At 69.8% G+C, this 57,671-nt stretch carries 40 protein-coding genes and 2 pseudogenes (2 of these 42 only partly in view); 19 read left to right on the forward strand and 23 right to left on the reverse strand.

What is annotated here, in order from left to right:
• Positions 1-212 carry the 5' portion of an ArsR/SmtB family transcription factor gene (locus tag ACWD04_RS20280; protein WP_451133756.1) on the reverse strand. 175 nt of this gene lie to the left of the window's left edge, so only the first 212 of its 387 coding nucleotides appear in the window; it begins with the start codon at positions 210-212; its stop codon lies beyond the left edge, outside the window.
• Positions 213-309: 97 nt separating this feature from the next.
• On the opposite strand from ACWD04_RS20280, the gene ACWD04_RS20285 reads away from it, so the two are divergent.
• Positions 310-2,337, forward strand: coding sequence for a heavy metal translocating P-type ATPase (locus tag ACWD04_RS20285; protein WP_451133757.1), 2,028 nt, complete (start codon positions 310-312; stop codon positions 2,335-2,337).
• Positions 2,338-2,603: 266 nt separating this feature from the next.
• Here the strand turns inward: ACWD04_RS20285 and ACWD04_RS20290 are convergent, their stop codons facing one another.
• The 4 genes from ACWD04_RS20290 to ACWD04_RS20305 all read right to left on the reverse strand — a co-directional run bounded on the left by ACWD04_RS20290 (position 2,604) and on the right by ACWD04_RS20305 (position 7,390).
• Positions 2,604-3,494, reverse strand: a complete 891-nt coding sequence (locus ACWD04_RS20290; RefSeq protein ID WP_451133759.1) for an endo alpha-1,4 polygalactosaminidase — start codon at positions 3,492-3,494, stop codon at positions 2,604-2,606.
• 429 nt (positions 3,495-3,923) lie between these two features.
• The gene (locus ACWD04_RS20295; protein ID WP_451133761.1) at positions 3,924-4,859 is read right to left on the reverse strand and encodes an adenosine kinase; all 936 of its coding nucleotides are present in this window, start codon (positions 4,857-4,859) and stop codon (positions 3,924-3,926) included.
• A gap of 702 nt (positions 4,860-5,561) precedes the next feature.
• On the reverse strand, positions 5,562-6,323 hold the full coding sequence (locus tag ACWD04_RS20300) for an IclR family transcriptional regulator (protein WP_451133763.1): 762 nt from the start codon (positions 6,321-6,323) through the stop codon (positions 5,562-5,564).
• A 497-nt stretch (positions 6,324-6,820) separates the two neighbouring features.
• Positions 6,821-7,390, reverse strand: a complete 570-nt coding sequence (locus ACWD04_RS20305; RefSeq protein WP_451133765.1) for a YrhB domain-containing protein — start codon at positions 7,388-7,390, stop codon at positions 6,821-6,823.
• A 380-nt stretch (positions 7,391-7,770) separates the two neighbouring features.
• Here ACWD04_RS20305 and ACWD04_RS20310 point away from each other — a divergent pair, with 380 nt between their 5' ends.
• On the forward strand, positions 7,771-8,889 hold the full coding sequence (locus ACWD04_RS20310; RefSeq protein WP_451133766.1) for an alpha/beta hydrolase-fold protein: 1,119 nt from the start codon (positions 7,771-7,773) through the stop codon (positions 8,887-8,889).
• A 3-nt stretch (positions 8,890-8,892) separates the two neighbouring features.
• Here the strand turns inward: ACWD04_RS20310 and ACWD04_RS20315 are convergent, their stop codons facing one another.
• The 8 genes and pseudogenes from ACWD04_RS20315 to ACWD04_RS20350 all read right to left on the reverse strand — a co-directional run.
• A complete protein-coding gene (locus ACWD04_RS20315; RefSeq protein WP_451133768.1) occupies positions 8,893-10,593 on the reverse strand; it encodes an ABC transporter ATP-binding protein in 1,701 nt (566 codons plus the stop codon).
• Positions 10,580-21,463 (reverse strand): amino acid adenylation domain-containing protein, encoded by a 10,884-nt coding sequence (locus tag ACWD04_RS20320; RefSeq protein WP_451133770.1) that lies wholly within the window; start codon positions 21,461-21,463, stop codon positions 10,580-10,582. The genes ACWD04_RS20315 and ACWD04_RS20320 overlap by 14 nt, the downstream gene beginning before the upstream one ends.
• Before the next feature lie 59 nt (positions 21,464-21,522).
• Complete coding sequence (locus tag ACWD04_RS20325) at positions 21,523-23,310, reverse strand: ABC transporter ATP-binding protein (protein ID WP_451133772.1); 1,788 nt, start codon at positions 23,308-23,310, stop codon at positions 21,523-21,525.
• A gap of 43 nt (positions 23,311-23,353) precedes the next feature.
• Positions 23,354-24,409 carry an iron-siderophore ABC transporter substrate-binding protein gene (locus ACWD04_RS20330; protein ID WP_451133774.1) on the reverse strand — a complete coding sequence of 352 codons (1,056 nt, stop codon included), beginning with the start codon at positions 24,407-24,409 and terminating at the stop codon, positions 23,354-23,356.
• A gap of 115 nt (positions 24,410-24,524) precedes the next feature.
• Entirely contained in the window at positions 24,525-25,364 is an 840-nt protein-coding gene (locus tag ACWD04_RS20335; RefSeq protein ID WP_451133776.1) for an ABC transporter ATP-binding protein, read from the reverse strand.
• Between the two features lie 42 nt (positions 25,365-25,406).
• Positions 25,407-26,471, reverse strand: a complete 1,065-nt coding sequence (locus tag ACWD04_RS20340; RefSeq protein WP_451133778.1) for a FecCD family ABC transporter permease — start codon at positions 26,469-26,471, stop codon at positions 25,407-25,409.
• Positions 26,468-27,526 (reverse strand): FecCD family ABC transporter permease, encoded by a 1,059-nt coding sequence (locus ACWD04_RS20345; RefSeq protein WP_451133780.1) that lies wholly within the window; start codon positions 27,524-27,526, stop codon positions 26,468-26,470. The genes ACWD04_RS20340 and ACWD04_RS20345 overlap by 4 nt, the downstream gene beginning before the upstream one ends.
• A gap of 300 nt (positions 27,527-27,826) precedes the next feature.
• Positions 27,827-28,051, reverse strand: a pseudogene (locus tag ACWD04_RS20350) (SidA/IucD/PvdA family monooxygenase); the annotation flags it as partial.
• 244 nt (positions 28,052-28,295) lie between these two features.
• Here ACWD04_RS20350 and ACWD04_RS20355 point away from each other — a divergent pair.
• The 6 genes from ACWD04_RS20355 to ACWD04_RS20380 all read left to right on the forward strand — a co-directional run bounded on the left by ACWD04_RS20355 (position 28,296) and on the right by ACWD04_RS20380 (position 35,877).
• Positions 28,296-29,243: a methionyl-tRNA formyltransferase gene (locus ACWD04_RS20355; RefSeq protein ID WP_451133782.1), complete on the forward strand. Its 948-nt coding sequence runs from the start codon at positions 28,296-28,298 to the stop codon at positions 29,241-29,243.
• Positions 29,244-29,555: 312 nt separating this feature from the next.
• Positions 29,556-29,684, forward strand: a complete 129-nt coding sequence (locus tag ACWD04_RS20360) for a hypothetical protein (RefSeq protein ID WP_451133784.1) — start codon at positions 29,556-29,558, stop codon at positions 29,682-29,684.
• A gap of 59 nt (positions 29,685-29,743) precedes the next feature.
• A complete protein-coding gene (locus ACWD04_RS20365; protein ID WP_451133786.1) occupies positions 29,744-30,643 on the forward strand; it encodes an ABC transporter ATP-binding protein in 900 nt (299 codons plus the stop codon).
• The gene (locus ACWD04_RS20370) at positions 30,640-31,620 is read left to right on the forward strand and encodes an ABC transporter substrate-binding protein (protein ID WP_451133787.1); all 981 of its coding nucleotides are present in this window, start codon (positions 30,640-30,642) and stop codon (positions 31,618-31,620) included. The genes ACWD04_RS20365 and ACWD04_RS20370 overlap by 4 nt, the downstream gene beginning before the upstream one ends.
• Before the next feature lie 6 nt (positions 31,621-31,626).
• Positions 31,627-33,693 carry an iron ABC transporter permease gene (locus ACWD04_RS20375; RefSeq protein WP_451133789.1) on the forward strand — a complete coding sequence of 689 codons (2,067 nt, stop codon included), beginning with the start codon at positions 31,627-31,629 and terminating at the stop codon, positions 33,691-33,693.
• Positions 33,694-33,999: 306 nt separating this feature from the next.
• Positions 34,000-35,877 (forward strand): CocE/NonD family hydrolase, encoded by a 1,878-nt coding sequence (locus ACWD04_RS20380; RefSeq protein ID WP_451133791.1) that lies wholly within the window; start codon positions 34,000-34,002, stop codon positions 35,875-35,877.
• Between the two features lie 57 nt (positions 35,878-35,934).
• Here ACWD04_RS20380 and ACWD04_RS20385 read toward each other — a convergent pair whose 3' ends face one another.
• Positions 35,935-37,050, reverse strand: a complete 1,116-nt coding sequence (locus ACWD04_RS20385) for an AI-2E family transporter (RefSeq protein ID WP_451133793.1) — start codon at positions 37,048-37,050, stop codon at positions 35,935-35,937.
• Positions 37,051-37,289: 239 nt separating this feature from the next.
• Positions 37,290-38,780, reverse strand: a complete 1,491-nt coding sequence (locus tag ACWD04_RS20390; RefSeq protein ID WP_451133795.1) for a SulP family inorganic anion transporter — start codon at positions 38,778-38,780, stop codon at positions 37,290-37,292.
• A 416-nt stretch (positions 38,781-39,196) separates the two neighbouring features.
• Here ACWD04_RS20390 and ACWD04_RS20395 point away from each other — a divergent pair, with 416 nt between their 5' ends.
• A complete protein-coding gene (locus tag ACWD04_RS20395; RefSeq protein WP_451133797.1) occupies positions 39,197-39,610 on the forward strand; it encodes a MerR family transcriptional regulator in 414 nt (137 codons plus the stop codon).
• Between the two features lie 366 nt (positions 39,611-39,976).
• Here ACWD04_RS20395 and ACWD04_RS20400 read toward each other — a convergent pair whose 3' ends face one another.
• The 3 genes from ACWD04_RS20400 to ACWD04_RS20410 form a co-directional block, all read right to left on the reverse strand.
• On the reverse strand, positions 39,977-41,251 hold the full coding sequence (locus tag ACWD04_RS20400) for an APC family permease (protein ID WP_451133799.1): 1,275 nt from the start codon (positions 41,249-41,251) through the stop codon (positions 39,977-39,979).
• A gap of 324 nt (positions 41,252-41,575) precedes the next feature.
• Complete coding sequence (locus ACWD04_RS20405) at positions 41,576-43,234, reverse strand: CTP synthase (protein WP_451133801.1); 1,659 nt, start codon at positions 43,232-43,234, stop codon at positions 41,576-41,578.
• 54 nt (positions 43,235-43,288) lie between these two features.
• Positions 43,289-44,281 (reverse strand): Lrp/AsnC family transcriptional regulator, encoded by a 993-nt coding sequence (locus ACWD04_RS20410; protein ID WP_451133803.1) that lies wholly within the window; start codon positions 44,279-44,281, stop codon positions 43,289-43,291.
• Between the two features lie 145 nt (positions 44,282-44,426).
• On the opposite strand from ACWD04_RS20410, the gene ACWD04_RS20415 reads away from it, so the two are divergent.
• From ACWD04_RS20415 to ACWD04_RS20435, 5 genes are all read left to right on the forward strand, one after another.
• Positions 44,427-44,942: a flavin reductase family protein gene (locus tag ACWD04_RS20415; protein WP_451133805.1), complete on the forward strand. Its 516-nt coding sequence runs from the start codon at positions 44,427-44,429 to the stop codon at positions 44,940-44,942.
• A gap of 194 nt (positions 44,943-45,136) precedes the next feature.
• On the forward strand, positions 45,137-45,703 hold the full coding sequence (locus ACWD04_RS20420) for a nucleoside 2-deoxyribosyltransferase (RefSeq protein ID WP_451133807.1): 567 nt from the start codon (positions 45,137-45,139) through the stop codon (positions 45,701-45,703).
• 46 nt (positions 45,704-45,749) lie between these two features.
• On the forward strand, positions 45,750-46,646 hold the full coding sequence (locus ACWD04_RS20425; protein WP_451133809.1) for a dihydroorotate dehydrogenase: 897 nt from the start codon (positions 45,750-45,752) through the stop codon (positions 46,644-46,646).
• Positions 46,643-47,494, forward strand: a complete 852-nt coding sequence (locus ACWD04_RS20430) for a creatininase family protein (protein WP_451133810.1) — start codon at positions 46,643-46,645, stop codon at positions 47,492-47,494. The genes ACWD04_RS20425 and ACWD04_RS20430 overlap by 4 nt, the downstream gene beginning before the upstream one ends.
• A complete protein-coding gene (locus ACWD04_RS20435) occupies positions 47,491-48,804 on the forward strand; it encodes an NtaA/DmoA family FMN-dependent monooxygenase (protein WP_451133811.1) in 1,314 nt (437 codons plus the stop codon). The genes ACWD04_RS20430 and ACWD04_RS20435 overlap by 4 nt, the downstream gene beginning before the upstream one ends.
• Before the next feature lie 215 nt (positions 48,805-49,019).
• On the opposite strand, the gene ACWD04_RS20440 is transcribed toward ACWD04_RS20435, so the two are convergent.
• Positions 49,020-49,385 (reverse strand): winged helix-turn-helix transcriptional regulator, encoded by a 366-nt coding sequence (locus ACWD04_RS20440; RefSeq protein WP_451133813.1) that lies wholly within the window; start codon positions 49,383-49,385, stop codon positions 49,020-49,022.
• Positions 49,386-49,501: 116 nt separating this feature from the next.
• Between ACWD04_RS20440 and ACWD04_RS20445 the strand changes: the two genes are divergently transcribed.
• Positions 49,502-51,031 carry an MFS transporter gene (locus tag ACWD04_RS20445; protein WP_451133815.1) on the forward strand — a complete coding sequence of 510 codons (1,530 nt, stop codon included), beginning with the start codon at positions 49,502-49,504 and terminating at the stop codon, positions 51,029-51,031.
• Between the two features lie 135 nt (positions 51,032-51,166).
• On the opposite strand, the gene ACWD04_RS20450 is transcribed toward ACWD04_RS20445, so the two are convergent.
• On the reverse strand, positions 51,167-52,132 hold the full coding sequence (locus tag ACWD04_RS20450; RefSeq protein WP_451133817.1) for a pirin family protein: 966 nt from the start codon (positions 52,130-52,132) through the stop codon (positions 51,167-51,169).
• Positions 52,133-52,252: 120 nt separating this feature from the next.
• On the opposite strand from ACWD04_RS20450, the gene ACWD04_RS20455 reads away from it, so the two are divergent.
• Positions 52,253-52,630: a tetratricopeptide repeat protein gene (locus tag ACWD04_RS20455; RefSeq protein ID WP_451133819.1), complete on the forward strand. Its 378-nt coding sequence runs from the start codon at positions 52,253-52,255 to the stop codon at positions 52,628-52,630.
• Positions 52,631-52,871: 241 nt separating this feature from the next.
• Here ACWD04_RS20455 and ACWD04_RS20460 read toward each other — a convergent pair whose 3' ends face one another.
• Together ACWD04_RS20460 and ACWD04_RS20465 are read right to left on the reverse strand one after the other, a co-directional pair.
• Positions 52,872-53,543: a 4'-phosphopantetheinyl transferase family protein gene (locus ACWD04_RS20460; protein ID WP_451133821.1), complete on the reverse strand. Its 672-nt coding sequence runs from the start codon at positions 53,541-53,543 to the stop codon at positions 52,872-52,874.
• Entirely contained in the window at positions 53,540-54,445 is a 906-nt protein-coding gene (locus tag ACWD04_RS20465) for a metallophosphoesterase family protein (RefSeq protein ID WP_451133823.1), read from the reverse strand. Before ACWD04_RS20465 ends, ACWD04_RS20460 begins: the two co-directional genes overlap by 4 nt.
• 154 nt (positions 54,446-54,599) lie before the next feature.
• Here ACWD04_RS20465 and ACWD04_RS20470 point away from each other — a divergent pair, with 154 nt between their 5' ends.
• From ACWD04_RS20470 to ACWD04_RS20480, 3 genes are all read left to right on the forward strand, one after another.
• A complete protein-coding gene (locus ACWD04_RS20470) occupies positions 54,600-55,487 on the forward strand; it encodes an SDR family oxidoreductase (RefSeq protein WP_451133825.1) in 888 nt (295 codons plus the stop codon).
• Between the two features lie 442 nt (positions 55,488-55,929).
• A complete protein-coding gene (locus tag ACWD04_RS20475) occupies positions 55,930-56,301 on the forward strand; it encodes a VOC family protein (protein WP_451133827.1) in 372 nt (123 codons plus the stop codon).
• A gap of 86 nt (positions 56,302-56,387) precedes the next feature.
• Entirely contained in the window at positions 56,388-56,924 is a 537-nt protein-coding gene (locus ACWD04_RS20480) for an isochorismatase family cysteine hydrolase (RefSeq protein ID WP_451133829.1), read from the forward strand.
• Between the two features lie 341 nt (positions 56,925-57,265).
• Here ACWD04_RS20480 and ACWD04_RS20485 read toward each other — a convergent pair.
• Positions 57,266-57,671: pseudogene (locus ACWD04_RS20485) on the reverse strand (epoxide hydrolase family protein); it runs 771 nt beyond the window's last position.

A 57,671-nucleotide genomic window follows, 5' to 3' on the forward strand; every position in this document is an offset into this window, starting at 1 on the left:
AGACGTAGCTGGTGGGAGCAGGCGGATGGCTCCATCTCCACCGCTTCGGCCAGATCACCGACCGCGCAGGGGCCTTCCTGGAGGCGCGCCAGTATCCGCAGCCGGGAGGGCGTGGCCAGCGCCTGGAGGGTCGAGGCGACACCCGCTGCCCCCACGGCGTCCAGCCGCTCGCGGGTGGTGGCGGTGCTCTGCTCGTCGCGTCCGTGGCCCATGGCGCCCATTCTACCGGTGACACATGAAGACCTGTTCATATATTCCTGTACGGTGAGGGAGTCGTCGTTCCCGCTGCCCGTGAGGGGTCGTTCCGCCATGCCCGCTGATGTGCTCCCGCGCCCCTCGCGCACCGCTGCTGCCGGTGCGGGGGGCATCCCCCGGCGTCGCACGCGCGTCCTCGCGCTGACCGAGGCCCGCTGGGCGGGCGCGGCCCTGGTGCTGTTCCTGCTCGCGCTCCCTCTGGAGCTCAACGGAGCCCCGGGCTGGACATGGGGCCCGCTGTACGCCCTCGTGTACGCCGCCGGAGGCTGGGAGCCGGCGTTGTCGGGACTGCGGGAGCTCCGGGAGAGAGTTCTGGACGTGGACCTGCTGATGATCGTGGCGGCGCTCGGCGCGGCCTCGATCGGGCAGGTGATGGACGGGGCGCTGCTGATCGTCATCTTCGCGACGTCCGGTGCGCTGGAGGCACTGGCCACCGCGCGCACCCAGGACGCGGTCCGCGGACTCCTCGACCTGGCCCCGGCCACCGCCTCCCGCATCACGGCCGGCGGTGGCGAGGAAAGCGTCGCCACCGGGGACCTCGTGGTCGGCGATGTCATTCGGATCCGCCCCGGTGAGCGTGTCGGCGCCGACGGTCTGGTACTCGACGGGGCGAGCGAGGTCGATCAGGCCACCATCACCGGCGAACCGCTGCCCTCGGCGAAGGAGCCCGGGGACGAGGTGTTCGCCGGGACGCTGAACGGCACGGGCACGCTGAAGGTCTCCGTCGAGCGGGACGCCTCCGAATCGGTGATCGCCCGGATCGTGGCGATGACCGAGGAAGCCTCCCGGACCAAGGCCCCCACCCAGCTGTTCATCGAGAAGGTCGAGCAGCGCTACTCGCTCGGAATGGTTGCCGCCACCCTGGCTGTCTTCCTCGTACCACTCGCCTTCGGCGACGACGTGACCGGCAGCCTGCTGCGCGCCATGACGTTCATGATCGTGGCCTCCCCCTGCGCCGTGGTCCTGGCGACCATGCCGCCCCTGCTCTCCGCCATGGCCAACGCGGGACGCCACGGCGTCCTCGTCAAGTCCGCCGTCGTCATGGAGCGCCTCGGCCAGACCGACACGGTGGCGCTGGACAAGACCGGCACCCTCACCGAGGGCACCCCCCGCGTCACCGGCATCCACCCACTGGCCGGAGCGGGGCTGTCCGAGGACACGCTGCTGGCCCTGGCCGCCGCCGCCGAGCACCCCAGCGAGCACCCGCTGGCCCGCGCCGTCGTGAACGCCGCCCAGGAGCGAGGGCTGACACTGTCCCCGGCCTCGGAGTTCACCTCGGCGCCCGGCACCGGCGTCACGGCCACCGTAGGCGGCCACCGGATCTCGGCCGGCTCACCCGCGCGACTGCTTCGCGATACGGCCACACCGGCGGCGGGCCAGGCCGCCGCCGTGGCCGCCGAGCTGGAGGAGACCGGGTGCACCGCGGTGCTCGTCCTGCGCGACGGCCGGCCGGTCGGGGTCCTGGGGATCGCCGACCGCATCCGGCGCGACGCCGCGGCAACCGTCGCCTCCCTGGCCCGCCTGACCGGCGGCTCCCCGATGCTGCTGACCGGCGACAACCCGCGCGCCGCCGCCCGGCTGGCCGCCGAGGCGGGCATCACCGACGTCCGGGCGGGGCTCCTCCCCCAGGACAAGGCAGCCGCAGTTCACGAACAGGAGCGTGCCGGGCGCAAGGTGCTGGTCGTGGGCGACGGCGTGAACGACGCGCCCGCGCTGGCCGCCGCGCACATCGGGATCGCGATGGGACACGCAGGCTCCGACCTCGCGCTCGAGACCGCCGACGCCGTCATCATCCGCGACGAACTGGCCACCGTTCCCACGGTGGTGGCCCTTTCCCGGGCAACCCGTCGACTGGTCGTGCAGAACCTGGTCGTCGCCGGCGTGTTCATCTCCGTCCTGGTCGTCTGGGACCTCGTCGGCCATCTGCCGCTCCCCCTGGGCGTCCTGGGGCATGAAGGCTCCACGGTCATCGTGGGCCTCAACGGCCTCCGGCTACTGCGCGAATCGGCCTGGCACCGCGCGGCCGGCCAGGGCGACGCCGCCTTGCCGACGAATGCCCGGGCGGCCGCCGAGATCGACTGACAGGCCATCACCTACGACGGCACACCTGCTGTGCCGGCTGTACGGAGGGTGATCCTCAATCCCCTGTACCGGCCCGACGGCCACGACGGGACGCTGCTGACAGGGGCGGTCTGCCGCTTCCACCCGGGCTTCTCCGGCGTCCGGGTCCGGTGGGGCGATCCCGAGCGCGGTCCGGATTCCGTCCGGGCCCGTCACGTCAGGATCAGTCATGCCTATGCGTCGGCGAAGGCGCGCAGCAGCATCCCGGACCTCTTTCCTCCGGATGCTCAGCAGGTCCGGAACACGTATCCCTGCTCGCCCTGGGGAAGTACATCGAGGTCTCGCAGGACGAGGGAGATCCGGCCGCCCCATGTCGAGCAGCTCTCGTCGAAGCCCACATCGCCCTCGCCCTCGTACTCGATCGCGAAGACACGGCCGTCGTATGCGTCGGCGTAAGCGTCGCATTCGTCGAACTGGGCGCATTCCTCCGTCACTGCGAAGTCGAAGCCGATCGCGTCGTGCCGGTCGAGGAGGTCGGTGGTGTTCTTCTGCCCGATCGCGAGGCCGTCGCTGTGCGCCCGCACCGCCAGCGCTTCGGCGAAGGCGGCGTTGTGTTCCTTCGTCAGCTTGCCCTTCGAGCGTTCGAAGGAGTCGAGGTTGTCCGGCTCCACCGCCTGGAAGCCGTTCTCCGCGCAGCCGTCGATCCAGTCCCCGACGATGTCCACGAGCTGGGTGCGCCTGGCGTCCGTCGAGGTGTCGAGGAGGACTTCGTCCCAGCCCTCGTCGATGATCAGCTCCCCGTCGCCGTCCTGCAGCAGGAGGCCGGGGTGGGTGTCCTGCCACCACTTCAGTGCGCCGGGCTGTGTCTGGAAGGCATTGACGTAGCAGACGTTGTACAGGCCGGGGGCCGGTTCGTCCTCGCGGTCGCGGGACACCGCCCGCACCCCGTCGGGCGGCGTGTAAGCACCGCCGATCTGATAGTCGAAGCCCATGCCGGCCGCCGGCAGGAGCACGTCGGCGGCCTTCGTCCGCTGCTCGGGCCCGGCATCGGCGGACGTCCCGCTCGCGGCGGTACAGCCCACCAGTACGCCCGCCCCGAGGGCGGCGGCCAGGCCTGTCGCCACTCCGGCCACCGCACTCCTGCGGCGTGAGAACAGGGAAAGGGCGCGGTGGGCCACACGTACTCCAGGTGTCAGGTATCCGGAAGAGGACCCATCCATCCTCCATCAGCGCTCCTGCGGCCGGTCCACCGGGGGCTCCGGACAATTTGGCTGACAAGGCGTCAGGGAGCGGTGGTACGCCCGTCGCCGAGCCGCTGTGCGCGATCGGTCTCGGCCATGTGACCCTCGGCCCACTGCCGGACGGCGGCCGGCGGGGCCTCCAGGGGGACAGTCCGAGTTCGGTGAGGCCGAGTGCACGCGGCGGCACGCTGGACTCCGCACGCCGGCTGACGGGACCGTCACGGCACAAGGCCTGCAGCGTGACCGACCCGCACCTTCTGCGAGACGCCGGTCATGCGCCGCTGCCCGGAAGGAATCGCTGGAAACTCTGCCCTTCGAGGCCCAGGACGCTCCGGCTAGCTTCGCGCGTTTCGCCATTCCTTCGCATCAGATCGTGTCGTGATCGCGGCTTCGCCCCTTCTCCACTTCGGCAACCCGGGCGAGAAGCTCCGCCCGGCCGATGGCGTCGGTGCGCGTCGAAGGCACGGTGCAGGCGTAGGCACCGGCCACCGTTCCGTACAGGGCGCAGCGCCGCGGGTGTTCGCCGTTCAGACGACCGAGGAGGAAACCGGCCGCGAAGGCGTCGCCGGCGCCGTTGGAATCCACCACCGGAGCGGGCGGGGCGACGGCGGGCGTATGCGTCAGCTCGCCGTCGTACAGCAGGTACGCCCCGTCGGCACCCGCGGTCGCGACGACGACCTGGGCCCTTCCTCGTTCGGCGATGTCGCGCATGGTGCGCTCGGGGTCGGTCAGCGCGGTGGTCGACAGGAACACCACATCCGCGTGCAGCGCGAACGCTTCGTGATAGGCGTCGGCGCCGTCCCAGTCGTGCAGATCGGTGGAGACGGTCACACCGGCCTCGCGGAGCAGTGGCAGTGTGAGGGCACACGGATGTGTGATGACGACGTGGGCATGGTGCGCGTCGCCGGCGAGTGCGCGGACCGTCGACTCGTCGAAACGGTCCGCGTCCTGCGAGCGGGTCATGTCGTACAGGGACAGCCGCCGCCCGTCCGGTCCGACGAGGTTGACCGCGCGCTTGGTTCCGCTCGGGGAGGATGCCTCGGTGAGCGGGACGCCGCGCTCACGGTGGAGGGTGCGGACCAGGTCTCCCTCGTGGTCGTCGCCGATCATGTCGAGGTGGTGGGTGCGCAGGCCGAGTGCGTGCAGCCCGAGCGCGACGAAGTCGCCGCTCTGTCCCGCGCGGGTCTCGATGCCCGGCCGGATCATGTAGCTGTCGGTGAAGGGGAGCGGCAGCTCGGGGACATGGACGATGGTGTCCACGCCCGCGCCGCCCAGTACGAGGACGTCGGTCTGCTTGCGCATGTGAGTGGTCGTGCCTCTCGGTTCAGGGGAAGGAAATCCGTGTGTCATGGCTCTCGGCCGGATGGCCCGGTCCGTACACGAGGCGCAGGACGGAGCACGCTCCGTCCTGCGCCTCGTCTGTCTGCGGTGGCACCCCGGCGCGTCAGCCCATCTGGGCTCTCGTGTGCAGCGCCGGCGCTGCGCACGGGCCGCCAACGCTGCCTGGACGGTGCCGTCGCCGCCGACCGTGACGGTGTTGCCGTCGCAGTGGGCCGACGAGGCCGCGGCGACATTGCAGTACGTGCCTTGCCCGGGAGGGAGGTCGTGAAGGTCTCGGTCGGGTCGCCGTGCGCGTTGTTGACCGCGACGAACGCCACGTCCTCGTACGGCCGCTCGAATCATGGTGACCGTAACGGTCTTCTCGTCGGGGGGTGTCGCCAGCGACTGCGAGGGGCGAGCGTGGTGAGGCCGGCGGCGGTCATCACGCCGGCCAGGGTTCCGCCGACCAGGCGGATCGGTGCTGCATGTACGGCTCCTTCGACGACAGGGCGCGGCTGCGCCCTCGAGGACAGCCACGCGCCGGGCTGCCGTGGGGGAACGTCCGGGAGCCTGCCGCCCTTCATGTGTAGCGTCAAGGATTTCCGCAAGGGCTTGCAGACCTTTGCGCAAGCCATTGCATTCGTGCAACTCCTTCCGGCGGCCGAGGAATCGGCCCGGGCGCGGTCAGCAGGACGGCGGTGGCAGAAGCCCCGCGGCCCTCTGCAACGCCACGGCGTGCCGGGCGAGCTCGGGTTCGCTGCCCCGGTCCGCAGGCATGGACGCCATCAGAGCGAGGCGGTCGCGCCAGTTGTGGCCGGCCAGCGGCACGGCGACGGCGTTCATTCCCCGGACCGACTCGCCGCCACTGTCGGCGCGGCCAAGGGTACGAACGCCGGCCAGCTCGGCGAGCAGTGCGGTACGCGAGGTCAGGGTGCGGCTGGTGACGCCGGACAGCCGCTCCTCCGGGTAGAGGGCGCAGACCTGTTCGGTGGTCAGCCGGGCGAGCAGCACCTTGCCTGCCGCGGTGGCGTGCGCGGGGTGGGCGCGGCCGGTCTCCAGGACGGCACGCACGGGGTGCGACGACTCCCGGCCATCCGTGATGATCACCTGGTCGCCGATCAGGGCGGCGGTACTGATCGTCTCTCCGGTGGCGTCGGCCGCCGCGTCCAGCACCACCTGCAGGCGGGCCTTGATCTCGGGGCCGTAGCCTGCCGGGCGTCCCAGCGTGACCAGTTCGGGTCCCGCGGAGTAACCCCGGCCCGAGGTGTCGCGGGTGGCGAAGCCGCGCGACTCGAGGGTGCTGAGCACACGGTGCGCGGTGGAGCGGGCCACTTCCAGTTCCCTGGCGGCGTCGGTGACCGACAGGGTGTCATGGGTGAGGAAGAGACGCATCAGGCGCAGCCCGGTGTCCAATGACTCGATGATGTAGCTCTTGGGGTCGGCCATGAGGTCCTCTCGGTCGTGCCACAGGGGCCATGTTCCTGGTGCGGCGCCCGGCTCCCCCGATGATCCGCACCATGTGTGATCCGTCCGAAGTCGACCCCACCCAGGCATGAAGGGACACCGGCTATTCTGCTCCGTTGCTGCTCGAGGCCGTGAGCACGTGATCCAACTCATTCGGCGTCACAGCGACAAGAGAAACCCCCCTCGGGAGAGACGCACGCATCGGTCTGGACCCACCGTTGATGTGCACCGCCTCGCGCAGCGACGGTGAACGCACTCCGGTCCGCCGCAACCCATCCGCATGTGATACTGCCGCACCGGCCTTGGCCCGGGGCTCCCGCGCCATCCCGGAAGGGCCCGTGAGAAGCCGCCCACGGAGCCACCGCCCTTCGAGCGAGGGATGCCGGAGGAGGCAAGGAACCTCAAGCGGCGCACAACCTGCTTCTCATGCTCGACAAGGCGAGAGCGGAGGCGCACCGGCTCGGGCCGGCGGCCCGCAGTCAGCCGGGGTCGTGAACCTCGCCGGGGCACATGGTCTTCACAGCGAGCACCGGATCGAGGGGCTCTACGAGTTCTTCGGCAGCCACGGCGACGAGGCGCTCCGGGGCATCGCCATCCAGCAACGCGCGCACGTACTCGATGGCCTCCGCAGGCGACAGTGCCGGCAGCCGCCGGCGAAGTGACCGCACAGCGTCCATGCGTCCGCGCGTGGCGGCGACCACGCGTGTCGCATCGTGCAGATCGTCCACTGCGGTGCGCACCGGCAGCCCACGTATCCGGGCTCGGTAGTCGGCCTCCCACTCCCCGGTCACCGCGGAGACGACGCCGATCCGGTGCAGCCCCCCGTCGACGCGGTCGACCAGGTACGGCCCATTGCCGACCAGCATGAACTCCGAGTTCCGGGTGCGTACGAACTCCTCGGACTGCCAGAAGACGATCCATACCAACTCGTGCTCCCGGACATGGACCACGGCCACGCGCATCGCGTCCCCGTCCGCAGCTCGCCGCTTCTGGTGGTCGCGCGCCAGCTGTTCTTCGACAGCCTGAACTGCCGCATCTCGCTCGATCACCCGTGCAGCATCCCGTACGGACCTCGGTCTCGACCAGCGAGTTCTCACGACTGCGCCAGCACCCGCAAGACCCTGGGTTCCTGCCCGGCGGGCCCGTGAGCACCGCCGCCCTGCCTGGAGGTGGCGAACAAGCGTATGAAGAGTGAATACCGGCACCTGTGACCCATATTGTGCTCACGCGCCCAGTGAGGGCGGCCGCTGACAACGGTCATGGGAGGCAAGCAGAGGATCGGTCGGGCCCCTGACGGATCACGGATCACCGGGCTGTGGAGGAGAAGGCCACGGTCCAGTTAGGGTTACCTTATTGACGTGTTCTCATCCTTTCGCCTTCCCTCTCGCAAGGAGACGTTCATGCGCTGCGTGACGGAACAGGTGCACACATGACCGGGCCGACGGACGGCGTCGCAGCGCATGATGTGGAGAACGCCTTCGCGGAGTTCGGGCTGCCCGGCATACCTGGCACCGACACGTTCTGGGCGGCGGCGCGGGCTCCCGCGTCCGTACCCGCCGACAGCGGCGGTTGGACGACCTTGTTCCTGTGGCGGGGCTCGTCGGCGAGCATCGGCTTCGAGAGCTGGTCGAAGCCCGTGCCCCTCCGCCGGTGGGGCACAACCGACTGCTGGTACACCGAGGTGCGCATGCCCCCGCGGCTGCGCGTGACCTATCAGTTCCTCGCGGACGACGGGGCGCACGCCGACCCGTTCAACCCGGTGGGTGCCGGCGGTGACCGGTCCGTCGTCGCGACGCCCGATGCCCCGCACCAGCCGCACTGGCCCGTCGTCGGCGCGGACGACGTCCTGCCCGTGCCCCGCACCCGGATCCGCTGGGCGAGTGAGCGGCTCGGCGGACGGCGCACCGTGCGAGTCCACCCTGTGGGCGGCGGCGGTCCGGTGGTCCTGCTGCTCGACGGGGACGACTGGCTGTACCTTCACCCGGCTATGACCGCGTTCGACGCGGCCGTCGCCGCCGGTGCGATGCCCCCGGTCACACTCGTCTTCCTGCCTGCCAAGGACAGGGAGGCCGAGTTCGGGTGCAGGCCCGAGCTGTGGGAGGCGGTCCGGGACGAACTGCCGCCACTGGTGGCGGAATCCGGCGTGACCGCCGACTGGGACCGGATGGTGGTCGCCGGACAGAGCCTCGGCGGACTGAGCGCGATGTACGCGGCGCTGGAATTCCCGGACCTTGTGTCACGCGTCGCCTGCCAGTCACCGTCGTTCTGGTGGGCACCCGAGACCTTGCACCGGGCTGACCCCTTGGGCGGTCCGGTCGGCGGCGCCGTCGCCGCGCGGCTGCGGGGGCGCCCCGATCTGTCCGGGCTACGGATCGCGTTCGACGTGGGGGAACACGAGACGCGGATGCTCCCCCACTGCGAGCTGGCCGAGACGCTGACCGAGCGGGCCGGTGCGACCGTGCGTGTTTCACGGTCGGCCTCGGGTCATGACCGGGCGGGCTGGCGGCACGCGCTGCTCAGGGATGTCGCCTGGGCCCTGGCCCGGTAGTGGTCACCGGGCCACGGCCCTGCAGTAGTCCTCGTCGAAGGCGAGGAGATGCCGGTGTGTGTCGTCGGCCGTGATGACACCGTCGTCCAGGACGAGGACACGGTCGGCGGCGTCCAGCAGGGCGGGGCTGCTGGTGATCACCACGGTGGTGCGGCCCGCGCGGAGCTTCGCGATGTTACGCGCGATGAGCTGTTCGGTGACCGCGTCGACCGCTGTCGTCGGGTCGTGCAGAACCAGGACGTCGGAGTCGGCGGCGAGAGCACGGGCCAGGGACAGCCGTTGGCGCTGCCCCCCGGAGAGGTTCGCGCCGCGGTCGCGGACGCCGTGGTCGAGTCCCTCGGGGTGGAGTGCGACGACGTCGGTCAGGAGCGAGGCCTCGACGGCCTCGGGAACCATCCGGCTGGTGCCCGACGGATCGATGTTGGTCCGGAGGCTGCCGGCGAAGATCTCCCCGTCGTACGGGTTCACCAGCATGTGCCCGCGGAGGGCCTCGACCGACAGGTCGGTGATCGCGCACCCACTGACCCGCACCACGCCCCCGTACGCCTCGGGTGCCACGTTCACGCCCAGGATCGATGCGAGATCGGCCGCCGCGCGTGGCTGGTAGGGGGCGATCGCCACGAACTCGCCGGCGCGCACCCGGAACGTGAGATCGTGCAGGGGCCCGTACCTGACACCGTCGACCTCGAGGTCCCCGCCTGTGGCCGGGAGTTCCTGGCCCGGGGCCGTCAGCGGTGGCGCGGAGAGGACCAGTGCCATCCGCTCGGCCGAAGCGCGCGCCATCATCACGTACTTCGGCATCTCCGAGAACAGTTTGAGCGGTTCCATGATGAACTGCGCCAGGCCCACGGCCATCACGAGCTCCCCGATGGTGATCCGTCCCCCGTACGCCAGCCAGCCCGCCGTCAGGGTCACCGCGGCGGCGAGGACCGCGTTGAGCGCCAGTGCGGTGCCCGCGTAGACACCATTCACCCTGGCGACGGTGACCGCCTGGTGCTTCGCCTCCGTGCTGACCTTCCGGTAGGACAGAAACGCCGCGTGGTTGCCGCCGAAGCCGTGCAGCGGGCGCAGACCGGTGATCAGGTCGGCGACCTTGGCGCCCGCCCGTGCCACCCGGGCCTGCTGTTCCTGGGTGCTGGAACCGATCCGCCTGGACATCACGCTCAGGATCGAAAGGATCGCCACGGTTCCCACGATCACCAGCAGGCCGAGCCGGACATCGGCCAGGCCCAGCGCCACCGACGCGACCACCACCGCGACCAGCGAGCTGACCAGCAGGGGCACCACCTCGACAATGTCGGCGGTCTGGTCGGCGTCCTCGGTGGCGATGGTCAGCACCTCGCCGGACTTCAGGTCGACGTCCCTGGCCACCGGCTGGAGTCCGCAGGCGGCGACCCGTACCCGCCAACGGTGTGCCTCGGTCGTGTTGGCCTTCTGCAGGATGCGCATCCCGAACCGCCACGACAGCGATACGGTCGTGATGATCGCGGCCAGCGCCGCGATCGACAGGCCGAGCGAGCCGAGGCTGCGGTCCCGCAACGTGTGTTCGACGATCAGGCCGAGGGCTATGGGGAAGGCGGTCTCGCCGGCCTGGTAGAGGCCCATGAGGACGGTGCCCCAGGCCACCGCGCCGGCGTTGCGGCGCAGGGCGGTCCGGAGGATGCCGGCCCCCGGCCGGGGCCGCTTCGTGTCAGGAGTTGTCATCAAGATGGCGGGCAATCGCTTCCGGGGTTCGAAGGGTGAGCAGATCACGGATCGTGATCACAGGACCGTACTCCCGGCGGAGCAGCCCGATCAGCCGCACCGCCAGCATGGAATGCCCGCCGAGAGCGACGAAGTCACTGACCGCGCTCACCTCGTCGTCGTCCAGGTCGAGCGCCTCGGCAAAGAACTCGCAGACCACGATCTCCGTCTCGGTCTCCGGGGCACGCTCGACCCCCGTGGTCAGCACGCCGAGCGGTCTGGCCTCCGGCAGCGCCTTGGTGTCGGCCTTCCCGTTCACGGTCAGCGGGATGCTGTCGACCTGGGCGTAATGCGTCGGGCGCAGGAAGTCCGGCAGCCCGGCCCCCACCTCGGCGGCGACCGCCGCCAGGTCGCTGCCGCTCAGCACGAGGTAAGCGGCCAGCCTGTACGCTCCGTCGACCTGCGGGTCGGGCTGGGCGACCGCGGCGGCGAACCGTACCGCCGGATGCACCGTGAACGCGGCCTCGACCTCGCCCGGTTCGACCCGGTGGCCGCGGATCTTGACCTGCTGGTCGGTGCGGCCGAGGTACATCAGATTCCCGTCCGGCCGGCGGACCACGAGATCTCCGGTGCGGTACATGCGCTCACCGGGTTCACCGAACGGGCATGCGACGAAGCGGTGCGCGGTCTGGGCGGACTGTCCGAGATAGCCGCGCGCGATGCCTATGCCCGCGACGTACAGCTCACCGGGAACGCCGTCCGGGAGGGGCCTCAACCACGGATCGAGCACGTGGACGTCGGTGTTGTCGATCGCCACGCCCACCACCGGGTCCTGGCATTCGAAGGTGCCGACCCCGAGGGTGTTGATGGTGTACTCGGTGGGCCCGTACAGGTTGTAGCCGGCCGTCCCCTCGGTCTCCGCGAGCCGTTTCCACAGTCCCGGGGTGACGGCCTCACCGCCGAGCAGCACCAGGGCGGGGCGGCGTGCGGGGTCGTCGAGCAGACCTTCGGCGACCAGCTGCTGCGCGTAGGTCGGGGTCACGTTGATGACGTCGATGCCGTGCTCCGCGCAGTACTCGACCAGCCGGGGTGCGTCGCGGCGCAGTTCCTCGTCGCAGATGTGCACCTCGTGGCCGTCGGCGAGCCACAGCAACTCCTCCCACGACATGTCGAACGCGAACGACACGGTGTGCGCGATCCGGAAGACCCGGTGCCCGTGTTCCGCCAGCACCGGCTCGAAAATCCGGCGCTGATGGTTGATCAGCATGTTGGTGAGCCCGGCGTACTCGGTCACCACACCCTTCGGCTTCCCGGTGGATCCGGAGGTGTAGATCGTGTACGCGGGGTGCCGCAGGCGGTTCGGGGCGTCCGGTGCGAACGTCACGTAGGGCTCGCTCTCGGGCAGGGGCCGGTCGAGTTCGAGCAGGTCGCCGGTCAGCCGTGGCGCGACCGCACTCACCGTGAGGATCACGTCCGGACGTGCCGCGTCGACGATCGCGGCGATCCGCTCGTCCGGGTGGTCCAGCTCCAGCGGCACATACGCGGCGCCGGTCCGCAGCACGGCGAACAGTGCCACGATCGAGTCGAGGGAGCGCGGGATCGCGAGGCCCACGGTCCTCTCCGGGCCGATGCCACGCCGGGCGAGTACGCCCGCCACCGAGCGGCTGCGGTCCCGGAGTTGGGCGAAGGTCAGCGCGGAGCCATGGGCGACGAGGGCGACCCGCTGCGGGTCGCGGTCCGCCGCCCGGTCGAAGCGGTCCACGACCGTGTCCGTGCCGATGTCCTTGCGCCCGGCGGGCTCGGGGTCCGGCGCGAGGCCGGGCAGTGCGCCGACCGGGCCGGTCCGACGGACCAGGTCGTCCAGCACCCGCAGGTAGTCGTCGACGAGCCGGCGGGCCTTCCCGGGGTCGCCGTCGCGATACTCGAGCTTGACCGTCAGCCGGTCGCCGGGGGTGACGACCCAGGTGAACGGGTAGTGCGTGGAATCGTCGGTCTGCACGGCCGTGATGCCGTGCCTGGCGTTCATCTCGGCGAAGGCGTCCATGTCCAGGAAGTTCTGGAGGACGAACAGGTTGTCGAACAGGCTGTCGTGCCCGCCGGCCCGCTGGATCTCGCCGAGCCCAAGGTGCTCGTGCTCCATCGCCTCGACCCTGGCCGCCTGGACTGCTGCCAGGTACGCCCCGACCGTGTCGTCGGGCCGTGCCCGCGTCCACATGGGCACGGTGTTGAGCAGCACACCGACGATGCCGGACAGTCCCTCCCCCTCCCGGCCGGAGACGGTCACACCGAAGACGGCGTCGCTGCGGCCCGTGTGCGCGCCCAGCAGAAGGCCGAACGCGCCGGTCAGCACCGAGTTCAGCGTGACGCCGTGCGTCCTGGCCGCGTCCCTCAGGAGGTCCGACTGTGCGGCGGACAAGGTGTGTACGAGCGCGCGGGGCAGGTCGTCCGGGAAGGAAGGCCGCGGTCCGGCCAGCAGCGTCGGGCCGGTGAGGCCCGCCAGATGGTGCGCCCAGAAACGCTCCGATGCGGCGGCGTCCTTGGCGTCGAGCGTGCGGGCGTAGTCCTCGAAGCTCGGCGTCGCCGGGGCCGCGTCCAGTTCCTCGCCCGCGAGCACGGCCCGATAGGCCTCGAACAGGTCCCGCAGCAGGATCTCGCGGGACCAGCCGTCCCAGAGCAGGAGGTGGTAGCTCAGCAGCAGGCCGTCGCGTCCGCCGGGCAGCCGTACGACGGTCAGCCGGATCAGCGGCGGCTCGCCCGGGTCGAATCCCGTCTCGCGGTCCGCTGCGCGCAGGGCGTCGACGTCCGCGTCCGTCTTTGACCGGACTGTGCGGACATCGACCCGCCGGCCCGCCTTGAGCACCTGGACGGGGTTTCCGTCGTCGTCGGTGGTGAATCCCGCGCCCACCACGGGGTGCCGCGCGATGACGTACGCCATCGCCTCGGACAGCGCACCGGTGTCCAGGCGGCGGTCGAAGGTGAAGTAGCTCTGTGCGACGTAGTGTCCGGCCGAACCCGTCATCTGGGCCTGGAAGAAGAGGCCGCGCTGGAGCGGGGTGACCGGTGCCGTGCGCTCGGCTGTCGTGGAGGCGTCCGCGAGGCGTTCCAGTGCGCGGTGCCAGTGCTCGGTCAGTTCGTCGGGGATGCCGTCGGCGAGGGTGAAGTGCGCGTGCAGGCTGCCGGTGGTCCCGTCGGTCCAGGCGTTCACCTCGACGGCGTACGGACTGCTCTGGTCGCCGCCGCTGATGTGCGGGGCCTCGGACTCGCTCCCCCGGCCGAGGTAGTTGAACAGTACCTGCGGGCGGGCCTTCAGCAGGGGGGCCGTCTGCGGGTTGAGGTATCTGAGCTGCCCGTAGGCAAGGTGCCCGCGCTCGTCGGGCTGGCGCTCGGCGACCTCACGTGCCGCCGCGACAGGGTCGGTGTGGGCGATGAGGCGCACGGGGGCGATGGAGGTGAACCAGCCGACCGTACGGGTGTAGTCGTGGTGTTCCAGAACCGGCACCCGGCCGTGCCGTTCCAGCTCGATCGCGAGATCGGTGGGCGCGGACTGGACCTGGGTGAGCGCCGCGCGCAGCGCGCCGCACAGGAGCTCGGTCAGCCCGATGCCGAGTGCGGCGGGCGCGGTACGGGTCAGCCGGACGCTCACCTCGGGGGCGAGCACGACCGATGCCCCGCGCAGCCTCCCGGCCTCGGGCAGGAGCGGGGGAGCCTGAAGCGTGGTGATCCAGTGCCCGAGGTCGCCGGTCGCCCGGGCGGACCCGGAGCTCAGCGCCTCGGCGTACGCGGCGTAGGACGTGGTCGGCGCCGGCAGCGTCGCCCCGCGCATCGCCGCGGCCAGATCGTCCAGCAGGATCAGCCAGGAGACCGAGTCGACGGCGAGGTGGTGCACGGCGACCACCAGGGTCCGGCTCGCCTCCAGCCACGAGAAGGCGACGACCTCCCCTGCCTCCGGATCGAGGCGCCCGGCGGTTTCGTTCGCAGCGGTCGTCGCGTCGGTCGTGTCCGTCCGGACGACGGTGACCTCGCGGGCGGGCCCGGTACGCAGTGCCCACACCCCGTGCTCGACGTGCAGCCGCAGCCTCAGCACCGGGTGTGCGGCCACGGTCGCGTTCGCGGCGCGCGCGGCATCGGCGAACCCGGTGCCCTCGGCTGCCACCAGCGTCCTGGCCTGGGCGAACCGGGCGAGAGATCCTCCCAGTTCCCGCTGGCGCAGGATGATCGGCGTGGGCGTCAGCGGCCCGTCCTCACGAGGGGCGGGTTCGGCTGCCGGGGCCTGTGGGGCGCGCGTGCCCAGATGACCGGCGAGTGCGCGCGGCGTCCTGAGGAGGAACACGTCCCGTGGCGCGATCGCGAGTCCGAGTGCTCTGGCCCGGTTGATCACCGTGATGGCGACGATGCTGTCGCCACCGGCCATGAAGAAGTCGGTGTCGCCGTCCACGTCGGCGGAGCCCGGCAGCGCCTCGGCGAAGATGCCGACCAGTGCGTCGAGCGCGGAACCGCTCACGGCGGCGACCTGGGTGTCGTCCTGTGCGGCGCGCTCGGTCAGGGCCTTCCGGTCCAGCTTGCCGTTGACCGTCAGGGGCAGGGCGTCGGCCGGGAGCACCCGGCCGGGGACCATGTGGGCGGGCAGTTTCGCGGACAGGAGGGCTGCCAGGTCGCCGGGCACCCTGCCCACGAGATGGGCGACCAGGTGGTCGCCGTCGGCCGCGACCGTGACCGCCACGTCGGCCACGCCGTCGAGCTCCCGGATCGCGGACTCCACCTCGCCCAGCTCGATACGGAAGCCCTTGAGCTGCACCTGGTCGTCGGCGCGGCCGGTGAACTCCAGCTCGCCGTCGAGAGTGCGTCGGGCGAGGTCGCCCGTGTGGTACATGCGGGTGCCGTCGTCCGCGAACGGGTTCGCCACGAACCGGCCGGCGGTGAGCCCCGGCCTGCCGAGGTAGCCGAGCGACACCTGGTCGCCGGCGACGTAGATAGCGCCCACCCGGCCCGGCGGCACCGGCCGGAGCCGGTCGTCGAGCAGATAGGTGACCAGGCCGGGTATCGGCCCGCCGATGGGGCTGACGTCACCGTCGAAGTCCTCGTCGGTGAGCACCCGGTGGGTGACGTGGACGGTGGTCTCGGTGATGCCGTACATGTTGACCAGCTCCGGCGAACGGGTGCCGTGCCGCTCCGCCCAGCCGCGCAGTCGCGCGGGGACCAGCGCTTCGCCTCCGAAGATGATCCGGCGCAGCGCGGTGGCGGGTTCGCCGGAGCTCCGGTCGGCCTCGATGAACCGGTGGAAGGCCGAGGGGGTCTGGTTGAGGACGGTCACTCCGCGTTCGCGGACCAGCCGGTGGAAGTCCACCGGGGAGCGGGTCAACCCGTAGTCCGGCACGATGAGTTCACCGCCGTGCACCAGCGCGCCCCACAGCTCCCAGACCGCGAAGTCGAAGGAATAGGAGTGGAACTGGACCCACACGTCGTGTGGGCCGAACTCCATGTCGGGCCGCGTGTTCGCGAGCAGGGCCACCACGCTGGAGTGCGGGACGACGGCACCCTTGGGCCTGCCGGTCGAGCCGGACGTGTAGATCACGTAGGCGGGATCGTGCCATCCGGGCTCGGACTCCATCGCCGCCGGGGGGAGTTCGTCCTGCCGCGTGGGCTCCTCCCCCATCACGAGTACGCGGGCCGGTACCTGCGTGAACCGGTCCTGCTGCCCGGGATCAACGAGGACGACCTGGGGAGCGGCGTCGGTGAGGATGTACTCCAGGCGTTCGTCCGGGTAGGCGGGATCCAGCGGTACGTAGGCGCCGCCCGCGCTGACGACGGCCAGCAGGGCGACGACCTGCTCCAGGGAGCGCGGCACGGCGACGGCGACGCGTTCGCCCGGCCCGACACCGGCCGCGCGCAGTGTGGCGGCCAGCTCGTCCTTCGCGTCCGCCAGTTCGCCGTACGTCATGGATGTCGTCGCCCCGTCGAGGGCGCAGTAGGTGACGGCGGTGGCCTCGGGGCGACGGTTCGCGGCGGCGTCGAACAGTCCACCCAAGGTCGTGGGGGCGATCCGCTCGGGAAGCCGGGCGCCGTCGGGCGCCAGTTCGTCGACGCGTGCGTCCGGGTGTCTGAGCAGTCCGCTAAGGGTCCGGGTGAACGAGCGGAGGATCGCCTCGGCGCTCGTCTCCTTGAGCAGCTCGCCGTCGTAGATCAGGTTGAACCGCGGGCGGCCGGCGGAGGTGCGCTCCACGACGAGGGTCAGCGGGTAGTGGGGAGCGCCCTCGTTCACCATGCCGGTGACGACCAGCTCGTCGCCGGGCTGCCGCAGGGCCCCCGGGTCGGTCGCTACGTCGAAGACCACCAGGGTGTCGAACAGAACTCCTCCGCCGGCCTGGCGCCCGATCCTCGCCAGCGAGACGTGCTGGTGGGCCAGTACCGCGCTCTGGTGTTCGAGCACCGAGGCGAGGAGGTCGCGGGCCGTGGTGGCACCGGTCCAACGGGCGCGCAGGGGAATGGTGTTGATGAACAGGCCCACCATGTCCTCGATGCCGGGCACGTCCGCGTCGCGGCCGGACACCGTGCAGCCGAACACCACGTCCCTGCCCCGAAGGATGCCGCCCAAAGTCACCGCCCATGCGCTGTGCACAGCCACGCTCAGTGGTACGCCCGCCGACCGGGCCGCCGCGTCGATGTCTCCCTCCGGCTCCTCGGCCTTGTCGGCGAAGCGGTCGGAGGGGGCGTGCCCGTCGGCGACCAGGGAAGGGCCGGGCAGATCGGCGAGCTGATCGCTCCAGACGCGGTCGCTCTCGTCATCGTCGAGCCCGGCGAGCCGGCGCACGTAGTCGGGGAAGCCGCCGCCGAGGGGATACAGGGCCCCCGGGGCGTGGTATTCGGCGAGCAGGGCGCGGAGCATCGGCGGTACCGACCAGCCGTCGGCGATGATGTGGTGCACGGTCTGTACCAGCACGTTCCTGCCGGAGCCCGCGCGGATGAGCGTGTACCGCATCAGCGGACCCGTGGCCAGGCCGAACCCGGCGCGGCGGTCCCGCTCGGCGTGCTCCCGGATCTCGGCGTCGGTGATGCCGGGCCGGTCCAGCGTGATGAAGGGCGCCTCCACCCCGCTCTCCAGCACGGAGACGACCCGGCCGTCAGCGAGAGCCACGAACCTGGCGGCCAGGTTCGGGTACAGCGTGAGCAGCCGGGTCGCCGCCGCTGCCAGCCGGCCGGCGTCCACCTCGCCCTCCAGCGTGAGCAGTTGCTGCTCGACGTAGCTTCCTGACGACTCGTCGTCGAAGACCGAGTGGAAGTACAGGCCTTCCTGCAACGGGGTCAGGGGCAGGATGTCGCGCAGAGCCGGTCCGTCCAGGGCGTCGACGTCGGCCTGTGTGAGCGGCACCTCCCCGAAGTCGCCGGGAGAGTGGCCGCCCTGGTCGAGCGCGGCCAGCCCGGTCAGGGCTTCCCGCAGGTACTCGCCGATGGTCGCGGTGTCGTCGTCGGTGAAGACGCCGTCGGGCCAGGAAATGGTGGTGACCAGCTCGTACTCGCCGTTCGCCGCGGGTTCGGCGATCGCGTTGAACTCCAGGGCACGTGGCAGGCGCATCCTCGGATCGCGCCTCTCACCCAACTGCCCCGTCGTACCGGCGAACTGCCAGTCCTCGGACGGGTCCGAGTCGAAGCGGCCCAGGTAGTTGAACAGCACCTGCGGGGCGGGCGTGTCGAGCCCGGTGTCGGTGAGGTAGCGCAGCACCCCGTAGGGGAGGCCGTTGCCCGGCACCCGCGCGAGGTCGTCCTTGACCGCCTTGAGCGCGGCGGCCAGGTAGGCGGGGGCTGTGGGTCCGGCCGACGCACCCGGGTCCACAACGACCGGGAACAGGGTGGTGAACCAGCCCACGGTCCGCGAAAGGTCCGGCTCGAAGCCGGCGGACTCCGCCACGTAACGCCCTTCTCGGCCGTGCCCCTCGAGTTCGATGTGCGCGAACGTCTGGTCCTGCCCGAGGTCGCGGCGCCACCGGGCGAGGGCGACGGCGAGCGCGGTCAGCAGCACGTCGTTGACGCCCGCGTGGAACTTCGCGGGTATCTCCCCCAGCAGCGCGGCCGTGGCCCCGGGGCCCACCGAGACCGTCCGGGTCCGTTCCCGGGCGACGGTGTCGGCTTCGGACAGCGCGCGCCTGCCCACCAGTGCGTCCGCTCCCGGCAGGGGGCGCTCGAAGGCCGCACGGTCCGACGCGAACGGGGCACCCTCCAGCATCTGGGTCCAGCGTCGGAACGAGGTGCCTACGGGCGGCAGGCCGACCGGTACGCCGGACGTGAACTGCCGCCATGCGGTGGCCAGATCATCCTTCAGGATCCGCCAGGACACGCCGTCGACGACGACGTGATGGACGACCACGACCAGCTGCCGGGCCTCACGGCGCCAAACGGCGCGCAGCATCACACCGTGTTCAGGGTCGAGCGCGTCGGTGGCAAGTGTGACGCAGTCGGCGAGCGGCAGGTCGCTCGCCTGCCACCTTGCGACGGCCTGGTCCGGGTCCGGGATGTCGAAGCTCCAGCGGTCACCACGCACGAGGCGGGCGCGCAGCATGTCGTGCCGCCCGGCCACGGCGGTGAGGATCACGTCGAGGGCGTCGGCGGTCAGGTCCGCCGGGGTGCGCAGCACGACAGACTGCACGAAACCGTCGATCGCGTCTGTCGTCTCGCCGAGCCACTGCACGATGGGCGATCCGACGACGGAACCGGTCGCCACATCGCTGCGTTCCGCGGTGGAGACTTCCTCCCGGCTCACGACCGCCGCCAGCGCACCCACGACGCTGTGGGTGAAGATCTGCCGTGCCGTGACGTGGAGACCCGCTCCACGCAACGCGCTCAGCAGCGAGATCGCCAGAATGCTGTCCCCGCCGAGCCGGAAGAAGTCCTGGTCGACACCGACCTCGTCCAGTCGCAGGACGGTCGCGACCGCCTCGCACACCGCGCGCTCGTTCTCCGTTCCGGGCGGGACGAGCGTGCCCGTCCCGACACGGGGTTCCGGGAGGGCACCCCGGTCGAGCTTGCCGTTGGCGGTGAGCGGGAACTCCTGCAGCACGACGACGTGGGCGGGCACCATGTACTCGACCATGTGCTCGCAGGCCCACGCCTTGACCTCGTCGCCGTGCAGGTTCTCGCTGCCGGCGGCCGGGACGACATACCCCACGAGGTAGGTGCCGCCCGCCGTGTTCTTCTTCGCGACGACGCAGGTGTGCCGTACGGAGGGGTGTTCCGCGAGGCCCACCTCGACGTCCTCGATCTCCAGCCGCATGCCGCGGATCTTGATCTGGTTGTCGGCCCGGCCGAGGAAGTCCAGCGACCCGTCAGGGGCGAACCGTGCGAGGTCACCGGTCCGGTACAGCCGGGACCCGTCCGCCGCAAAGGGGTTCGCGACGAACCGGGACGCAGTCAGGCCGGGCGCGTTGACGTAACCTCGGCCGAGGAGGAAGCCTCCCACGTACAGCTCGCCGCCGACCCCGAACGGAACCGGGCGCAGCTCGTCGTCGAGCACGTACAGCTGGGTGTTGGGGTTGGCCTTGCCGATGGACGTCGACAGGCGTTCCGCCGCGCCGCGGTAGACGACGTGCGAGACGCCGATCGTCGTCTCGGCCGGGCCGTAGCCGTGGTACATGGGGATGTCGAGCCGGGTGCGGAAACGCTCGTACAGGTCGGGGGTCAGCACCTCGCCGCCGCACCACACGTGCCTGAGGCTGTCCAGCCGCCCGGAGTCACCCGACATCTCCAGCAGCACGTCCAGCATGGACGACACGAGGTACGTGAAGGTGACGCGCTGATCGGACAGCACGCGCAGCAGGTGGTGGGGGTCGCGTTCGCCGCCGGGCCGCAGGACCACCAGCCTGCCGCCGCGCACCAGCGGCAGGAAGATCTCGTTGATGGAGATGTCGAAGGCCAACGGCGCCTTGAACAGTGACACGTCGTCGTGGCCGAAGCCCAGGATCTCCTCGGACTGCCACAGCAGGCGCTCGCTGATCGCTTCGTGCCGGATCATGGCGCCCTTCGGCCGGCCGGTCGAACCCGACGTGAAGATCACGTACGCCAGGGCGGCGCCGGGGACGGCGACGACGGTCCCCTCGATGGGGCAGGAGCCGTACCGCCAGGCGCCGAGGCCGACGGCCACAGCCGGTGGTTCGCCCTCCGGGTGCTCGCCCGAGTCGTTGAGCTGGAGCACGACCCCGGCGTCGTCGATGACGACGGCTCGTCGCTCGGCCGGCCACTGCGGGTCCAGCGGCACGAACGCACACCCGGCCTGCAGTACGCCGAGCAGCCCGATCACCAGGTCGGCTGAGCGGCCCAGCGAGACGCCGACGACCTGTTCGGCGGTGAGCCCGCGTTCGATCAGGTGGTGGGCCAACTGGCTCGCACGCACGGCCGCCTCACGGTACGTCAGCGAACGGTGCTCGTCGACGATCGCGACGGCGTCCGGCCTGATCCGTGCCTGCTCGCGGAACATCTCCACGACCGTCGGCCGGACTCGTCCGGCATCGGTGTCGTTCCACCCGGCCAGGGCCTCGATCCTCGCCGCCGCGCCGACCGGGCCGATGGTGCCTAGGGACCGGTCCGGGAAGTCGGCCAGATCGTCCAGCGCGAGCTGCGCGTCGGCCCGTACGACGCCTTCGGGAGTGCGGATGCTCCGGCCGTCGGCACCCACCTCCCAGTCGGCGGGCGCGGAGCCGCCGTTGTCGACCCACCGAAGGACATCGGCGAACAGGGTGCCGGAGGTGAGGTCGACGCCGTCGGGGCTACGGCCCGTCGCCCAGTAGGACAGTCCGATGGCACACGCCTTGGCGACGGTCCGGTCGGAATAGTCACCGGTTCGCCTGCGCAGACCGTCCAGGCTCGTGGGAGAAAGCAGCACGGAGCGATCAGTCGGATACGCCATCGAAGACTCATCTTCCTTCCACCGTAAAAGAGTTGAATCCACCTCAACTCAGGGAATGTCTAACTGCCCTCGCGCCAGGCCAGCCACAGTCGCGCGTACTGTCCGCCCAGAGCCACCAGCTCCTCGTGGGTCCCCTGCTCCACCACGCGTCCCGCGTCGAGCACGGCGATCCGGTCCGCCGCCATCGCCTGGGTCAGCCGGTGCGCCACGAACAGCGTGGTCCGGCCCGCGCAGGCGGCCCGTACGGACCTCTCCAGCTCGGCGGCGCCTTCACTGCCGGCCTCGGCGGTCGACTCGTCGAGCACCACCACCGGTGCCCTATTCAGCACCAGGCGGGCCAGGGCGATCTGGGCGATCTTCGTGACGTCCAGGCGCTCGCCGCCCTCGCCGACCATGGTGTTCAGCCGGTCGGGGAGTGCGTCGACCCAGTGCTCGGCGCCGACGGTGCGCAGTGCGTCCATCAGCTCGGTATCGGTCGACTGCGGCGCGGCCAGCCGCAGGTCGTCGGCGAGCGTCCCGGAGAACACGTACGTCTCCTGCGTCAGGATGCTCACCAGGGCCCGCGCGCCCGCCTCGTCCAGGACTGCGAGGTCGTTCGGCCCGATGCGTACGCTCCCGGCCTGCGGAGTCCCGATGCCGGCGATCAGCGCCGCCAGGGTCGACTTGCCCGCCCCTGTCGCCCCCACCAGGGCGAGCGAACCACCGGCCGGGATCGTCAGGCTGACCTCCCGCAGGACGGGCTGCCCGGCCCCGGGATAGCTGAAGGTCAGTCCCTCCACCGTCACCGGGTACGGCACGGTGTCCGCCGGGGACACGGTGGGGTCGCCCACCAGCCGGTCCTCCGCGGCCTCCCCCAGCACCCCGACGAGCCGGGTGAGGCTCGCACCCGACTTCTGCGCCTCGTCGAAGGTGAACATGATGGCGCCCAGCGGGGTGAACAGCCGGTGGAACATGAGCGGGGCCGCCGCCACCTCGCCGAGGCTCGCGGCGTCGGCCTCCAGCAGGACGTACCCCACCACGAGGATCAGGACCAGCCCGATGAACTCGGCACGGTTCTCCCTGCCGACGAACCGGCCGAAGATCCGGAAGACGTCGATGCCGAGCTCGCGCACGCGCCATGACCTGACGGTGACCTTCTCGCGAAAGGCGTCCTCGAGCCGGTACGCCCGGACGGTGTCTATCCCGTTCAGGCCACTGATCAGAGCCTGCGCACGGTCGGCCTGGGCCGCCCGCTGCCGCTGGTAGAGCGGTGCGGAGCGGGGCAGATACCAGCGCAGGGCGAGACCGTACGCGGGCAGTGCCCCCGCGCCCGCCAGGCCGAGCCGCCAGTCCAGCCCGAACATGCCGACCGTGGCGATGGCGACGAGAACGCCCGCCGAGAACACCGTGGGGATGGCTGTGCGGATACCCCTGGACAGCACGGCAACGTCGTCGCCGACCCGGGACAGCACGTCGCCCCGGCCGACCTGCTCGATCCGCGAGCTCGGCATACCCAGCACCGCCCGGACCGCGGCTTCCCGCAGCCGCGCGAGGAGATCCGCGCCCAGCCGCCCGATCAGATACGTCGACACCGCGGTGGCCCCCGCGCCGAGCAGCGCGGCGGCTCCCATCAGGACCCCGATCGTGACCAGAACCGAGCGCCCGTCTCCCTCGGCCACACCGTCGACCACCCGGCCGAGCAGGAGCACCGGCAGCACCTGGAGCGCCGCTCCGGCCACCGTGGTGAGCACGGTGGCGGCCGTGAGCCACGGGACCTCGCGGCAGCGCGCTGCCACCCATCGGGTGGACTCGCCTCCGGCCGCCGTGCGCAGGACGGCCGGGGCGACGCGTGTGTCGGTGCTGCTCACTCAGGAACCGCGTCCGGCCGGCGACGGACTCGGTCGGCAGGCCTCACTGGTCGACCGACTTGACGAGCTCGTCGATCGCGTACGGCAGGGAGAGCAGGGTGCCCTGGGACATGGCCGCCCCGACCGCCGGGCCCTCGCTGTCCAGCAGGTAGGAGACCTTCCCCTCCTTGGCCGCGGACAGGTTGGCGAAGAGCTCGAATTTCTTCAGCGCTTCCTGATCCGCCTTGTCGTTGATCACGAAGATGCGGTCGACGTCGACCAGGTCGATGCGCTCGGGGGACAGCTTGGTGTAGAACTTGCCGTCCGCGATCTCGTCGATCTTCGTCGCGCCCTTGAAGCCGATGCCCGTGATCAGCCGTCCGCGTACGTCGGTGGTGGTGAACGGTGCGACCGAGTTCTCGTACCAGGAGAGCGCGACGGCCGTCCGGTCCGCGAACTCCGGGTGCGCCTCAGCGGCCGCGTCGAGCTTGTCCTGTACGCCCTTCACCAGCGCGGCGCCCTCGTCCTCCTTGCCGAGCGCCTTGGCGATGTGGGCCGCGTTGTCCTGCCACGGCGCGCTGAACGGCTCCTTCTCGCCCTTGGTGCGGCCCACCGTGGGGGCGATCTTCGAGAGCTTGTCGTAGGCGGCCTGGTCGATCTCGGAGTAGACCGCGATGATCAGGTCCGGCCGCAGGGAGGCGATCTTCTCGTAGTTGGGGCCCGAGTCGCCGTTGCTCATCACGACCTCGGGGCGGGTGCCGCCCCACTTGTCCTTCACCCAGGGCCACTGGGTGTTGATGTCGGGCGACGTTCCGGCCGGGTTCGGGTACTGGTCGACCATGCCGACCGGCTTGATGCCCAGCGCGAGGATGGCCTGGTCGTCGGTGTAGCCGACGGAGACGACCCGTTCGGGATCCTTGGAGACCTCCGTGGAACCGAACGCGTGCTCCACCGTCACCGGGAACGCGCCGCCGCCGGCGGCGGCCGGGGCCTTGTCGCCCGTGTCGTCCGCCGAGTCGGACCCGCAACCCGCGAGGAGGCCGGCGCCGAGGGCGACGGCGGAGAGAGTCGCCGCCAACCGCCGCCGTGGCTTCAGATACGTCGATCTGTGGAAAAGCATCCGGAATCCCCTGCTTTCGCGCTGTCCGTTGAACCCCGTCGGAGGGCAGCCAGACCCCGTCCGTACGCAGTGAGGTTAGCCTAGCCTAATGTTAGCTATTGCCTTTATCGGCAAATCAGTTACGCCGCACATGAGTACGCCCGACAGGCACGATGAGCGGACGGTCACCCACCGGGTCGTCGATCACCTCGGCCCGCAGCCCGAACGCCTCGTGCAGCAGTTCGGCCGTGATCACGTCGCGTGGATGCCCCTGCGCCAGGATCGACCCCGCGCGCATGACGACGAGGTGGTCGCTGTATCGGGTGGCCAGATTGAGGTCGTGCAGCACCATGACCACGGTGCGGCCCGACTCGTGCAGGTCGTCCACCAGATCGAGCACATCGATCGCGTGGGCGAGGTCCAGATACGTGGTGGGCTCGTCCAGCAGCAGCAGGTCGGTCCCCTGAGCCAGCGTCATCGATATCCAGACACGCTGGCGCTGCCCGCCCGACAGCGAGTCGACCGGACGGCCGGCCAGCTCGGACACCCCGGTCATGGCCAGCGCGCGCTCCACGACGGAGGCGTCGTCCGAGGACCACTGCCGAAGCCAGCTCTGGTGCGGATGGCGCCCTCTGGCCACCAGGTCGGCCACCGTCAGCCCTTCCGGTGCGACCGGGGCCTGCGGCAGAAGACCGAGCTTCTTCGCCACGTCCCTGGTCCTGAGCCCGGCGATGTCCTCACCGTCCAGCACGACCGCCCCCGCGGCCGGCTTCAGTAGCCGCGACAACGTGCGCAACAGGGTCGACTTCCCGCAGCCGTTGGGCCCGATGATCGTGGTGATCAGTCCTGGCGGGACCGCCACGTCGAGATCGTCGATGACGGTCCGGCTGCCGTAACCGACCGTGATACCCCTGGCTGCCAGCCGCGCGACATCCTCGGCCGCTGCATCGGTCCGCCTGATGTGTTGAGCGCCCACAGGTTCCCCCGTTGTCCCGTTCCGTACGGTCTTGTTCGTCATCTATCTGCGGTTCGCCCGCACCAGCAGGTACACGAGGAAGGGGCCGCCGATCGCGGCGGTGACCACGCCTACCGGAAGAGTGATCGGCAGCGCGGAGCGAGCGGTCAGATCCGCGCCGATCAGCAGCAACGCGCCCACGAGGCCGGAGGCCACCAGGGGCGGCGTCGGGCACCTGGCCAAGCGCATCGCGACCTGCGGCGCCACCAGCGCCACGAACGGAACCGGGCCCGCCGCGCTCACCGCCGCGGCAGCCAGGAGTACCGCACACAACAACAGGACAGCACGCACCCTGGAGAAGCGGACGCCGAGCCCCGCGGCGACCTCGTCGCCGAGATGCATGGGCTTGAACTGGAACGCGACACCGGCCACGACCGCCATGAGGACGAGCGTGCACCAGAACACCACGCGTACCTCGTCCCACGACCTGTTGTCCAGGGAGCCGACCAGCCACGCCTGCGACTTGGCCACGTCCCTGATGTCGGCCGTGGTCAGGAGCCAAGTGGTGACGGCCTCCATCACGGCGGTCACCGAGATGCCGATCAAAATGAGCCGGAAGCCGTCGATCCCGCGCCGCCACGCGAGGAAGTACACCAGCAGACCCGTGCCGAGGCCGCCCGCAAGCGCCGCCGCGGAAAGCCCCACGGTGCTGACGACCGCAGCGGCGGTCCCGCCCGACGCCGTCACCAGGAAGACCGCGACGGCACTTGCGCCTCCGGTGATCCCCAGAATGTCCGGGCTGGCCAGCGGATTGCGGGCGATGGACTGCGTGATCGCCCCGGACACCCCCAGAGCGATTCCCACGAGAAGCCCGGCCAGAGCACGCGGCATCCGCAGATCCATGATCACGAACTCGTCGACCTGCTCGCCCCTGCCCACAATCGTGGCGATCACACGGGACAGGCCGATGGGGAAGTCCCCGACCCCGATGGACAGACAGAACACCAGGAAGGTGGCTGCCGCCAGCAGCAGCGTCACGCATATGATCCAGGGCCGCCAGACGAACGACACCTGGCCGAAGCGCACGCCGGGCGCCACCGGCCTCTTCACCCCTGTCGTCCCGTTCATGCGCTCCTGAACTTTCCTCGCCATACAAGAGCCGCGAAGAACGGGGCACCGAGCAGGGCGACGACGACACCCGCGTCCAGCTCGCCCGGCCGCACCACCACACGCCCCACGATGTCGCAGACCAGAAGGACGGCGGCACCGAGGAGACCCGCGTACGGCACGAGCCAGCGGTAATCCGGCCCGGTCAGGTACCGGGCCACGTGGGCCACCATCAGCCCGAGGAACGCGATGGGGCCGCATGCCGCCGTCGCCGCCCCCGCGAGCAGGGTGATGGCGACGATGCCGACGGTCCGGCTCAGCGCGATGTTCACGCCCAGTCCCCGCGCCACGTCGTCCCCCAGATTGAGCAGGTTGAGGGAGGGCAGCGTAGTCAGCGCCAGCACCACCCCGGCCGCGACGAACGCGGTCACCGGCCCGATGACGTCGAAACCGACACCGGCGACCGACCCCGCGTTCCAGAACCGCAGCGCGTTCAGCGACTTCAGGTCCGACAGTGCGACCGCCGTGGTCATCGCCGCGAGGAACACCGTGACTCCCTGGCCGGCCAGTGCGAGGGTCAGCGGGTTACCGGCCCCCCGGCCGATACTCGACAGCCCGAACACGACGACACCCGCGACCGCCGCACCCAGGAAGGCGAACCAGACGTACTGGACCGGGTCGGCGAAGCCGAACAGAGCGATCACGGTCACCACGGCGAACGAGGCGCCGGAGTTCACGCCCAGCAGCCCCGTGTCCGCGATCGGGTTGCGTGTGTACCCCTGGATCAGGGCCCCGCCGATCCCCAGGGCGACGCCCGCGACGATCGCGAGCACCGTCCGGGGCACTCGCACCGTCCGCACGATGAGCCTGATCTCGGTGAGACGCTGATCGCTGTCCGGCGCGGCGAACAGCCCGTGCCACACCTCCGCCGGGCTCAACGCGCGCGCACCGACCGCCAGCGACACGACTGACCCGATCACGAGAACCGCCACCAGCACGCCCAGGCCCAGACCCCGTCTCCGCCGTGCTTCCGTCGTGCCCCTGGGCGCGGGACGCTCCACTGCAGTCGTGCTCATGTCGACGTACGATATCCCCTTGATCTACGGCTGACGCGTGGGTGGTTGGGCTCCTGCGCCTCGGGGGTGGCGTGCCTGCGGTATCACGGGCCGACCGCACCGCCTGTCCTCTCCGGAACCGGCCCGGCCTCGTCCGAGGCGGACTTGACGCCCTGGTCGAGCAGCGAGTCCAGGATCGGCGGGGCTGTACCCCGTCGCGAACACCACGACGTCGGCGTCCAGGACGGTCTCCTCACCGGCGGCGAGCCGGGACACGTCGAGGAAGCGCAGCCGCTCGGTGCCGAGGACCTTCTTCTGGCACATCTGCCGGTACAAGGACACCGGCATGGGCTCGTCGATCAGCATCCCGCGGTGCCAGCCGAAGCACGGCTGTCGTTCGAAGAAGTGAGCCGTGACCGGCTTCTGCGCGCCGGGGCCTTCGGCGTACTCACTGAGCGCTGTCGCCATGGCCACGTTGGACGGTCCGAAGCCGATGCCGATGAGGTCGTGGACCGGTGGCGCGTCGCCAGGCGGAACCTGTGACATGTCACTCCCAATCATGCGGGGATGCCGCCTGAAGGCGCGGGGAGCCAGAACTCGGGCGCGCCGACGGAGTCATTCGTTATGGCTTAGGTGAGCCTAAGCTCATACCCTGCAGCTGTCGATAGGGAACAGCAAGGACGACCGGACATCCAGATGCGGCAACAAGGCCGCCGCTAGGCCCTGTTGCGCAGTAAGGTAAGCCTCGCTTCACTGAGAACAGGTCAGTCCATGCGTCAAGGGGGAACCCATGCGGGTCGTCATGTTCGGGTACCAGACCTGGGGGCACCGCACCCTGCAAGCCCTCCTGGACTCCGAGCACGACGTGGTACTGGTCGTGACGCACCCCAAGAGCGAGCACGCGTACGAGAAGGTCTGGAGCGACTCCGTCGCCGACCTCGCGGAAGCCCGGGGCGTTCCCGTACTGATCCGCAACCGGCCCGACGACGACGAGCTGCTCACCCGCCTCAAGGAGGCGGATCCGGACATCATCGTGGCCAACAACTGGCGCACGTGGATCCCCCCGCACGTCTTCAGCCTCCCCCGCCACGGCACGCTGAACATCCACGACTCACTGCTGCCGAAGTACGCCGGTTTCTCCCCGCTGATCTGGGCCTTGATCAACGGGGAGTCCGAAGTAAGCGTCACCGCGCACATGATGGACGATGAACTCGACGCCGGCGACATCGTCCGGCAGGAGGCCGTCCCGGTCGGCCCTACCGACACCGCCACCGACCTCTTCCACAGGACCGTCGAGCTCATCGGCCCGGTCACCATCGGCGCACTCGGTCTCATCGCGGCGGGGCAGACGGAGTTCACCCGGCAGGACCGCTCCCGGGCGACCTTCTTCCACAAACGGTCCGTCGAGGACATTCGCATGGACTGGACCTGGCCCGCGGAGGACCTCGAACGCCTGGTCCGCGCACAGTCCGAGCCATACCCCAGCGCCTTCACCTACCACCGGGGCAAACGCGTCGAGGTCCTCGCCGCCGTGGTGTCCGAGGGCCGCTACGGCGGAACACCCGGGCGCGTCTTCTACCGTGAGGGCGACGGCGTGGTGATCGTCGCCGGAGCCGATGCCCGCACCGGTCGCAACCCTGGCCTGGCCATCACCCGGGTGCGCACCGAAGACGGCCGGGAATTGCCCGCGACGGAGTACTTCACCGCCATGGGCGGCTATCTGACCAGCCGTCCCTGAGACACCGTCCGCACTCCTCAGGAGGGCTTGAATTCGGCTGCCCGAGGGGGCCACGCTCTCCGCCGGAGCCTTCTGCACCGCCGCCCGGCTCGCGTGCTCGATGTCGAGCGCGCGGCGGAGGTGGGCGGATCATATCGGTCACACCCGGCGAGCGTCCTTGATCCGGGTGTTCCTTCCGCGAGTGCCACAGCTGCCCGCTCCTCCTCGGTGGAGAGAGGGCCTCCCGCCACATGACCACGGCGTGCACGGCCGTCCGCAAGCGCAGCCGCTCGGTGCGGGCGGTGCTCGTCAACGGCCCCCGGGAATCGCGTCGTGGCGCACGGGCGGCCTCCCGCTGTCCCTCATCGCCCGTCCAACCTCGTCGACGGCCGGATCGCCGGCGTCCTGGCCGTGACCGACCCGGCCAGGCTCGCGGGGGCGGCTCTGCCGGATCCGGGGTGAGTCCTCATAGCGGAGGACCCCCGTCCATGCATCCATAAGGGCAGGCTAACCTAATATCCATGAGAGCTGGTGAAAGCACTTCCCCTGCTGTGGATACCCCCGTGGCCACCGCTGTGCCGCGCTCGCGTGGCCACGGGCTGTCCGCCACGGGGGTGACCGTGGCGTACGGCCAGGTCGACGTCGTGCACGACGCGGCCATCAGCCTTCGGCCCGCCGAAGTGACCGCCCTCGTGGGCCCCAACGGCAGCGGCAAGTCGACGCTGTTGCGCACGCTCGCCCGGCTTCAGACCGCGCGCACCGGCTCGCTGACGGTCGACATGGGAACGGACGACGCCACGGACGGCTTCGCGCTCAACGCCCGCGACTTCGCGCGTCGCGTCGCGCTCCTGACACAGTCCCGGTCGACGCCGGGCGGACTCACCGTCCGGGACGTGGTCGACTTCGGCCGCTACCCCTACCGGGGCCGCTGGGGCCGTCCCGACCCTCGCGGTACCGCCGCGGTGGACCGGGCGCTCGGACTCACCGGTGTGGCGGAACTGGCCGGGCGGGGCGTCGAACAACTCTCCGGCGGGCAGCTCCAGCGCGTGTGGCTCGCGAGCTGTCTCGCGCAGGAGACAGGCGTCCTGCTCCTGGACGAGCCCACCACCTATCTCGACCTCCGCTATCAGGTCGAGCTCCTCGACCTGATACGCGACCTCGCCGACGACCACGGCATCGCCGTGGGTGTCGTCCTCCACGATCTCGACCAGGCCGCGGCCGTCGCCGACCGCGTCGCCCTGCTGCACGCGGGGCGCATCGTCGCCGACGGTGCGCCCGAGGCCGTGTTCGCTTCGGAACTTCTGTCGGACGTCTACGGCATTCGTATCGACGTGGACGCCGATCCTTCGACCGGCCGGCTGCGCACCCGCGCGATGGGCCGCCACCACTCCAGATCCGAAAGGATCAGCACCTCCCCATGAGACGCCACTTCCTCGCCTCGGCCACCGTCGCCGTCGCCGCTCTCTCCCTGGCCGCCTGCGGAACCACGGAGCCCTCCTCCGACGATGCCGCGGCCTCGGGCAAGCCCGCCGGAAAGATCACCCTCACCGACGCCAAGGGCACGAAGGTGACCCTCGACGGCCCCGCCACGAAGGTCGTCGCCACCGAGTGGAACGTGGTCGAGGACCTGGTCGCCCTCGGAGTCGCCCCCGTGGGCGTCGCGGACGTGAAGGGTTACGCCGCGTGGAACACCGCGGCTCCGCTCACCGGCGCCCCCAAGGACATCGGCACCCGCGGCGAGCCGAGCATCGACACCGTGGCGGCGCTCGCGCCCGATCTCGTGGTCGCCACCAGCGACCTCTCGCCGGCGGTGGTGAAGCAGCTCCGCAAGGTGGCACCCGTTCTGGAGATCAGTTCCGCCGACGCCGCCGACCAGATCGGCACGATGACGGGAGGCCTCGACCTCATCGCGAAGGCCACCGGCAAGGAGGCCCAGGCGGACACCGTCAAGAAGGAGTTCGAAGCAAGCCTCGCCGAAGGCAAGAAGGCTCTCGCGGACGCCGGTCTCGGCGGCGCCGAGATCGCCTCCGCCGACGGCTACGTCGCATCGAACCAGGTCTCCATCCGCGCCTTCACCGGCGGATCCCTCCTCGGCGCCGTCAACGAGCGGCTGGGTCTGAAGAACGCCTGGACCGTGCAAGGTGACAAGAGCTACGGCCTCGCCACCACCGACGTCGAAGGGCTCACCGGCCTCGGCGACGTCCAGTTCTCGTACGTCGCGAACGACGTCGACGGCGACGCGTTCACCGGCCCCCTCGCGAAGAACGCCGTGTGGAAGTCGTTGCCCTTCGTGAAGGACGGCAACGTGCACCGGCTGCCCGACGGCGTCTGGATGTTCGGCGGCCCCCGCTCGATGGAGGCGTACGCCGACTCCCTCGTCGACGCGCTGACGAAGTAGCACACCGTGGCCGTCATCGAGAAGACCGCGGTCGGCCGTGACCGCACCGCCGCGGCCACGACGGGCGCGGTCGCCGTGCCGGCCGCGCTCGTGCTGCTGGTCACGGCCCTCGCCGCCGTCGACATCACTCAGGGCACCGCCGACGTCGGAGCGTCGGAAGTCTGGAACGCGCTCACCGGGAACGCCGGGGCGGGGGACTCCTCCGTCGTCATCGCGTCCCGGCTGCCGAGAATGGTCGCCGCCGTTCTCGTCGGGCTGGCCCTCGGCATGGCCGGCGCCGCGCTCCAGGCGGTCAGCCGGAACGTGCTCGCCTCACCGGACACCCTCGCCGTCAACGCCGGCTCCTACCTGGCGCTCGGCGTACTCGCCGTCACCGGCACCACCCTCCCGCTCCTCGCCTCGTCCGGCGCGGCCTTCGTCGGCGGCCTCGCCGCCGCGGCGCTCGTGCTCGGGGTGTCCGGGCTCGGCAAGGGCAGTGTCCGACTGGTCCTCGCCGGCAGCGCCCTCATGCTCGGACTCAACGCGGTGACCGGGGCACTGCTTCTGCTGTTCCCCCAACAGACCGAGGGCCTCTACCAGTGGAACCAGGGAAGCGTAGGACAGAACGGATTCGACGGCGTCCGCCAGATGGCCCCGGTCATCGCCGTCGGCCTCGCCGGGCTGCTGCTCGTCGCCCGGCGGGTCGATGCCCTGGCCCTGGGTGACGACGCCGCCCGGGGGCTGGGCGTACCCGTCCGTGGGACCCGTATCACCGCCGTCGTGCTCGCCACCCTGCTCTCAGCGGCGGCCGTCACGGTCGCCGGACCGATCGGTTTCGTCGGCCTCTGTGCGCCCGCGCTCGTCCGGCCTCTGGCCCGTCGGTTCCGGGGGCTCGTCCGCTCGCGGGTGAGCCTGCCCGTGTCAGGACTCGTGGGAGCCGCGCTCGTTCTCGGCTCGGATGTGCTGCTGCGTGCGGTAGTGCCCGCCGACACCGCCGTGGAGGTGCCGACCGGTGTCGTCACGACCGTCGTCGGTGGGGTGTTCCTCGTCGTGATGGCGCTCCGCACCCGTGACACGGCCTCAGCGGACGCGCCGGACCGACTGAGGATTCCTGGACGGACGGCATTCCTCGTCACCGTGGTCACGCTGGCCCTCGTCCTCCTGGGCCTGCTGTGCGCGGCGGTACTCCTCGGCGACGCGAAGCTCCTGCTCGGTGACGTCGTGAACTGGGCGCACGGCAGGGCCGGCCGGGTCGTCACGTTCGTCCTCGACACCCGGGTGCCCCGGGTGTCCGCGGCGCTCCTCGCGGGTGCCGCGCTCGCCCTGTCCGGCACCCTGGTGCAGGCCGTGACCCGCAACCCGCTCGCGGAACCGGGTGTCCTGGGAGTCTCCGGGGGCGCCGGTCTCGGCGCCGTCCTGCTGGTCACCACCGCGCAGTCCGCCGGGTCGTGGGAGGTCGCGGCAGCGGCGTTCGGCGGGGCGGCCGTCACGGCGGCGATCGTCTTCGGGCTGGCCGCCCGGGGCGGTTTCCGGCAGAACCGGCTGGTCCTTCTCGGGATGGGGGTGTCCTCCGCCGCGGCGGCGCTGATCAGCCTGGTCATCGTGCTCAGCGACCCCTTCGACACGACGAAGGCCCTCACCTGGCTGTCCGGGTCGACGTACGGGCGCACCATGCCCGATTCGCTGCCCGTGGCCCTCGCGCTCGCCGTCGGCACCGTGGTGGCGGTGGTCTGCCGACGGGAACTGGACCTCGTCGCACTCGACGAGGACACCCCGAGGCTCCTCGGCCTCGGTCTCCCCCGGGCACGTCTCGGCTTCCTCGTGGTGGCCGTCCTGCTCAGCGCCACCGCCGTGGCTGCCGCGGGCACGATCGGCTTCGTCGGACTGGTCGCCCCTCACGCGGCACGCGCCCTGGTCGGCCGGCGTCATGTGCGGGTGGTCCCGGTCGCCCTCCTGCTCGGGGCCGTCCTGGTCTGCCTCGCGGATCTGGCGGGGCGCACGGTGATCGCCCCGGCCCAGCTCGGCGCCGGTCTGACGACGGCCGTCATCGGTGCGCCGTACTTCGTGTACCTGCTGGTCCGCACGCGGCGCTGACGCACCGGCGGGGCGGGCTCCGGTCGACAGGCCGGGGCCGCCCCGCTCGCCGCCGTCGCAGTAGCACGTGCGGAAGGCCCGGTTCGCCGCGCACATCAGTAACACGTGTGACACACCTGCCTGTTGAAGCCTGCGCGGAGTGATCATAGACTCCTTCGCCGTCGGCTCCAGTTCGCGTCCGCGTCCGCGACTGTGATCCAGCTCCGCGGATGCGCGCGACCACCGTCGCGCCCCTCACGGCGGGCGGGGGCCGCTGCTCGGCCTGCACACTGCGAAACCCCGTATCGACCCAGCCGGGAGAAGCATGTGAGAGCACGTCGCACGGCCAGATGGGCCGTCTCAGCACTCGTCACCACCCTCGCGGCGACCGGTGTCCTGGCCGGCCCCGCTGCCGCCTCCGGGCCCGCTGCGGCGCAGGACCGCCCCGGATCGGTCGCCACCGCGACCACCCCTGTCGCCCACGAGGAGAACGACCGCGTCCCGGAGGGCTCCCTCTGGACGCAGCACTACTTCCCGTCATCGGACCGCTCCGGCACCGAACTGCACGCCGACGTGCTGTTGCCCGAGGGGCTGCCGAAGAAGGCGAAGGTGCCCGTCATCCTGTCGGTCGGCCCGTACTTCGGGCACTCCGGACAGTCGGGCGCAGAGGGCTGGACGCACACCGGCCCCTCCGCCCGCTTTCAGGACTTCATCGAGGGCACCGACCTGTTCGAGCAAGGCTACGCCTTCGTCATGGTGGATCTGCGTGGCTTCGGCGGCTCGACCGGCTGCCTCGACTGGGGCGGCCCCGGCGAGCAGGCGGACGTGAAGGCGGCCATCGACTGGGCCTCGAAACAGCCCTGGTCCACTGGCTCGGTGGGCCTGTACGGCAAGTCCTACGACGCCCTGACGGGCCTCATCGGCAACAACCTCGGCGGGCGCGCGCTCAAGGCCGTCGTCGCCCAGGAGCCCGTCTGGGACATGTACCAGTACATCTACTCGAACGGCGTGCCCCGTCCGAACGTCACCGGCACCGCCAATGCCTACAACTCCATCGCCACGCTGGACCAACTGCCGGACGACGACCCGCGCTACCTGGCCAACTCCCGTTACGAGGAGAGCCACCCGGAGTGCCTGACGCAGAACGCGGCAGGGTACCGGATCACCGACCAGGACGACGGGTTCTGGACCTCCCGCGACCTCGCGAAGGCGGCCAAGGGCACCGACACCCCGCTCTTCGTGACCCAGGGCTTCATCGAGAACAACACCAAGCCCGAGGAGATGCAGGAGTACCTGGACAACCACAGGGGCCCGGAGCGCGGCTGGGTCGGCCAGTGGGAACACGTACGCGGCGGGGACCGCACCAGCGACGGACGCCTGTCGATGGGGCGTGAAGGCTGGTACGACGAAACCCTCTCCTTCTACGACCAGTACCTCAAGGGCGTCAGGCCGGCGGCCCGCTACCCGGCCTACTCCGTCGAGGACTCCACCGGCAAGTGGCGGGCCCAGAAGGCGTGGCCGGTCGTGGACCGTCCCGTCGTTCTCCCTCTCGGCGGCGGGGCATACGTGGACGACGGCGGCCTGTCCACACTCGCCGCCCTGACCACGTCGGGTCTGCCGGTGCTTCGAGAACCCGTGAGGCCCTCCGGTGAATGGGACTTGGAGAACGCCCCCGCGACCGACCTGGCAGCGCCGAAGGGCCTGGCCGAGGGACAAGCCCTCCTCCAGAAGACCGGGGCGGTCACATCGAGCTTCTTCGTGTGGTCCAGAGCGCTCAAGGAGTCCGTGCGGGTAACCGGGACACCGCAGATCTCCCTGACCGCCGAGGGAGAGGGGAACGTCATGCTCAAGCTGTACGACATCGCCCCGGACGGTACCGCCGTCATGTTCGACGAGCAGGTCTCGCTGCTGACCACGGGCAGACTGACCGTCGATCTCAAGGCGACCGACTGGACCCTGGCGGCCGGGCACGTCCTGGCCGTGGAGATCGGGTCCATCCAGACGGGCTCGTGGCGCGACACGCCTTCCGGCGAAACGATCGAGGTCAAAAAGGCTCGGCTCTCACTGGCCCTGGACGACCCGTCCGACGACATCGCCACCGGAGGCGCCCGCTCGCCGTATCTGGACACCTACCTGCGTCAGTACACGGTGGACCTGCCGGCCGGCCCCGCCACGTTCACGGTGCCACCTGGCGGCCGCCTCTGACTCCTGGGCCGGCGGCCGACGCCGGCCCCTTCCACCACCGGAACGAGCAAGGAGGCGTTACGACGCGGGGCCGGCGCCACTCGGCGCGGGGAGGGTTTCCGGCTCCTGCTGCGACTCGCTGAGTTGCTCCCGCAGATAGTTCCAGACCACCGCGATCAGAGCGGCGGCAGGCACGGCGAGGAGGCTGCCCACGATGCCCGCCAGGCTGCCGCCCAACGTCACCGCCAGCAGGATCACCGCGGCATGCAGTCCGAGCCCGCGGCTCTGGATCATGGGCTGGAACACGTTGCCCTCGAGCTGCTGCACCGCGACGATGATCGCCAGGACGATCAGCGCGTCGGTCGGTCCGTTCGACACGAGGGCGATGAGCACCGCCACGAAGCCGGCGAACAGGGCGCCCACGATCGGTACGAACGCGGACACGAAGGTCAGCACCGCCAGAGGGAGCACCAGCGGCACGCCCACGATCCACAGGCCGAGGCCGATGAGGACGGCATCGAGGAAGCCGACATAAGCCTGGGAACGCACGAACCCGCCCAGGGTCTCCCAACCGCGCGAAGCCACAGCCGGAACATCGGTGGCGAACCGTCCGGGCAGCTGACGTGCGAGCCACGGCAGGAACTTGGGGCCGTCCTTGAGCATGAAGAACATCAGGAAGACCGCCAGGACGGCGGTGACCACACCGTTGACCACCGTGCTCACACCGGTGACAACCGTCGTCACCATGCTGCCGATACTGTCCTGGATGCGGGCGGTCGCCGAGTCGAACGCGCTGGTGATCTGGTCGTCACCGATGTTGAGCGGCGGCCCGGAGGCCCACTCACGCACTTGTTGGATGCCTTCGACCACACCGTCGGTCAGCTCTCCGGACTGGGAGGCGACCGGCACCGCGATCAGCGCCACGACTCCTCCTGCGACCAGGAGGAAGAGCACCGTCACCACCGAGGCCGCGAGCGCCGGCGGCAACCCGCGTCGGCGCAGGAAGCGCGTCACCGGCCAGGTCAGAGTGGTGAGCAACAAGCCGACTATGAGCGGCCAGACCACCGGCCACATGCGCCCCAGCACCCACACCGCCACTGCGGTCATGACAAGGACCAGGAGCAATTCGCCCGATACCCGCGCCGAAACGCGAAGGGCGGCGCGGGTTTTGGTGGAACTCAGCGTGACAGACATGGAGTCACCCTATGGGGCACCGGTGCCGGACTCTGCAAGCGGCAGTCATCGGCTGCCGGCCCGAGCAGCGCTGCCGCAGGCCGCCGTGATCGATCGGACGACGCTCAGTTCCTGCGAGGACGCGGACTCCGGTCTGCCGCCGATACCGCGAGGAGGAGGCCTCCCCGATGGCGGACACCCGGCCTGAACGACCAAGGCGCGGCCGCCGTAAGGGGTTTCCAGGGTTTCGCGGATTCGGTTCAGTGGCTGCCTGTGAGTTCGCCGCTGAGCCTCTCGTGGATCTGGGCGCTCCGCTGGTTCAGCCCGATGATCTCCAAGGTCTTGCCGCGCTGGGCGTACTTGGTCTCGATGGCGTCGAGGGCGGCCACGGAGGAAGCGTCCCAGATGTGGGCGCCAGACAGGTCGATGACGACCTTGTCCGGGTCGTCGGCGTAGTTGAACCGGCCGACGAGATCGTTGGAGGAGGCGAAGAACAGTTCGCCGGTCACGGAGTACACGACGCTGGTGCCGTCGGGGTCGACGACGACGGTGACGCGAGCGAGGTGGGCGACACGCTTGGCGAAGATCACCATCGCGGTGACCGAGCCGACGACGACGCCGATGGCGAGGTTGTCGGTGGCGACCACCACGACCACGGTGATGACCATGACTGCGATCTCACCGGCGGGCATCCGCTTGAGGGTCTTCGGCGCGATGGAGTGCCAGTCGAACGTCGCGAACGACACCATCACCATCACGGCCACCAGGGCTGCCATCGGGATGTCGGAGACGACCGGGCCGAAGACGATGCACAGCACCATCAGGAAGACTCCGGCGAGGAAGGTGGACAGCCGGGTACGGGCACCGGAGACCTTCACGTTGATCATCGTCTGGCCGATCATTGCGCAGCCGCCCATCCCGCCGAAGAAGCCGGTGACGATGTTGGCGATGCCCTGGCCGATCGACTCGCGGGTCTTGGAGGAGTGGGTGTCGGTGATGTCGTCGACCAGCTTCGCGGTCATGAGTGACTCCATCAGACCGACCAGCGCCATCGCGAGCGCGTACGGGGCGACGGTGGTCAGCGTGTCCATCGTGAACGGCACATCCGGCAGGCCGGGCCCCGGGAGGGAGGAGGGCAGTTCACCCTTGTCGCCCACGGTCGGCACGGCGATGCCGGCCGCGACCGTGATCACGGTGAGGATGACGATGGAGACCAGCGGGGCCGGGATCACCTTGGTGACCTTCGGGAAGAACACCATCAACGCGAGCCCGCCGATGATGAGCGGGTACACGGCCCAGGGCACGTCGTACATCTCGGGCACCTGGGCCATGAAGACCAGGATCGCCAGCGCGTTGACGAAGCCGACCATCACCGAGCGCGGGACGAACCGCATCAGTTTCGCCACCCCGAGCGCGCCGAGGGCGATCTGCATGATCCCGGCCAGAATGACGGCGGCGATCAGGTACCCCAGGCCGTACTCACGGTTCAGCGGGGCGATGACGAGGGCGACGGCGCCGGTGGCGGCGGAGATCATCGCCCGCCGTCCGCCGACGACCGAGATGACCACGGCCATGGTGAACGAGGCGAACAGACCGACCGCCGGGTCGACCCCGGCGATGATCGAGAACGAGATGGCCTCGGGGATCAGGGCCAGGCCGACGACCAGGCCGGCCAAAATCTCGGTGCGCCAGACCTTCGGGTTGCTCAGCCAGTCCGGGCGCAGTCCGCGCAGCCGCGCAGCGGGAGTCACTACGGAAGAAGACAAGGAAGCTGAAACCTGTCGTACTCGGGCACAGCCCGCCGGCAGACCAGGGCGTGCGGAAGAGCGCACAGGGACCGGGCCGGCACCTGGCGGACGACCCGCGTGGCGGGCCTGAAGTCGAGAGAGAGGACACAAGGGCCTGGCGCGGGCACACCGCCGGGCGGCTCAGGTCCGGGGACGAAGGTTCACGGCGGGCTGGCGGCGGCGATCGGCGTCATGGGCTCGCGCACGCTCGTTCTCCTGCAAGGATCGGATCTTCGCCGGGGGCGCCATCGGCCCCGGAACGGCACCGGCGGGGCAGTCGGGCCGCCCTCACCATCCACATACTCTACCCTAACGTTAGGGTGGAGTTCGGTGGGTCCGGAACGCGGCCCACCGCGACGAGAAGGGCCAGGACCACGGGCGTGGACGACAAGCACATGCAGATCGGCGAAGTCGCCGCGCGGACCGGAGTGTCCCTGCGCACCATCCGCCACTACGAGGAGACAGGCCTGGTCATCCCCTCGGCACGCTCCCAAGGTGGGTTCCGCCTCTACACTGAGACCGACGTCGCCCGGCTCATGGTCATCCGCCGCATGAAGCCTCTCGGCTTCACCCTGGAACAGATGCGCGACCTGTTGGACGCCACCGATCGTCTCGACGCCGGAGACACGGTCGACGCCGGCGAGCGAGAGGCCCTGGTGGCACGCGTACGCGTCTACGAGCAGGCCGCTGCCGAGCAGGTGGAAAAGCTGCGTGTGCAGCTGGCCCGAGCCGAGGAGTTCGCCGCGGCCTTGGGTGCCCGCCTGGAATCGAACGGGACCACGATTCAGTCCTGACGGCGGTCTACGACGGGTTCTGTGGACGGGGCAGGCGCTGCAGTCACAGCCGGGACGGTAGCCGCACGCGTCGCTCGCCGAGGTGCCGACCGAAGGCACCACCGCCGCTGGGGTCACGCGGCACCCTTGCCCCGCCAGGCTTCACGGCCTTCCTTGACGGCGACGATGACGAGACCGGTGACGGACCGTTCGGCCCTCCGGTGCCGGCCGCTGCACGGACGGCACCGATACCGGTATAGGCGGCGAAAGCGCGGTGGAGGGGGCGCTCACCGAGGACCGCAGAGCGCTCGGGGAATGGTGCGAAATCTTCGGCGCCGGCACCGCAGGCCGTCCGGCCGCGTCGTTCGGCGCCGCGCCCCCTGGCGGTCACGTCGCGCGGTCGGCGACGGCGCGACGGATGCCGTAGACGGCGGCGCCGACGGCCAGCACCGCGGCCCCGGAGGTGACCGCGGAGGACGGCAGGGCGAAGGCCAGGACCAGACAGCCGGTCAGCCCGATGGCGGGGACGAGGCGGTTGGGGCGCCCCTCGGCCGGGGTGAGCGTCCATGCGGAGGCATGGGCAATGGCGTAGTAGGCGAGTACGCCGAAGGAGGAGAAGCCGATCGCCCCGCGCACGTCAACCGTCGCGGCGAGGACCGCCACCACGACACCGACCACCAGCTCGGCCCGGTGCGGCACCTTGTAGCGGGGGTGAACGGCAGCCAGGACGTGCGGCAGGTGCCGGTCCCGGGCCATCGCCAGCGTCGTGCGGGAAACGCCGAGGATCAGCGCCAGCAGCGAGCCGAGCGCCGCGACGGCGGCCCCGACGCGCACGACCGGCGACAGCCAGCCGGAACCGGCTGCCCGCACGGCCTCCGCCAACGGTGCGGTGGCGTCCGCCAGCCGTTCGGGACCCAGCAGCAGGAGGACGGAAACGGCGACGAGGGCGTAGACGACCAGAGTGATGCCCAGCGCGATCGGGACGGCTCGGGGGATGGTGCGCGCGGGATCGCGGACCTCCTCGCCCAGAGTGGCGATGCGCGCATATCCGGCGAACGCGAAGAACAACAGGCCCGCCGCTTGCAGTACGCCGCCGAGAGTGGCGTCCGAACCGATGTCCAGCCGCGCGGGGTCCGCCCCCCCGGAGGTGAAGACGGCGACCACCACTGCGGTGAGAACGGCCAGGACCACGGCGACGGCGGCCCGGGTCAGCCGAGCCGACTTCTGCACCCCGGTGTAGTTGACCGCGGTCAACGCCACCACGGCGGCCACCGCCACCACGTGCGCCTGCCCGGGCCAGACGTACGAGCCGACCGTGAGCGCCATGGCCGCGCAGGATGCGGTCTTGCCGACCACGAACCCCCAGCCCGCCACATAGCCCCAGAAATCGCCGAGCCGCTCGCGCCCGTAGACGTATGTGCCGCCCGAGGCCGGGTAGCGGGCGGCCAGCCGGGCGGAGGAGGTCGCGTTGCAGTACGCCACCACCGCGGCGACCGCAAGGCCGAGCAGCAGCCCGGAGCCGGCGGCGTGCGCGGCCGGGGCCAGGGCCACGAAGATCCCCGCGCCGAGCATCGATCCCAGACCGATCACCACGGCGTCGGACACGCCGAGCCGCCGCTGCAACTCGTGTCGAGGCCCGGCGGGGGTCGATGGCCTGCTCATGGTTCTCTCCTCGGCGGCACGCCCAGCAGTGTCCGATAACGGCAGACGATATATGAGCCGTCCACTACGGGTTCCGCTGCTCGGACGCCGTCCGGCCAGGGCACGACGAGGGAGACGATCGTGTCCATCGGATCGGAGAGGACGGCGCACGTACGGCGAGGAGGCCGTCCTGGACGGACCGCGCGCGATGGCGGGTTTCCGTGATCACGCTCGAACGCACTGCCGGCCGCGCCAAGGGCAACAACCGAGGTCAGCGCGGCGCCGAGCTGAATGCCCGCACATCAGTAAGGTCACCCCGCCGTTCCCTGGTTTCGAGAACGGTTCCTATCGCCCGGATACGCTGTTGACGCGCTCGACGGCGGCCTTGACCAGCCCTACGAAGAGCGGATGCGGGCGGGTCGGCCGCGAGCGGAGCTCCGGGTGGGACTGGGTGGCGACCAGGTAAGGGTGGACGTCGCGCGGGTACTCGACGTACTCGACGAGCTTGTTGTCGGGCGAGGTGCCGGAGAAGACCAGGCCGGCGTTCTTCTCCAGCTCGGCGCGGTAGCCGTTGTTGACCTCGTAGCGGTGGCGGTGACGCTCCTCGACGTACGGCTGGTCGTCGTACGCCTCGCGGACGATGGAGCCCTCGGCGAGCTTGGCCGGATACAGGCCCAGCCGCATGGTGCCGCCCAGGTCGCCCGCGCCCTCGACGTACGCCAGCTGCTCCTCCATGGTCGAGATGACCGGGTGGACGGTGGCGGCGTCCAACTCGGTGGAGTTGGCGTCGGGGATACCGGCGAGGTTCCGCGCGGCCTCGATGACGATGCACTGGAGGCCGAGGCAGATACCGAGTAGCGGCACCTTGTTCTCGCGGGCGTACTGGATGGCGCCGATCTTGCCGTTCACGCCGCGGTCGCCGAAGCCGCCGGGGACCAGGACCGCGTCCACGTCGACGAGCTGTTCCTTGGCGCCGGCCGGCGTCCTGCAGTCGTCCGAGGTGACCCACTTGACCTTGACCCGCGCCTTGTTCGCGAAGCCGCCGGCCCGGATGGCCTCGGTGACCGAGAGATAGGCGTCGGGCAGGTCGGTGTACTTGCCGACCAGGGCGACCGTGACCTCGTGGGCCGGGTTGTGGACGCGGTCGAGCAGGTCGTCCCACTGCGTCCACTCCACGTCACGGAAGGGCAGGTCCAGCTTGCGTACGACGTACGCGTCCAGGCCCTCGGTGTGCAGGACCTTAGGGATGTCGTAGATCGACTTGGCGTCGATGGCGGCGACCACGGCGGCCTCGTCGACGTCGCACATCAGCGAGACCTTGCGCTTGATGGCCGCCGGGACCTCGCGGTCGGCGCGCAGCACGATGGCGTCGGGCTGGATACCGATGTTGCGGAGCGCCGCGACGGAGTGCTGGGTCGGCTTCGTCTTCAGTTCACCGGACGGGCCGATGTAGGGCAGCAGCGAGATGTGCACGACGAAGACGTTGTCCCTGCCGACTTCGTGGCGGACTTGGCGGACGGTCTCCAGGAAGGGCAGCGACTCGATGTCGCCGACCGTGCCACCGACCTCGGTGATGACGACGTCGATGTCGTCGGTCGCCATGCGGCGGATGCGGTGCTTGATCTCGTTGGTGATGTGCGGGATGACCTGGACGGTGTCACCGAGGTACTCACCGCGCCGCTCCTTGGCGATCACCGCGCTGTAGACCTGACCGGTGGTGACGTTCGCGGACCCGTCGAGGTCTACGTCGAGGAAGCGCTCGTAGTGGCCGATGTCCAGGTCGGTCTCGGCGCCGTCGTTGGTGACGAACACCTCACCGTGCTGGAAGGGATTCATCGTGCCCGGATCAACGTTCAGGTACGGGTCCAGCTTCTGCATCGTGACCCGCAGACCACGGGCCTTGAGCAGGGCACCCAGGCTGGAGGCGGTCAGGCCCTTACCGAGGGACGAGGCGACACCCCCGGTGACGAAGATGTGTTTGGTCGTCTCGGAATTCAGCTGCATGGCCAAGAGAAAGCTCCTGTGATCACGGCATGGGTGCGGGACGGTCCTGCGGTGTTATCGGGGTGCGTTGCTGAGAATTGGTCCGCGCTTGTAACTGTTGGTCACGATCTCTGTATCGACGTCGAGGATGCGGGGGAACGGTGCAAGCTCGCGAGTGAGGAAGTCGTACAGGCTGCCCTCGTTCTCGAGGCACACATCTGCCAGCAGGTTGTGCTGTCCGGTCACGGCGGCACAGCGGCGCACGCCGGGGCAGGATGCCAGGGCTTCGCCCACCGCGCCCGTCTCTCCGGGGTGGACTTTGAGCCAGATCCGGGCCTCGACGGGGTAGCCCACCAGGGCCGGTTCCACGATCGTGTGCAGGCGGAGTACTTGGCGTTCCAGCAGGGCGGATACGCGCCGTCCGGCCGTGGCGGTGGAGAAATCCAGCTGCCTGGCGAGGTCCGTCAGGCTGATGCGAGCGTCACTGATCAGGGATGCGGCCACGCGTTCATCGGTAGGCGTGAGTTCGTACCGGCCCGCGGCGGCCGGCAGGGGGTGGACCATGCTTGCCCGCAAGCGCGCTTGCTCTTCCTCGGTCAGGACGGGGGCGTACCACTGTGCTTCGGTTTTGAAGTGGCGCAGTGTGATGTGGGTGCTGAGCGTCTCGACTTCATAGAGGCCGGAAATCCCCTCCGCCGTCAGGGAGTGCAGGAGTGGCCGGGAGGGGACCAGCACCTCGCACCAGAGGTGGCCGCCTTTCCCGCTGACGGCGGCGAGGTTGAGCACGTCGCTGCGCTTCGCCAATCCGCCGGCGACGTCTTCCAGGCCGTCTCGGGGAGCTTTGAGGTGGACCTGCACCGTGCGGCCGAGCCCGCACAGTGACGGGTCGTACTCTGCCGTGGAGTGAACGACGCCCTCAGCGGTGAGCCGCTGTACCCGTCGTGCCACCGAGCGTTCATGTTCGCCCAGGATGCGTCCCATTTCCGCGACGCCTGCCCGTGGGCTGATCTGGAGGGCGGCCACGACGCGTTGATCGATCAGTTCAAGCCTGTCCGAATCTTTCTTCATGTGCGCATGATTGCAGGTTCTTCATCAAAAACAATATGGGTGTTGTCTCGATCGATCATCTGATGCACACTGTGATCCGTCACCGAAGTGACAGATGGTAAGCGCGTTGTAACCGAGCGGGCCGCCCAGGCCGAGAGGACCGAGCTTGTTAGGCGAGAGCACCTCCACAGCAGCCCAGATCCACGTCACCTCCGGCGCGTTCCGCTCGGTCATGGGGAACTTCTGTTCCGGCGTCACCGTGGTCACAGCGATGGGGCCACGGGGGCCCGTGGGGTTCACCTGCCAGGCGTTCTCATCGCTCTCCCTCGATCCGCCGCGCATCGTCCTGGGTGTCAGCCGCACTTCTGCGAGCTGGCCCGCCATCAGGGATCGCGCGCGGTTCTGCGTGAACGTGCTGGCGCAGAGTCAGCGTTCGCTCAGCGAGCGGTTCGCTCGTTCCGGCGGTGACAAGTTCAGCGACGTCGAATGGGCCGAGTCACCAGACGGATCTCCTCGTCTGGCCGGCGCTGCCGCGTGGATCGACTGCCGTCTGCACACCGAGTACGACGGCGGTGACCATCTCATGGTGGTCGGCGAAGTATGCCGGCTCGATGAGCCGGATGCCGCGGTGGAGCCCTTGTTGTTCCACCGCGGCCGCTACGCGCGGATTGCCGCCCGCTGACCCCTTACCCCGCTGCTGCTCTCGACACTGCCGTCGAGGGCCGGGGCGCACTGCCGCGCGCTTGAAGCCCGACGGCCTCAGTCCGCGCCCGTGTGAACGCCGACCCGGTAGCTGACACCGGGAATTTCGGCCACCTCTCCTCGATGACGCCCATTGCAGTGGGCGTCCGCCTTCATCGAAAGGACCAATACGCCATGACACAGACCACCACCAGGGAAACGGCACCTGCGCAGAGGGCCGGCCTGCTCACGGGACTTGATGTCTTCGTCGGCGGACCGATCCAGCACGCCATTCTGGCGAACGGCTTCGCCAACGACCTGGAGTCTGCCATCACCAAAGCGATCGGTACGGTCAAGGAACAGGGCGGCAACGTCTTCTCTGCGCACGTCGTCGAGAAGTTCGGCGCCGAGACCGCGGCCTTCACACCGGAGCAGGTTTCCGTACGCGACTTCCGCTGGATGAAGAAGTGCGACGTCTTCGTCCCCGTCCTGCCCGTGCTGGAGGACGGCATACTGCGGCGTACAGACGGCACCCACGTCGAACTCGGCTGGGCCACGGCCATGGGGCGCCCCATCGTCCTGATCACCAAGCAGCCGTTCGCCGAGTCCGCGAGCCACCTCCTCAAGGGCCTGCACCAGGTGGGCTTCGTCCAGGCCATCGACTTCGAGGAGTTCACCGAGAAGCCGGGCCTTCTCATCGACGCCGTGCTCGCCGCGACCGAACGGCAGCGCGAGGCGGTCGGCGCGAGCCACGTCGCCTAGAGAGCCCCTCTTCTCGCTGCCGCCCAACCCCGGACGGAGTCATTCAGTGCCCGACACGACCATTCTGGGCCTGCCGATCGCTACCCCTGTGATCGTCGGATCCGGACTGCTGACGGACCAGGAACGCAATATCCGCAGACTCATAGAAAGAGGAGCCGGTGCCGTAGTCACCAAGACCATCCACCCCAACCCTCCCCAGGGGCTGGACGAGCGGATACTACGGTTGCCCGTCGGCATGCTGAACAGCACCACCTACTCCAAGCGGTCGGTCAACCACTGGCTTCAGGTGCTGCGCTCGTTCGCCGATGACGGGCTTCCCGTCATCGCCTCCCTCCACGCCGACTCCCCGGCCGAGCTGGCCGCGCTGGCCAAGGACGTCGAGACGGTCGGCTGCCAGGCGCTGGAACTCGGCATCTCGTGCCTCAACGAGGAGGATGGCCTGGAGGACGACAACCCCGACCGGGTCTACGCCTACACCTCCGAAACCCGCAACAACACCAGCCTGCCGCTGTCGGTCAAGCTGGCCATCGGCGAGGGAATGCAGGACCGGGTCCGCGCCGCCATCGCCGGCGGAGCCGACGCCGTAACGGTCAGCGACACCATCTCGGGTGCCGCCGTATCCCCCACCACGGGCGAACTGGAACTGGACGGCGTCTTCGGCTACTCGGGGCCCGGCATCAAGCCTCTGGTCCTGGCCGCCATCTGGCAGCTGCGCCGGCGTGGGATCGACTTACCCGTCCTGGGGTGTGGCGGTGTCGCAAGCGGCCGCGACGTGGCCGACTACCTCAACGTCGGCGCGAACGCGGCACAGGTCTATACGGCCCTGCACACCGACATGTACCAGACGCTGGACCGCATCCTGGCAGAGACCCGGGAGCTGGCCGCCCCGCAGAGTGACCCACCGGTGCCGGCCGACCGTGAGCCCGAGGGGGCGGTCACATGACGAGCGGGCAGCCGGACGTTCTTCACCTCACCGACCTGACCAGCAGCCAGGTCACCGACGCCGTACGCGGACGTACCGTCATCTGGCCGATCGGAGCCATCGAGCAGCATGGCCCGCACCTGCCGCTCTCGGTCGACCTGCTTCTCGCGGAGGCATTCGCCGACGAGATCGCGCGGGATCTGGGTGCCTTCACCCTTCCCGCGCAGGCAATCGGCGCACGCTCGCTGCCGCAGAGCGGCGGCGGCCTGCACTTCCCCGGCACCGTGTACGTCGCCGGAGACACCCTGATCCGCTATCTGCGCGAGACCATCAGCTCCCTGGCCGCGCTCCCCCTGACCCGTCTCATCGTGGTCAACGGCCACTACGAGAACGAGCCGTTCCTCTTCGAGGCGCTGGACCAGGTACGCGAGCAGGGCCTGCTGGACAGCACGGAGGTCTTCGCGTTCAGCTGGTGGAGCCTGGTGCGTGACACCTTCACCGAAGCAGAGATCCCCCGCTTCCCCGGCTGGCATGCCGAGCACGCCGGAGTAACCGAGACCAGCCTGATGCTTCACCTGCGTCCGGACCTCGTCACCGACCAGCGGCCGGATCACGATCAGCCGCCCCGGGCAGGCGTCTATCTCCACCCCGTCGACGCGGAGAAGACCACCACCCACGGCATCCTGTCGACCACGTCGGGCTCCAGCGCCGCGCTCGGCGAGAAACTCCTGCGCCACGTCGTCGATGAGGCGACGGCCCTGGTGCGCGAGGGCAAGGGGCTGTCGTTGTTCGCATGGATGCAGCCCGACCGTCGGCGAACCACACCGGAGCGCCGGTCCACCGCACAGTCCGGAGGGGAACACCAGTGACGCAGAAATTCCATCTCTCCTTCATCTTCAACTTCGCCCCGGACGAATGGCAGGGCCCGTTCGGCACCGGCGGCTCCCCGTGGGACGGCAAGTTCCATACGGAGGTGGCCCAGGCCCTGGAGCGCGCCTGCTTCGACTACGTGATCATCGAGGACAAGCTCATGGTCCCCGAGAGCTACGGCGGCTCCTCCGAGCGGGCCCTGCGCCAGGGCATGGTCGCGCCCAAGCACGACCCGGTCCCGCTCGCCGCCGCGATGGGGCTGGCCACCTCTCATCTGGGCATCGTCGCCACCCTGTCGACCATGGCGTACCCGCCGTTCATCACAGCGCGGCTTTCCTCGACGATGGACAGCATGCTCGGCGGCCGGTTCGGCTGGAACATCGTCACCAGCGCCGAGAACCTGGCTGCCCAGAACTTCGGCCTGGAAAAGCTGCCGCCGAGGGACGTCCGTTACGCGGCGGCCGACGAGTACGTCGACGTGGTCCGGCAGCTGTTCGCCTCCTGGGACGCGGACGCCGTCGTACTCGACCGGGAGAACGGGATCTACGCCGACCACACCAAGGTCCGGCCGATCCACTTCAAGGGCGAGCACTTCAGCGTGCGCGGCCCGCTGAACACCGTGCCCTCCCCGCAGCACCGGCCCGCGTTCGTACAGGCCGGCGCATCTCCTCGGGGCAGAAGGTTCGCGGCCCGCAACGCGGACTCGGTCATCGCCATCGCCAACGGCGTGTCCGGTATGAAGCAGTTCCGCGACGACGTGCGCAAGCACGCCGAGGACGCCGGACGCGATCCCGACGAGGTGAAGGTGCTGTTCTGCGTGACGCCGACTGTCGGCGATACCGAACAGGACGCCCGGGACAAGTACGAGCGGATGGTCTCCTCCCCCCAGTTCATCCACGACATCCTCGCCGAGACATCCGCGCTCACAGAGATCGACTTCGCCCAGTTCGACCTCGACAAGCCGCTGCCGTACCGGCTGGAGACCAACGGCGAACAAGGCTCCCTGGACCAGCTGCAGCAATGGGGCAGCGGCAAGACCCTGCGAGAACTGGTCATCGACGGCGCCGGAGGACTCGTCTCCTCGCTGGAGCTGATCGGCACGCCGGACCAGGTAGCCGAGAAGATGGGCGAAGCGATGGAGGAAGTCGGCGGCGACGGCTTCATGCTGACGACCCCGGTGCTGCGGCTGAACCGCCGCTGGATCGCCGACATCACCGACGGCCTGGTACCCGCGCTGCAGCGCCGCGGCCTGACCCGGTCGGCCTACACGCCCGGCAACACGCTGCGGCAGAATCTCGCGGAATTCTGAGACCGACCGCAGCGATGACGCCGCCACGGCACCCCGGCTGGTCCTGGACGCACGCGCCCAGGACCAGCTGTTCCGGCACGGTGGCCTCTCGGCACTGCTGGTGGTGAACCTCGGACGGCCCGAGCCGGGGAGCGAGCGGCCACGGGCACCCCGCCTCGCCTACGACGAGGTGTGCAGGACGCTGCGATGCGGGCTTATCCGTCCTTCGCGCCCCATCACGCCGGGGGGCGAAGGCCGGAGGGCACCTCGCAGCGTACCGTCTCGCGGTACCAGCGGCCCCATTTGTCCAGCTCGTCAGTGATGGAGTCCAGACTGCGCCCGACCTCGGTGAGCGCGTACTCGACCCTCGGCGGCACTTCGGGATACACGGTTCGTGTCACCAGGCCGTCGGCTTCCAGTTCCCGCAGCTGGCGGGTCAGCATGCGCTGGGTGACACCCGGCAGCGCGCGCCTCAGTTCACCGAAGCGGTGGGTGCCCACGACCAGCTGCTTGAGAACGGCCAGCTTCCAGCGGCCCCCGAGCATTTCCATGGCGAACTCGACCGCGCACTCGTCCGGGACGTCCTCGACGCTGGAACGCACTGCTGACCTCCATCGGTATACGGACTGTGCCTAGGGGACACCAAAGACCGTACTTGTGGCCTGTGTTGGTACTCCCTGAAACTGAGGGTATGTCAAACAAGGAGACACCGGCACCGGTGCGGGCAACCGAAAAGACGTACACGGGGCCCTCGGACGCCCCGTCCAGGCGGCGGTGGCTGGTGCTGGCCGTGGTGTCAGGAAGCCTGTTGCTGTGCGGCATCGACCTCACCGTGCTGCACGTCGCCGTGCCCAGCATGAGCCGGGAACTCGATCCCACGCCCGCCGGGCTGCTGTGGATCGTCGATGTCTACTCGCTCACGCTCGCGGCCATGCTCGTGACCTGCGGCACGCTCGGTGACCGCCTCGGCCGGCGCCGCATGGTGCTCAGCGGGTTCACCGCCTTCGGCCTCGCCTCGGCGGCGGCGGCCTTCTCGACGTCGACGGCGCAACTCATCGCGGCACGGGCCGCGCTCGGAGTCGGCGCAGCCATGATCATGGCTTCCACGGTGGCGATCATCAGGGTCGTCTTCACCGACGACCGCGAGCGGGCCTTCGCCATCGGAATCTGGACCTCCGCGCACAGTGTCGGTGCAACGATCGGCCCGCTGGTCGGCGGTCTGGTCACCGCGCAGTGGGGCTGGGGCGCGGTCTTCCTGATCAACGTCCCCATCATCGTCATCCTTCTGGCCGTCGGCGCCCGGGTCATCCCCGAGTCCAGGAACCCCGTTCCCCGCCGCTGGGATCTGGCCAGCGTGGCACTGTCCGTCACCGGCCTGGCCTGCGTGGTCTACGCGCTCAAGCAGGCCGGCGAACACGCAGGGGTGAACTGGCCCATCGTCGCCACGGCCGCCATCGGGAGCATCCTGATCTACCGTTTCGTACGCCGCCAGCGGCGCATCGACGAGCCGCTCCTCGACTTCTCCCTCTTCAGTGAGCGCCGCTTCACCACCGCCACCCTGTGCGTCATCGGCTGCTTCGGCTCCTACGTCGCCCTGCTGTTCTTCCTCACCCAGTGGCTCCAGCAGGTGGGCCAGTACACACCCCTCCGTGCCGGACTCGCCCTGATGCCCCTGGCCGCCGCCAACGCCATCGGCGCGGTCACAGCCCCCTGGGCCGCGAGCCGATGGGGCAACCGGTGGGCGCTCACCGGAGCACTCGCCCTCTTCGCCGTCGCCCTCGCGACCATGGCCGTCACTGGGGACACCGGCCACTACGGGGTACTACTCGTCCCGCTACTGGGTGCGGGATACGGCGCCGGCATCGTGATGACGCTCGGCGCCGACTCCATCATGAGTGCTGCCCAACCTGAGCGCTCCGGGGAGGCGGCCGCGATCCAGGAGACCTCCTTCGAACTCGGCGCGGGCCTTGGTGTCGCCCTCCTCGGCACCGTCCTCGCCGCCGTGTACCGGACCGGGATGCCCCAGGTACCTGGTCTCGATCCGGCTCAGCGGGCAGCCGCCGAGGAATCGTTCTCAGGCGCCGAGGATCTCGCCTCCGGCCTCCCGTCCCACACGGCACAGGAACTGCTGCAGGCGGCGCGACAGGTCTATGACCAGGGCTTCACCGCTGTGCTGACCCTCGCCTCCATCGGCCTGGTCGCCACGGCCGCCATGGCGGCCGTCATGCTGCGTCCGCCGAAGCGATGAGAAGAAGGTGCCAGGGCCACCGGGCCCTGGCACCACTCCTGCCACCACCCGCGGAATGAAGGGCTCACTGTTGGTTCGTGGGCCATCGGATTGCGGGCGCGCGCCGGGGACTCATGACAGGCATATCACCCCAGTTCAGCGCACACGCCCCCGGGGTTTGAGCGCCACCGGCGGCAGCGCCGGAGCGGGCAGCCGGTCGCCGTCGTAACCCTTGACCTCACCGAAACGGCAGCTCTCCATCCAGCCCCTCCGGGCCTCTTCGATCTCCTCATGGGACCGCCCGATGAAGTTCCACCACATGACGATCTCCTCCTCGAACGGCTCGCCGCCGAGAAGCATCAGCCCGGCATCGGAGGCGGCGCGCAGCGGCAGTTCGGTGCGGCCGCAGCCCAGGTAGAGCATCGAACCGGGCAGGACGGGAACCCCGTCGACCTCGGCCTCGCCGGACATCGAGAGCACGGCGTACTCGAAGTCGGGGTCGAGCGGCAGGAGGGCCCCGGCGCCGGCGGTCAGGGCCAGGTCAGCTCCGACGATCGGGGTGTAGACCCTGCCGGGCGATGTGGTTCCGTCGAGCTCCCCCAGGATCACGGTGGCGGTGAGGCCGGGAGCCGTGACGGTGGGCAGGTCGGTGTGGTGCTGGAAGTGCGGCTCGACATGCCGGTCGGCGTCGGGCAGGGCCACCCAGAGCTGGGCGCCGTGCAGAAGCCGGGCATGCGGCTTCGGGCTCTCCTCGGAGTGGCTGATGGCCCTGCCGGAGGTCATCAGGCCCAGTTCACGCGGCCTGATCCGCTGGAGGCTGCCCAGGCTGTCACGGTGCAGGACCTCACCGTCGTGGAGCCAGCTGACCGTCTGCAGGCCCATGTGAGGGTGGGGAGGCACCTGCATCCCCGGCTCGTCGGCGATGTCATCGGGGCCGTAGTGATCCACGAACGCCCAGGCACCGACCATGCGGCGCCCCAGGTTGGGCAGCAGTCTGCGCACCTCGGTGGACTCTCCGAGCTGGACGCGGCGCGGGCTGAGAAGCTCACGTACCGGTTCCGCGACGACGAAGCCGCGTCCTCCGCAGACGGAGAGAGCGGCCTTGCGATCGAGATTGCTCATGGCGCACAACCTATTCCCCACGCGGTCACGGAGCGCCGGTCCCCACGCCGAAAATTTAGTGGAATGTTTAACAACGTCGTTGTGTTGACGCGTCTGAAACATTCCGGCCGAGGAGGAGAAGTGGACGACACCTACTACGAGTTCGGTACGCCGGCGGACCGCTGGGACCGGGCGCAGCTGTTCTTCGAGGCGAAGGAGTACCTGACCGCGGCGCGGATCCTCGGCGGGCTGGTGCAGGAGGTGCCGGAGCAGGTGGCCCCGCGACTGCTGCTGGCGCGCGCCTACTACCACTCGGCCCGGCTGGCCAAGGCCGAGTCGGAGCTGCGTGAGGTGCTGGAGCGCAACCCGGTCGAGGACTACGCCCGGCTGATGCTCGGACGCACCCTGGAACGCCAGGGCCGGCACGAGGAGGCGGCCACTCATCTGCGGATGGCCCGGGCGATGACCGAGGACCTCGGGCCCGGGCTCCTGGCGCGGGAGCAGCAGAACCAGGGGTGACACGCACATCGTCAGACGGGGCGGGCCGGGGTTCTCCCCGGCCCGCCCCGTCGCCGTAGCTCCGTTCCCCCGTCCGCGCGGATGCCGCCGACCCGCCCGCCACCGACCCGCCCGCCGCCGGAGCGCCGACAGCGGTGCTCGCGCGGCTGCGAAACGGGGCTTGGATGTACATCGGCAGCAATCATCGCCGTCACCTGCTCATCCGCCACCAGAACCTACGGCACCGGCCCGGCGTCAGACGTCAGGCGGAAGGGCTCGCGGGAAGCACGATCGCGGTCACCGCGAAGCCGTCGTCGATCAGCCACTTGCCCTGGTACGACCTCGGCATCCCGGGGGCCGTCAGAGAGAGATGCGCGGTGAAGGTGCCCTCGGCTGCCGCACTCGGGTCCTTGTAGAAGGTGACATCCGCCTCGTCGAAGTCGAGTTCGGTCCACGTGAGCGGGAACCATGTCTTGAAGACGCTCTCCTTGGCGCTGAACAGCAGCCGGTCCCAGTGGATCGCAGGATCATCGCCTCCCGAGGGCGTTCTCGTCCGTTCCGCGGGCACCGATATCATCTTCCATACGCCAGGCGGTAGCGGCTCGTTCGGCTCGGCGTCGATACCGAGGGCGCGCACCTCCGACGCCCTGGCCAGGACCGCCGCCCGATATCCGTCGCAGTGGGTCATGCTGCCGACGGTCCCCTCGGGCCACAGCGGCGTTCCGCGATGGCCACGCATCACCGGTGCCGGGGGCAGTCCCAGGGCGGCCATGGCGCGTCTCGCGCACGCGCGCACCGCCGCGAATTCGTGTCTGCGCCGCTCGACGCTCGTGGCCACCAGCCGCGCCTCCTCCGGGTACAGGCTGCCGGCCGGAGCGTCCGTCTCGTAGGTGTCCGCGCACGCGACATGCGCGGGAAGAAGCCGTTCGATCACGAGGCGTCGCCCTGCGTGGCCGCGGGCTGCTGCCCCTCGTACGGAAGGATCTGCCGCAGCAGTCCGCGAGGGTGGCCCCGCTTGCGCCACTCCCTCGGGTAGCCGATCGAGACCTCCTCGAACCGTACGCCGTCGTGCCAGGTCGTACGGGGGATGTGGAGGTGGCCGTAGACGACGGCCGCGACGTTGAAGCGGCGGTGCCAGTCGGCGGTGAGCTCCGTGCCGCACCATTGGGCGAACTCCGGGTACCACATCACGGACGTGGGTTCGCGCAGCAGCGGCCAGTGCCCGGCGATCACGAGGGGAACCTCCGGGTCGTGCGCGGTCAGCCGCTGTTCGGTGAGTGCCACCCGTGCGCGGCACCAGTCGTCCCGGGCCGGATAGGGGTCAGGGTGCAGCAGGTACTCGTCGGTGCAGACGACGCCTGCCTCGTGGGCGCGGGCCAGGCTTTCTTCCTTGGTCGCCGTTCCCGGGACCCTGAAGGAGTAGTCGTACAGGAGGAACACGGGCGCCACGGCCACCGGACCGTCGGCGCCCTGCCACCGGGGGTAGGGATCTTCGGGCGTGGTCACGCCGAGCTCGCGGCACACCTGGACGAGGTGCTCGTAGCGCGCCTGGCCACGCAGCCGTACGGGGTCCTTGTCCACGGTCCAGAGCTCGTGGTTCCCCGGGGTCCACACCACATGGGCGAAGCGCCCCGCGAGCAGTTCGAGCGCGCGTTCGACCTCTTCCGCCTGCTCCGCCACATCCCCCGCGACGATGAGCCAGTCCTCGTCGGAAGACGGGCGCAAACGGTCGGCAACGGGACGGTTGTCGGCGATCCCGACATGGAGATCGCTGACTGCAAGGAGCCGGCCACCACCCCTCGGCGGACGCGGGGCGGGCTCGATCATGGAACTCATCGTTCGAATTTACCGTCTCCGCGGTTCCGCCGGGGCCGCCCCGCTCAACATGCCCGCTGTTCATCCGCCCGGGATGATTGACCGACCGCCCTCAGGGAACGCGGCTGCACGTGTGCAGCATGCGCGCAGCCGAACGTACAGGAGGAGACTTTTGATGTCTGACGCCGAGCAGCCGCAGGACCCGACACAGAGCCACCCACGTCCGGACTTTGCCCAGCAGAACCAGGAACATCCTGGCTGGACCGGGCCGATGGATCCGCCGCCGGACCACGGAGAGGACTCCTACGAGGGACGTGGTCTGCTGCTCAACCGCAAGTCGGTCATCACCGGGGGCGATTCCGGCATCGGCCGGGCGGTGGCCCTGGCCTTCGCGCGGGAAGGGGCGGACGTGCTGCTGACGCATCTGCCCGAGGAGCAGAGCGAGGCGCGGGAAACGTGCCGCCTCGTCGAACAGGCGGGCCGCAGGGCTGTTCCCGTCGAATGCGACATCCGCGACGAGAAGCAGTGCCGGGCCCTCATCGAGAAGGCGGTGACCGAATTCGGCCGGATCGACATCCTGGTGAACAACGCCGCCTACCAGATGTCGCAGCCCGACGGCATCGCCGCCATCTCGACTTCGCAGTTCGACCGAGTGGTGCGGACCAACCTGTACGGAATGTTCTGGCTGTGCAAGAGCGCTCTCCCGCACATCCCGTCCGGCGGCTCGATCATCAACACCACCTCGGTACAGGCCTACAAGCCCAGTCCTCACCTGCTGGACTACGCGATGACCAAGGGCGCCATCGTCACCTTCACCCAGGGGCTCGCTCAGATGCTGGCGTCCGACGGAATCCGCGTCAACGCGGTCGCTCCCGGGCCGGTCTGGACGCCCCTCATCCCCGCGACCATGCCCGACACCACGGAGTTCGGGAAGCAGAGTCCTCTTGGCCGGCCCGCGCAGCCGGCAGAGATGGCGCCCGCCTACGTCTTCCTCGCTTCGTCGAACGCGTCGTTCATCACCGGCGAGATCATGAACGCGACCGGCGGCACGCCGCTGCCCTGAATCGATTGATCCACAAACCGCAGGGAAGGCGATGTACATGCGTGCAGATCATCGTGGAGCGATCGCGCCGGATACGCTGGCGGCCTGCCAGGAGAAGGGACAACCGGGCTTCCTCCCTCCCGGCCACACGACTGGGTGGACCCGCAGTGGGACACCGGGCGGCACCCCACCCACTCACCGTCGGCAGACTCCATCGAGGCGTCCGAGCTGAATCCGGATGCGTGTGGCGCGCTGGTCACCAGCCCCACCCCGTACGGTTCCGCTGCTGACGGAAGCCCTGCGCGACCTGTCCCGGCAGGCCCGCACTCCGGGCCCGGCACCCGTCGTCGATCTCCCCGGACCGGACGGCTGCGCCCGACCAGACGTGTCTGCCCCGGAACGCCTACCCCGGTGACCAGGGACAGCGCGGCGATTCACCTGGCCCCTGACGAAAGGATTGGACATGCCCATCGCCACATACGGCCTTGTCGCTCTCGACTGCCCCGACCCCAGGTCCCTGGCCGCTTTCTACCAGTCCGTTCTGGGCGGTGAGGTAAAGAACGACGACGAGGACTGGTACGTCCTCCATGCCATGGGCGGGGCGCGCATCGCTTTCCAGCGGGTGGCGGACCACCGGCCGCCGGAGTGGCCCCGGGGTGACCGCAATTCGCAGCAGGAGCACCTGGACCTCGACGTGACGGATATCGAGCGCGCCCAGGAGGAGGTGCTGGCGCTCGGTGCGACGCCTCTGGATATCGACGACCGGGGCGGTGAGCGTGCTTTCCGTGTGTACGCCGACCCGGCGGGGCACCCGTTCTGCCTCTGCCTCCAGTGACGCGTCCGTGCGGACGGCCGCGATGGCCGACGGCGGCCTCTCGCGCTCATCGCGCTCATCTCCCGGCATGATGAGAATGTGGAGTGATGAGCCGAAGCGCCCTCATTGTCATCGACATGATCAACACATACAGCTACCCGGATGCCGACATCCTCATTCCCGCCGCGCGCGAGGCACTCCCCCGCATCGTAGATCTCATCGAACGGGCTCGGGACGGCGGCGTACCGGTGATCTACGTGAATGACAATTTCGGAGAATGGCGGTCCCATCACGGCGAAATCATCGAGACGACGTTGTCGGGGCAGCACAGCGATCTGGTGGAGCCCGTGCTGCCGGACGACGATTCACTGTTCGTCGTGAAGGCCAGACATTCGATCTTCTACGAGACGCCGCTCAGTTACCTCCTCTCGCAGCTGGACGTGGACCATGTGGTCCTGTGCGGTCAGGTCACCGAGCAATGCGTCCTGTATTCGGCCCTCGACGCCCATATCCGCCACCTGCGGGTGACCGTCCCCGACGACGCCGTGGCCCATATCCACCAGGATTTGGCGCAGGCGGCCCTCCGGATGATGGAGCGCAACATGAACGCGTCGATCTGCAAGGCCGCGAACGTCGAGTTCTGAGAGCGCAGCCGAGTTCGAGAGCCTCGGCACGAGCGGCGAGGCGGACCTGGTCCAAGGCCTCGACGCTCCCTCGACGACCCGCACCCTTGCCATCGACGCGGCTCATCCGGCGCGCCTGCTCACCGGCAGTCCGTACCCTCCTCACCCTCCTTCCGGCACGCTCCGGCATTCGTGCCAGGAATCCTTCGGCGTCCCTGGCTCGCTGGGTGCGCTCCACGATGGCGACCCTCTGTTCGACGGCCTTGATGTCTGCGGTTTCGGTAGGTATACAGGCCACCCTTGAGACCTCAAGCACTCTTCAGGTCAGGCGATCATCCGGTGCGTCGGCATCGAGGGCGTTCTCAGCCCGCAGCCGCCGTGCGGTAGGGGCGGAAGAATGCGCGGAGCTCTTCCGCGTACAGCTCGGGCTCCTCGAACGCCGCGAAGTGGCCACCGCGTGCGGGCTCGGTCACACGCACCACATGCGTCGTACGCTCCAGCCACGCCCGCGGGGGGGCGGACGATGTCGCCGGGGAAGAGTGAGAAGCCGGACGGCACTTCGACCCGCCGGGCGAGCTGCGCGGGCGGGATGGCGGCGTTCGCGCGGTACATACGCATGGACGATCCGATCGTGTCCGTCAGCCAGTAGAGCGTGATGTTCGTCAGGATCTCGTCCTTCGTGAAGCTCCGCTCGATGTCACCGTCGCAGTCGCTCCAGGCCCGGAGTTTCTCCACGATCCACGCCGCGAGCCCGGCCGGTGAGTCGTT

Source organism: Streptomyces sp. NPDC002911, from assembly GCF_053591835.1.

Excerpts from the sequence above, each read along its gene's own strand:
- ACWD04_RS20345 (WP_451133780.1), bottom strand. The coding sequence starts at position 27,526 with ATGAGCACGACTGCAGTGGAGCGTCCCGCGCCCAGGGGCACGACGGAA.
- ACWD04_RS20285 (WP_451133757.1), top strand. The coding sequence starts at position 310 with ATGCCCGCTGATGTGCTCCCGCGCCCCTCGCGCACCGCTGCTGCCGGT.
- ACWD04_RS20315 (WP_451133768.1), bottom strand. The coding sequence starts at position 10,593 with ATGACAACTCCTGACACGAAGCGGCCCCGGCCGGGGGCCGGCATCCTC.
- ACWD04_RS20410 (WP_451133803.1), bottom strand. The coding sequence starts at position 44,281 with ATGAAGAAAGATTCGGACAGGCTTGAACTGATCGATCAACGCGTCGTG.
- ACWD04_RS20480 (WP_451133829.1), top strand. The coding sequence starts at position 56,388 with ATGAGCCGAAGCGCCCTCATTGTCATCGACATGATCAACACATACAGC.
- ACWD04_RS20400 (WP_451133799.1), bottom strand. The coding sequence starts at position 41,251 with ATGAGCAGGCCATCGACCCCCGCCGGGCCTCGACACGAGTTGCAGCGG.
- ACWD04_RS20320 (WP_451133770.1), bottom strand. The coding sequence starts at position 21,463 with ATGGCGTATCCGACTGATCGCTCCGTGCTGCTTTCTCCCACGAGCCTG.
- ACWD04_RS20330 (WP_451133774.1), bottom strand. The coding sequence starts at position 24,409 with ATGCTTTTCCACAGATCGACGTATCTGAAGCCACGGCGGCGGTTGGCG.
- ACWD04_RS20365 (WP_451133786.1), top strand. The coding sequence starts at position 29,744 with ATGAGAGCTGGTGAAAGCACTTCCCCTGCTGTGGATACCCCCGTGGCC.
- ACWD04_RS20300 (WP_451133763.1), bottom strand. The coding sequence starts at position 6,323 with ATGGCCGACCCCAAGAGCTACATCATCGAGTCATTGGACACCGGGCTG.
- ACWD04_RS20295 (WP_451133761.1), bottom strand. The coding sequence starts at position 4,859 with ATGCGCAAGCAGACCGACGTCCTCGTACTGGGCGGCGCGGGCGTGGAC.
- ACWD04_RS20420 (WP_451133807.1), top strand. The coding sequence starts at position 45,137 with ATGACACAGACCACCACCAGGGAAACGGCACCTGCGCAGAGGGCCGGC.
- ACWD04_RS20470 (WP_451133825.1), top strand. The coding sequence starts at position 54,600 with ATGTCTGACGCCGAGCAGCCGCAGGACCCGACACAGAGCCACCCACGT.
- ACWD04_RS20450 (WP_451133817.1), bottom strand. The coding sequence starts at position 52,132 with ATGAGCAATCTCGATCGCAAGGCCGCTCTCTCCGTCTGCGGAGGACGC.
- ACWD04_RS20340 (WP_451133778.1), bottom strand. The coding sequence starts at position 26,471 with ATGAACGGGACGACAGGGGTGAAGAGGCCGGTGGCGCCCGGCGTGCGC.
- ACWD04_RS20430 (WP_451133810.1), top strand. The coding sequence starts at position 46,643 with ATGACGAGCGGGCAGCCGGACGTTCTTCACCTCACCGACCTGACCAGC.
- ACWD04_RS20405 (WP_451133801.1), bottom strand. The coding sequence starts at position 43,234 with ATGCAGCTGAATTCCGAGACGACCAAACACATCTTCGTCACCGGGGGT.
- ACWD04_RS20465 (WP_451133823.1), bottom strand. The coding sequence starts at position 54,445 with ATGAGTTCCATGATCGAGCCCGCCCCGCGTCCGCCGAGGGGTGGTGGC.
- ACWD04_RS20370 (WP_451133787.1), top strand. The coding sequence starts at position 30,640 with ATGAGACGCCACTTCCTCGCCTCGGCCACCGTCGCCGTCGCCGCTCTC.
- ACWD04_RS20385 (WP_451133793.1), bottom strand. The coding sequence starts at position 37,050 with ATGTCTGTCACGCTGAGTTCCACCAAAACCCGCGCCGCCCTTCGCGTT.
- ACWD04_RS20355 (WP_451133782.1), top strand. The coding sequence starts at position 28,296 with ATGCGGGTCGTCATGTTCGGGTACCAGACCTGGGGGCACCGCACCCTG.
- ACWD04_RS20475 (WP_451133827.1), top strand. The coding sequence starts at position 55,930 with ATGCCCATCGCCACATACGGCCTTGTCGCTCTCGACTGCCCCGACCCC.
- ACWD04_RS20310 (WP_451133766.1), top strand. The coding sequence starts at position 7,771 with ATGACCGGGCCGACGGACGGCGTCGCAGCGCATGATGTGGAGAACGCC.